Genomic DNA, 55456 nt, shown 5'->3' with positions numbered 1-55456 from the left:
TATTGCCGTCGTCGGGCTTTGCGAGACTATCGAGCGACATGGTCATCAGGCGTCTTCGCGCGTCATTCGCCGATTTGCTTCCGCGGAGATGCGAAGAAACAGCCGGGTGCCGCTCCATCGACGTTTCGCGAAGGTCCATTCCCATCGGTGCCCGACGAAGCCGGGTAGCGATGGGCGTAATGTGCGTATGCACGGGCGTCAACGAAAGGGGCCGCGCGCGAGAAGGTCACAACCGGTGCTCTGGTCCTCGGGCTTCGGGAAACGTAGACACGATCGGCCGTCTCCCTCATGCGGGGTCGGCAAGATCCATACCCGATCCATACCCGCCGCCGGACGCGACAGCCCGCATGCGCTTCACCACGAGACCCGCACCGCCCCTCGACAACCTCGCCGAGTTGCGCGCCGAGATCGACCGGATCGACGCGGAGATGCATGCCCTGCTGATCCAGCGCGGCTCGATCATCGACCGGCTCATCGCGGTCAAGCGCACCTCGGCCAGCGGCTCCGCCTTCCGGCCCGGCCGCGAGGCTTCGATGATGCGGCGCGTGGCCGAGCGCCATCGCGGGCTCCTCCCCCTCGACACCGTGGAGGGGATATGGCGCGTCATCATCGCCACCTTCACCTGGGTCCAGGCCCCGTTCAGCGTTCATGCCGACGTGTCCGGCGGCGACGCACCGATGCGCGACTCGGCGCGATTCCATTTCGGATTTACGGTGCCCTACCGGCCGCATCCCACCTGCGCCGCGGTGGTCGAGGCCGTGGCCGCCTCTCGCGGCGATCTCGGCATCTTCCGCCTCGACCCCGAAGGTTCCGCACCGCCGAGCCCGGAGGCGCCGTGGTGGGAGGGCCTCGTCGGTGAAGGCCGGCCCAAGGTCATCGCGCGCCTGCCCTTCATCGAGCGGCCGACCCATCCCGCCGGAACCCCGGTCTTCGTGGTGGCCAACCCCCTCGACGATCCGGCCGCGGCCCAGCGCGACTGGGTGCTCCACGCGGCCCGGCTCGAGAGCTGGACGCCCGAAAGCGCCCGCGCCGTGCAGGGCCTCTACGGCGAGGTGGTGGCGCGCGCCACGGCAGCGGACGGGCACCGCCTTCTTCTCGCCGTACCGGGCGGGGTCGGCGGTCGGCAATTACGCGAGGTTCTAGAACGGGCCGGTGCGAGCGTGGAAAGCCTCGACGAGATCGGCAGCCACGCCGCCCGGTTCCGGGTGTGACGCAGGGCAGGCGAGGGCCGGTTCTCTCGTCAAGGCGGACAAGCTGCGTTAGACGGGCAGACTGAACTCCAGCCGGCCCGCGCTCATGTCCTCCGCTCCCTCCGTGTCCCGTCCCGTCCCCCGCCCCGGCATCCTCGCCATCGAGGCCTATGTGCCCGGCAAGAGCGGCGCCCCCGGCGCGGTGAAGGTCCATAAGCTCTCCTCGAACGAGACGCCCCTCGGCCCGAGCCCGCTGGCCATCGAGGCGATGCGCGAAGAGGCGTTCCGCCTCGCCCTCTATCCGGACGGAAATTCCACACGCCTGCGCGAGGCCATCGCCTTCCGCTACGGGCTCGATCCCGCCCGCATCGTCTGCGGCGCCGGATCGGACGAACTCCTCTCCTTCCTCGCCTACGCCTATCTCTCGGAGGGCGACGAGGGGATCTTCACCGAGCACGGATTCCTGGTCTACCGCATTGCCATCCTGGCCGCCGGCGGCACGCCCGTGGTGGTGCCCGAGCGCGATCTTCACGCCGATGTCGACGCGATCCTCGCCGCCGTCACGCCGCGCACGAAGATCGTCTACCTCGCCAATCCCAACAACCCGACCGGCACCTACCTGCCCTTCGCCGAAATCCGGCGCCTGCATGCGGGCCTACCGCCGAACGTCCTCCTCGTCCTCGACGGGGCCTATGCCGAGTACGTGCGGACGAACGATTACAGCGCCGGCCTCGAACTGGTCCTCGAATCCGAAAACGTGGTGATGACCCGCACCTTTTCGAAGATCCACGGCCTCGCGGCCCTGCGGATCGGCTGGATGGTGGGCCCGGCGGGGGTGATCGATGCGGTCAACCGCATCCGCGGCCCGTTCAACCTGTCGGGCAGCGCCATCGCGGCCGGGGCGGCGGCCATCGCCGACGAGGCGCATGTAGCGGCGGCGGTCGCTCATAACGAGACGTGGCTCGCCTGGATGACCGAGGTCGTGTCCTCGCTCGGCCTCGTGGTCACCCCGAGCGTCGCGAATTTCATTCTCGTCCATTTTTCCGACGAGCCGAGTCGCAGCGCCGGCGAGGCCGACGCTTATCTGTCCGCGCGCGGAATCATCGTGCGGCGGGTGACCTCCTACGGGCTGCCCGACGCCCTGCGCGTCACCATCGGCAGCGAAGAGGCGAACCGGGCCTTCGTCACGGCACTGACCGCCTTCGTGAAGGATGGCATCCGTGCCTGAGGCGAACCCCGTCTGCGAACGCCTCGCCATCGTCGGCCTCGGCTTGATCGGCTCGTCCATCGCGCGAGGGGCACGGCAATACGGGCTGGCGCGGAGCATCGTCGCCATCGACCGCGACCCGGCCGTGATCGAGCGTGTGCGGGCCCTCGGCCTCGCCGACGAGGCGACGGGCGAGGCCGAAGCCATTGCCGGTGCCGACCTCGTCATCCTGTGCGTGCCGGTGGGGGCGGTGGGCGCCGTCGCCGAGGCGATGGCGCCGCATCTGAAACCCGGTGCCATCCTGTCCGATGTCGGTTCGGTGAAAGCCTCGGTGGTCGCCGCCGTCTCGCCCCATCTGCCGGAAAGCGTCCGTTTCGTGCCGGCCCATCCCGTGGCGGGCACCGAGTATTCCGGGCCCGATGCCGGCTTTTCGACCCTGTTCTCGGGCCGCTGGTGCATCCTCACCCCGCCAGAGGGCACCGACGAGGCCGCCACGGCGCAGGTCCAGGCCTTCTGGGAGGGGCTCGGCGCCATCGTCGAGAGCATGACGCCGGAGCATCACGACCTCGTCCTGGCCATCACCAGCCACGTGCCGCATCTCATCGCCTACAACATCGTCGGCACCGCCGCCGATCTGGAAGCCGTGACGCAATCGGAAGTCATCAAGTTCTCAGCCGGCGGGTTTCGCGACTTCACCCGCATCGCCGCCTCCGACCCGACCATGTGGCGGGACGTGTTCCTCACCAACAAGGATGCGGTGCTGGAAATGCTCGGCCGTTTCAACGAGGATCTCTCGGCCCTCGCCCGCGCCATCCGCTGGGGTGACGGGGACGCGCTGTTCGACCTGTTCACCCGTACCCGCGCCATCCGCCGGGGCATCGTCGCCCTCGGGCAGGAGACCGCGGAAGCGGATTTCGGCCGCAGCCGCACCCCGCCGGAGCCAGCGAAAGACGAACCGGTCAACGAACGGTAGGGTTCATCCGGCCGAGGCAAGCGCTACCCGTCTCTCGCCCACCACCTCATCGTGGGGCGACGAAGCGAAGCGGAGGCCTCGAAGGAGGGTTCCAGTTTGTGGCAACGGATTCTGGAAGCCTCCTTCGAGGCGGCTGTCGCCGCGCCTCAGGATGAGGTCGTGGGTGGGATGATGATCTCATCCGCAGCGGGACGAATCCGTCTACCGGCCTCTCAGTACAGCGGTGGTACCTGAACATTGGGAATCGGGAACGGGCCGAGCATCAGGCGGCCGTCGGCGAGCCGAAGGGGCGGCATAGCCTTGAGCGACGGATCTCCCGTCGCAGCAGACGCTGCGGCCGCTTCGGCGTCCTGGCGGCGACTTCCGCCACCGAGCAGCTTGCCGACCAAGCCTCCGATCAGAGCCCCCTTCTCCGCCCCGAAACGCTGGCCCATGATCTGACCGACCAGGGCCTCCACCCCGGCGGCGCGGATATCGATCTGGCCGGCCGGGCGGTGCTCGTCGTCGAGGGCGATCTTCCCCTGAGCCTGGAGGCGGCGATCTCCCTTCGCCAGGGAAAGCAGGGCGATGTCGAGGCTGCCGCCGGCCTGGCGCCAGGTTTCGAGCTCACGCGCCACCTGCCCGGTCCGGAAGGTGGTGGCCCGATTCACCGTGGCGTCGAGCGCCGCGTCGACGGGGGCGGTATTGCCGAGGAGGGGATCGAGGACCGGCACGTTCGCCTGCGTCAGCCGCAGGCTGGTATCGACGGCCCCCTCGGTGGCGAAACGGGCAGGTGTCGGCCGGGCGTGGAATTCGAGGTGCTTGGCCACCACGTCGATGGGCTGCGGCGCGGCATTTCTCACGCTGACTTTCGGTCCATCCACCGCCAGGGAGGCCCGCGTGAACCCATCCGAGGTACCGTGGAAACTCGCCTCCAACGACGTCCAGGTGGCGTCGGCGACGAGGCCGTCCTGTTCCACGTGGAACGGCCCGCTCGCCTGTAGGATGCCCTGGCGCGGCTGATAGACCTGCACCACCGCGGTCAACGGTCCGAGGGTGAATCGGCTATCGGCCCGCGAGAAGGCGAGGGAGGCGCAGCGCAGTTCGATCCGGAAGGGATAGCCGCTGATCGAGCGATCGGCGCAGGTCCAGTTGCGCCCGGCCGAAGCCTCGCGGGCGATCCAGGCATCCATCTCGGAGCCGGCCTTGCCGCGAATCCAGAACCAGCCCGCGCTCCAGAGCAGGACCACGGCGAGGAGGAGGATGTAGGGCAGGAAAAGGCCGGTCCGCGATGGCCGTTTCCTGGCCGTCAAATCCGGTGCCTGCGCCATCGTCCGCTCGCCTCGATCTCGAAGCCCCGTCGCCGTCGACAGGGGGTCCTTCGTGACAGAGCTTTGGCGGGTCTCAACGCGGCGAAAGCATGGCCGCCCGCCGATTCAGGCCGCGACGCCCATCATCTGATCCAGGGGATGGTCCACCTCAAGATCGGCCACGATCTCGCAGCGCTCGGCCTCATCCTCGGCGAGGCGGTGAACATGCATCTCGTTCGCACCGCCATGGCGCGCACGGGCGATCCAGTTACGGGTGAGCCGTTCGCGCGGGCTCGACCCCGCCGCAGTCACGGCGATGAGTTCGCCGATCCCGGCGGAATCCCGGCGCACAGCCATCACCACCGCCTCGCCCATGTCGTCGAGTTCGCGCTCGACCAATTCGTGGATGCCGACGACGTAGCGGCGCCCGGACCGTCCGCGCCAAGCGCTCAGCACCAGGGCAGGAGTTCCACGCAGGCTGGCCGCCGTCCTGAGACGTACTTCGCGCATCGGTGGGATCTCCGGATCAGAGGATGGGCGTCGGTGAAAGCCGTGTTCCGCGCCTTGCGGCACGAGAACGGAGACAGCTTTCTCGTTCGCCCTTTGTTCCAGAATAATCTTAACAATTTCCACCCGTCAAGAGTCGCGCTTTCGCTCTCCGCAGGGTGCCTCCGACGGGCTTATCCACAGCCTGTGGATAGACTGAGCGCTCACGCGGTCCTGGATTGTTCTGCGACGGCACCGGTCTCGGGCACGGCATGACCGCGTGCCGCCAGATCCGCCCGGCCGGACGCCAGGAGGGCATCGGAGGCAGCTTCGATCCGAGTCTGCATCTCCTCCAGGAACGCCGTGCGGTCCAGCCCGGGAGCGATGGGGGGGAGGAACTCGATCACCGTGGTGCCGGGGCGGCGGGTCAGCTGGCGGCGCGGCCAGTAGAGACCGCTATTGAGGGCGACGGGCAGACAGGGCACGCCCAGGGCCGCGTACAGGTGGGTGATGCCGAGCTTGTAGGCGGGGGGTGAACCCGGCGCCTTGCGGGTGCCCTCGGGGAAGATGATGAGCTGGCGTCCGTCGCGGATGGCGCGCGCCGCCGCCTCGTTCATGGCGGCCATGGCGCGTGTGCCCTTGGACCGGTCGATGGCGACCATGCCGGAGCGGGAAAGGAACCAGCCGAAGAGCGGGATCCAGAGCAGCTCGCGCTTGAGGATATAGGCGAAGTCCGGGAAGGCGGTGACGAGGGCCAGTGTCTCGAGGGCGGATTGATGCTTGGACGCTACCAGCAGCGCGCCGGGTGGGCGGTGGTGCAGCCCCCTGAACTCCACGCGCACGCCCCCGACCACGCGCAGCAGCCACAGGCTCACCTTGGCCCAGAACCGGGCGACGCGGATGCAGGCCCGCTCCGAGACGAGGGCCGGCAGGCCGCCGATCGCGATGAGGGCGGTGGCGAGATAGAAGACGATGTTGAAGGCGATGGAGCGGAGGATGTGCATCGGAAACCCGGAATGATGCCCTTCCTGTAGCGCGCGCAGTCCCGCCGCACCATCCGCCGGGCCCTAACTGCCCTATTCGCCCTCGGCCAGGGTTCCGCGCTGGCGTGTATCGGCGGTCCCGGCCACGAATCCCTTTCCCATCAACACCGAATTGGCCGAGCCCGAACTCGACCCCACCCGCACCGCGTGCCCCTTCGCCCGAAGCAGAGCGAGGGTGTCCGGCGAGAGCCCGTCTTCGGCGAACAGCACGTCCGGGCGCCATTGATGATGGATGCGCGGGGCGGTGACCGCCTCGGCGAGGTTCATGCGGAAATCGATGACGTTGACGATCACCTGCAGCACCGTGGAGATGATGCGGCTGCCGCCTGGGCTCCCGGTGACGAGGACGAGGCGTCCGTCCCTGAGCACCATGGCCGGCGTCATCGAGGAAAGCGGCCGGGCCCCGGGCGCCACGGCATTGGCCGGGCCACCCACGAGGCCGTAGGCGTTGACGCTCCCGGTCTTGGCCGAGAAATCGTCCATCTCGTTGTTGAGGAGGACGCCGGTCCCTTCCGCCACGAGCCCGAACCCGTAGGAGAAGTTCAGGGTCGTGGTGGTGGAGACAGCGTTCCCGGCGCGGTCCACCACCGAGTAATGGGTAGTCTGGTCGGATTCGTAGGGCAGCGGGTCGCCCGCCTTCACCGCGTCGGCCGGGCGGGCGCGAGCGGGGTCGATGGCGGCGCGCAGGGTCTCGGCATAGGCCTTGGCGGTGAGGCCCCGCACCGGCACCTCCGAACGAGACGGGTCGCCGAGCCAGGTGGCCCGGTCGGCATAGGCCGGCTTCATCGCCTCGGCGAGGGTGTGGAGGGCCTGGGCGCTGCCCGCGCCCATTGAGGCCAGGTCGAACCCTTCGAGGATGTTCAAAATCTCGATGAGATGAACGCCGCCGGAACTCGGTGGCGGCATCGAGACGATCTCGTAGCCGCGATAGCTGCCCTTCACCGGCTGGCGGATCACGGGCCGGTAGGCGGCAAGGTCGCCCGGCGTCATCACCCCGCCGACATCTCTCGCCGCCGCCGCGATCCGCTCCGCGATCGGGCCGGTATGGAACGCATCGGGCCCCTGTTCGGCGATGGCCGTGAGGGTCCCGGCGAGATCGGGCTGGACCAGGGTCTCGCCCCGCTGGAGCGGTCGGCCGTCTCGGAAGAACACGGCTCGGCTCGAAGGCCACCTTCCGAGGCGGTCGGCGGCGCGGGACAACGAATCGGCGAGCCCGCCCTCCACGGGAATCCCGTCCCTGGCCAGGGCACGGGCGGGAGCGACGAGATCGGCGAGGGTGAAGCGTCCCGACCCGTGGAGGCGGTGCGCCTCGGCCAATCCGCGCACGGAACCCGGGACACCGACGGCCTTGCCCGTGCGAATGGATGCGCCGCGATCGGGCTGCCCGTCGGGCGCGAGGAACATGTCCGCCGTCGCCGCGGCGGGTGCCGTCTCGCGAAAATCGATGGCCACGGTCTCGCCGGTGGCGGCGAGGCGAACGAGCATGAACCCGCCGCCTCCGAGATTGCCCGCCTGCGGCAGCGTCACCGCGAGGGCGAAGCCCACCGCCACGGCGGCATCCACGGCGTTGCCCCCGCCTTTGAGGATCGCGACACCGACGCGGGTCGCAAGGGCATCCTGCGAGGACACCATGCCGTGTGTCCCGAGAACGGGGAGGATGCGGGCATCGTCGGAAGGGATCGGGGGCAGTTCCGGGACCGCTTGCGCGAGGGCTGGTCCTGACAGGAGCGTGAGAAGCGCCAAGGCGAGGCTGAAGCGATGTCCGGTCATGCCCAATCCGTCATGCGAGGCTCTCCCAAGGCATCCTGCGCCGATGCCCGTCGCAGCCAACGCAGCGGCAGCGGTGCCCGTTCAGGCTCCCACAGGCCGGTCGCGTATGGCGATCCAGCCATAGACCAGCCCGGCGGCCGCTCCGGCAAGGAAAAGCAGGGCCGTGACCCGTCCCTCAACGGCGAGGTTGTGGGCGGCGAGGGAGGCGGGCGCGCCCCGCATCAGCCACGGCACGAGGGCGGTGGCGAGCCCCGTGCCGACGGCATAGGCCGGAGCACTATGCAGGTTCATCGCCTCGCCGATGAGCGCCATGGCGAGGGGCGGCAGCACCAGCAGGACGAACCCGGCGCGGGCGATACCGGCGGCCAGGAGGAGGAGTGCGTCGGGTCCGATCCCGGAGGCGAGGTCGGTCATCCCCTGCAGGAAGCCGAACAGGCCGAGCCGGGTCAGCGCCTCGCTGGAGACCGGATCGAACAGGATGGCGACGACGAGCACCAGGGCCCCGCAGGGAATGGCCAGACACAGGGCGAGAGACGCCCAGATCAGGCGGCCGACGAACCGCATGGGACGCGCTCAGCCTTCGTCGTCATCGGCCCCGGCATAGACGCCCTCGGCGCCGATCCCGTCTTCCAGCATCATCCGGGCGCGAGCGCGCAGCTTCTCGGTCTCGCTCTTGAGCTGGCCGCAGGCGGCGAGGATGTCTCGGCCGCGCGGCGTCCGCACCGGCGACGCGTAGCCGGCTTCATAGACGATTTCGGAGAATTGCTCGATCCGCTCCCAATCGGAGCATTCGTAGATGCTGCCGGGCCAGGGATTGAACGGGATCAGGTTGATCTTGGCCGGGATGCCCTTGAGCAGCCGCACCAGTTCGCGCGCATCCGCATCGGAATCGTTGACGCCCTTGAGCATCACGTATTCGAAGGTGATGCGGCGGGCATTGTTGAGGCCGGGATAATTGCGGCAGGCCGCAAGCAGTTCGGCCAGGGGGTACTTGCGGTTCAGCGGCACCAACGTGTCGCGCAGGTCGTCCCGCACCGCGTGGAGCGAGATCGCCAGCATGGCATGCGCCTCGACTCCGAGCCGCTGCATCTGCGGGACCACGCCAGAGGTGGAGACGGTGATACGCCGACGGGAAAGGCCGAGGCCTTCCTGGTCCGACATGACACCCACGGAATCGATGACGTTGTCGATGTTGTAGAGGGGCTCGCCCATGCCCATGAAGACGATGTTGGTGACGGCGCGGCGGGTCTCGTCCTCGCCAGCGGCCACCGGGTTCTGGCCGACCCAGTCGTTCAACCGGTCGCGGGCCACCACCACCTGGGCGGTGATCTCAGCGGCGGTCAGGTTGCGCACCAGACGCTGCGTGCCGGTGTGACAGAAGCTGCAGGTGAGGGTGCAACCGACCTGGGACGAGACGCAGAGCGTGCCACGACCCCGGCCGGGAATGTAGACGCACTCGATCTCGGCGCCGCGATTGTGGTCGTGCTTGCCGGTGGGCGCCATGCGCAGCAGCCACTTGCGGGTGCCGTCGCGGGAAATCTGCTCGGTGACGACCTCGGGCCGCTCCAACGTGTAGGCCCGCGCCAGATCGGCCTTGAGCCCCTTGCCGACATTGGTCATCTGGTCGAAATCGGTGGCGCCGCGCGCGTTGAGCCAGTGCCAGAGCTGGCCCGAGCGCATGCGCTGCTCGCGCTCCGACACGCCGATGGCGGCAAGGCGACCCTTCAATTCCTCGCGGGTGAGGCCGATGAGGGACGAGCGGCCCGGCGGAACGGCGTCCGGCTGGAACTCGGGAAGCTTCTCGATTGCGGCCACGACGTTGACGTCGCGACCGGCGGTGTCGAACGACGCCGTCGCCATGGATCTCTAACCTTCGGACTTGGAACGAATCCGATATAGGCGATCCCGCACCGGAACGCGAATGCGTCCCGATGCGTGCACGGAATAGCGGGGCCTACTGAGCCGGTTTGGGCTCGGCCGGAGGCTTCGCTTCGGCGGGTGGGGTGGCTGTGCCCATGGGAAGCAGCACGTTCTTCACGACATTGCCCTCGGGGCCGTATTCGCCGGCGACCGCCAGGCAGGCCTGCTCCCGGTTCAGCTGCATCTGATTCGACATCAGCGCGAAGATCGTCTGGACCTTGTTGCCGAAAGGTCCACGCGGGCCGACATCGGCGGCGCTGACATTCTGCTTCTGGAGCAAAGCATCGAATTGTTCGACGCCAATCTGGTAGCCGCAGACATTGGCGGCGGCGAAGATGTAAGCGGCGAATTCCAGGGCACGGGGCGGAGGCGCGTTGCGGATCTGGGCCTGCGCAAGGGTCGGTGCGAGCAGGCCGGCCGCAAAGCACAGGGTGAGAACGGGTTTCAGGCGCATGGACGGCGTTTCCTCGGAAGCGTTCTTGGGGCGGCGCGGATTCTTACGTTCCGCTTATGCTGCCCGTCCGAGATAGACCGCCGGGCCGTCCTGTCAAAGCGACCGTTTCACCGCGTCAAGCGAGCGACCAATCGATGGGGGAAAGGCCCCGGCTCGCCAGCCAGGCATTGGCCTCGTCGAAGGACCGCGTGCCCGAAAAATCCCGCAGGCGGTTGAGGGGAGAGGGATGCCCGGTCTCGATCACCCCGCATCGTTCGCGGTCGATGAGGGCCGCCCGCGCGCGGGCCTGTGCGCCCCAGAGCAGGAAGATCGCGGGGGTCGGGCGGGCAGAGACCGCCGTCACGGCCTCATCGGTGAGGGCGGACCAGCCATAGCGCAGATGTGCGCCGGACTTGCCGGCCTCCACGGTGAGGGCCGAGTTCAGGAGCAGCACGCCCCGTCTCGCCCAGGGCGTGAGATCGCCGCTCGCCGGCGCGCCCGGCAATTCGGCGAGGATCACCTTGAGAGAGGCCGGAAGCCGGCGGGGACCGACATAGGAGAAGGCGAGGCCGTTGGCATCGCCCGGCGTCGGATAGGGGTCCTGCCCGAGGATCACGGCCTTCACCGTCTCCAGCGGCGTCAGCGTGAGGGCACAGAAGACCGCATCGGGGGAAGGCAGGACCGTCGCCCCCTCGGCGATCCGGCGATCGACCCGCGCGCAGACGGCATCCGCCGCTCCACCGGAAAAGAACGGCAGCGTCAGCCAGGACGAGCCCGAGGCGCGGAACTCGTGGAGGGCCAGGCTCAGCGGGCCGTGCGCCGTCACCGGATCACGATCCGGCCGTCCTCGGGAACGGAGAGGGGAGCATGCCGGGCGATATAGGCCATGACTTCGTTGGCCACGAGCTTGCCGTCCGTGGCGCCGATCAGGGTGCGCCCATCCGCGAGGAGGCCGTAGCCGTTGCCGCCATCGTAGAGGAAGTTGTTGGAGGCCACCGTATAGGTCCGCGTCTCGTCGAGGGGCTGTCCGTCCACGAGGATGGACTGAATCCGGTGTCCCGCATTCGCCCCCGGATCCACCGTGACGACGAGACCCGAGACCTGCGGGAAACGACCCGCCGGGCGGCCGAGATCGGCAAGGGCCGATTCCAGCAGGGTCCGCACCTGTGCGCCCGTCAGCGAGACCAGAACCGTGGTGTTGCCGAAGGGAAGCTCGGTGAGGATGTCGCGCCGGGTCAGCACGGTACCGGCCGGATAGAGCCGGTTGCCGCGAATGCCGCCGCCATTGGTGAGGGCGATCTCCGCCCCCGTCGCCGCCCGGAGCGCATCGCCGACGAGGTTGCCGAAGCTGCCTTCGCGGAGGCGCACGGTCGAGATGCGGCTGTCGAGGGGCGTGCTGATCGTCCCCACCGGCACATCGAGTTCCTTCGCCAGCCGGGCCTCGAGCCGCTGTGTCAGGGCGAGGGTCTCGGGGTCCGGCGTGATGTCGGCGGTGTCGTGGATGCGGAAGGTCGGGTGCCAGGACAGGGTCCGGGCCTTGCCCGCTCCTTTCACCGTCACGGCGACGTCGATGGCGGTGACGTAGCGCGCGTCGAAGCTCGATTCCGCCAGCAGGCTGCGCCCGTCATACTGCACGATGAGGTCGTGGTCGTGGCCAGAGAGCAGAATGTCGACGATCCGTGCCGCCACGATCGCCTCGTCGGTGATCCGCGCCGTATGGCAGATGCCCACGATGAGCTCGGCCCCTTCGTCGCGAAGGGCCTGGGCCGCCGCACGCAACGTCTCGATCTCGGGACCGAAGACGAGGTCGCCGGATTGCGATTTCTCCGGCGTGCTGGCGAGGGCGATGCCGACGATGCCGACCCGGATCCCGCCGAGCGTCACGATCATCCGGTCGCGGATCCCCTTGAGCGGCTTGCCGTCCGCACCGCGCAGATTGGCCGCGAAGACCGGAAAGGCCGCCTCGCCCATGCGCTGGGCGAAGGTCGTGGGACCGAAATCGAATTCGTGGTTGCCCGGAACGAAGACATCCGGCGGCGCGATGTTCAGGAGTTCGACGATATGCGCGCCGCGGTCGAACCCCGACATCAGCGAGGGGGGACAGGGTGTCGCCGGCATGGGCGTAGAGCATCGGCACGCCGCGCGCCCGCTCGGCTTTCACCACAGCGTTGAGGCGGGCGAAACCGCCACGGCCCTCGACCTCGGACATCAGGTAGATGTCGTTGACGAGGAGGAGCGTGAAGGTCGGTTCGATCGCCCCGGCACGGGCGGGCGCGGCCAAGCCTGCCGCGAGCCCCGCCCCGAGACCGAGGCTCAGGGTCTGACGACGGGTAGGACGTGGCATCGCGACAGGTCTCCGAGGGGCCGGGCGGTGGAGTTTCCACCCGAAATCCAGTGTGGACGCGATCGATGAAGCCGATGCAACAACGGGGCACTGGTTCCGGCATCAGGCCGGAACGCCGAACTCAGCGAGAGGCGAAACCGTCGCGCACCGCCTTGGCGTTGCGGCGGATCATTGGCCAGATCCAGGCGCCTGACACCAGATAGGCGGCGGCCGGCATCGGCTTCAGATCGACGGCCAGGCGCTGGGCGAGGCCGGGATTGGCGAGTTCGCCCACCGGGGCGTCGGTCTTCACGTAGACGACCGTCGTGTCCTCGCGCCAATATTCGGGATGGGGGACGAGGCCGGCCCGACGGGCGAGAAGGTCGAAGGTCTCCCGGACGTAGCCGTGGACATGGGCGAAGTGGAAACGCTCGTGCGGTGGCTTGCCGGTGGCGGCCATGTTCGGCACGGCGGCATAGAGCACCCCGTCGGGCTTCAGCCAGCGCGACAGGCGCTCCATCACCACGGCCGGATCGCGCAGGTGCTCGAGCACGTGATGCGTCGAGATCACGTCGAAATGCCCGGGCGGAAAACGCTCGTCGCTGGCATCGTCGAGAACCTCGACCTTGTGGTGCTGGCGGGCATAGGCGGCGTAGTCCCGGCCGGGCTCGATGCCGACCGCCTCGCAGCCCCGGGCGCGGACGGCGGCCAGGAACTCGCCCGAACCCGAACCGAAATCGAGCACCCGGGCACCGGGCTTCAGCTTCGGCGCCAGCAGGTCGGCGCGGAAGGTCGCCTCGCGGGCCGAGCGGTTGAGGTGGTGGCGCGGCGGCCCGCCGGCGAAAGCAAGCTGATAATCCGCCCGGTAGGCATGGGCGTAGTAATGCGCCAATTCGTCCGGCGTCGGCATCGGGTCGGTGCGAATCAGCCCGCATTGCGCGCAGGCGATGGATTTCAGGGTCTTCAGCCGCCGGTCGGTCTCCGCCACCGTCACGGTCTCGCCCGATCCGCACAGATTGCAGACCGTCGGCGCCCCCTTATAGGGGTAGCCGGTGAACGGCATGAAGTGGTTGAAGAAGTACCGGGGAGACGGCATGTCGCGCCTTCATTGACGAGATGGTCGCTGGCAGGTCTCGTGCTCTAGATAGATATGCCGTCTGGTACAACTGTGCCGGAATGGCGTCATTCAGATAACCGCGCCTCACGTCGGCGCTTCGGAAACCCGATGAACGAACGCGTCGAACCGACGTCCCTCAAGGACCTCAAGCCGTTGCAGACCAGCTCCTCCGCGACCGCCAGCCTGCCCTCCGACCATCCGCCCGTGCGCTGGGGCCGGGTCGGCGTGCTTCTGATGAATCTCGGCACGCCGGAGGGCACGAGCTACTGGCCCATGCGCCGCTATCTCAAGGAGTTCCTGTCCGACCGGCGCGTCATCGAGGTGCCGCGGCTGATCTGGTGGCCCATCCTGAACCTCATCATCCTCACGAAGCGTCCCGGCCCGAAGGGGCGCGATTATGCCAGCGTGTGGAACAACGAGCGCAACGAGGGTCCGCTCAAGACCATCACCCGCGGGCAGTCCGAGCGGCTGCAGGCAGCGATGGGCGATTCCGTCGTGGTCGACTGGGCGATGCGCTACGGCAAGCCGGAAGTGTCCCTGCGCATCCAGGCGCTCCTCGACCAGGGCTGCGACCGCATCCTGCTGGTACCGCTCTACCCGCAATATGCCGCCGCCACCTCGGCTACCGCCTGCGACCAGGCCTTCAAGGCGCTGATGCAGATGCGCTGGCAGCCGACCGTCAGGGTCTCGGCGCCGTATCACGACGACCCCGTCTATATCGAGGCCATGGCCACCTCGATCCGCGAGGGATTGGCCAAGCTCGATTTCGAGCCGGAGGTGATCCTCACCTCGTTCCACGGGGTGCCGAAATCCTACCTTCTCAAGGGCGATCCCTACCATTGCCAATGCGTGAAGACCGGGCGGCTGATCCGCGAGGCCCTGGGCTTCTCGACGGAACGGATGCGCACGACCTTCCAGTCGCGCTTCGGCAACGAGGAATGGCTCAAGCCCTATACCGACGAGACCGTGCAGACCCTCGCCAAATCCGGTGTGAAGCGCATGGCCATCGTGGCGCCGGGCTTCACCGCCGACTGCCTCGAGACCCTGGAGGAGCTCGACGGTGAGAACCGCCATTATTTCGAGGAGAATGGCGGCGAGCGCTTCGCCTACATCCCCTGTCTCAACGACAGCGACCTCGGGATGAAGGTGATCGAGAACGTGGTCCGCCGCGAATTGCAGGGCTGGATCTGAGACGCCGATACCGCCCGCATGGGAGGTCGGCGGACTTCCCGCTCTGTGGGTGGTCGCCAAGTCCGGATGCTGTTGATAAAGGACGCGGCATCAGGCGGCGGGTGAACCATGACGAGACCGGAGGCAGTCGATCCGATCGACACCGTGCGAGCGGATGAGGGAACGCGGCTCCTCGCGCATTTCTCGCACGGAGGCTACGGCGCGGTGACGCCCGCCGTGCTCCAGCCGGTGGAGCCGTTCCTCGAACTCTCCGGCGAAGACATCCGCCGGCGTATTTTCGTGACGCAGGACGCGTCGGGCGCGGAACTCTGCCTGCGGCCGGAATTCACCATTCCGGTCTGCCGCCAGCATCTGGCGCGGGGCGTGGGGACGACCGCAGATTACAGCTATCTCGGCCCGGTCTTCCGGCTCGGTTCCGGCGAGGCGGAGGAGTTCCTCCAGGCGGGCATCGAATCCATCGGCCGCACCGACATCCCGGCGGCGGATGCGGAGGTGCTCGGCCTCGCCCTCGAAGGCCTCGACCTGCTCGGAGCCGGTGAGGTCTCGGTAAGGCTCGGCGACATGGGCGTCATCGACGCGCTGCTCGATGGGCTCAACGTGCCGCCGGCCGCCAAGCGGCGGACGTTGCGAGCGCTGGCAGCCGGCCGTTCCCTGGACGACGTCACCACCGTGGCGACCGTGGAAGACCCGCATGCCGGCCTCCTGGCGGCGATCCAGGGCCAGGATCCGAAGGGCGTACGCGCCTTCGTCGAGGACGTTCTGTCCATCGCCGGCATTTCGCGCGTGGGCGGACGCAGCGCCGGCGAGATCGCGGAACGCTTCCTCGCCAAGGCCTCGGCGCGAGCTAATGGCGGCGCCGGGCTCAACACTGAGAACCGCGCCATCGTCGAGCGCTACCGCGCCATCTCGGGCGATCCGGATCAGGCCGCCAACTCCATGCGCGAGCTCGCCGCCTCGGCGGGCGTCACTTACGCGCCGCTGGAAGCCGCCCTCTCCTTGTTCGAGGAGCGGACCGGCTTCATGGCCGCGCGCGGTCTCGACGTGGAGCGGTTCCGGTTTTCGGGCAGCTTCGCCCGCAACCTCGATTATTATACCGGCTTCATCTTCGAGGTGACGCGAGGGCAAGGCGCCGCCCCCCTCGTCGGCGGCGGCCGCTACGACGGACTGCTCCAGCATCTGGGCAGCCCCACGCCGATCCCGGCGGTGGGCTGCGCCGTTTGGCTGTCCCGTGTCCTCACGTCGGAAGGATCGTCCCGTGGCTGAGACCGTTCCGACTCCCCAGGCTTCGCAAGGCCCGGCCGAGGGCCCCCTCGTCCTCGCCGTGCCCTCGAAAGGGCGCCTGCAGGAGAACGCTTCCGCCTTCTTCGCCCGGGCGGGGCTGAAACTCGCCCAAGGGGCGGGGGCGCGCGACTATCGCGGCAAGCTCGTCGGCGTGCCCGATGTAGAGGTGCGCTACCTCTCGGCTTCCGAGATCGCCAACCAGCTCGCCAGCGGCAGCGCCCATCTCGGCGTCACCGGCGAGGATCTGATCCGCGAGAGCCTTCCCGATGCGCGAGGACAGGTCGAGTTGCTGACGCCGCTCGGCTTCGGCCAGGCCACGGTCGTCGTCGCAGTGCCGCAGGCCTGGATCGACGTCCGCGCCATGACCGATCTCGACGAGGTCGCGGCCGAACTCCGCATCCGCCACGGGCGCCGCCTGCGCATCGCCACGAAATACGTCAACCTGACCCGGCGGTTCTTCGCCGAGCACGGGGTGGCCGATTACCGCATCGTCGAGAGCCTAGGCGCCACGGAAGGCGCCCCCGCCTCGGGCTCGGCGGAGATCATCGTCGACATCACCACGACGGGGGCAACGCTCGCCGCGAACGCCCTTAAGATCCTCGACGACGGCATCATCCTGCGTTCGGAGGCCAATCTCGTCGCCTCGCTGACGGCGCCCTGGGGCCAGAGCCAGAAGAAGGCATTGCGCACCGTGCTCGGCCGGATCGCGGCGGAGGAGCGCGCGCGCCTCACCCGCGAGATCCGGGCGGCGATGCCGGCCGACGGCGATCTCGATCTCGCCGGGATCAGCGCCCTGCACGATGCCCAGCTGCCCTACGGCATGCCGGAGAACCGGAGCGCCGAGATCGTGCTCCACTGCCCGGTGGACGCCACGTTCGACCTCGTGGACGATCTCGTGAAATCGGGAGCGAGCGCGGTCAGCGTCAGGCGGATCGACTACGCCTTCGGCCCGGACAACCCGTTGATCGACCGGCTGCTCACGCGGCTGGGCTGAGGCCCGGCCGACGACGACGACGCCTCAAGGATCGGGCGCTGCGACCCATGCAGCATGATCACATCGTCGGTCCGTATCCGCCCAGGACTGCAACGACGCGTAGATAACGGTTTTAGGCCAGCGTGGGTCGGGCTCTTGCGCCTGTTTCCAGGTCAAGTGAACTTGCGCCACCCGGCCGTCATGCAGCTGAAAAAGGGCGTCGTCCCGATCGTATCGACGGGCGATCAGCGTGGTCGCCAGCCCGTAAAGGATGTGCGCCGGTGCGACCTCCTTGCGGAGTTCAGCTTCCCAGCCCTGGCCAAGGGCGGAGACGTCATCCGTTTGCCCTGAATTCACCGACTCCCACGGGTCAAGCCATTCCACTACAGCGGCCCCTGCTTGGCGAATTCCGAGAAGACGCCGCGTAGGGTCTTCAGGCGCGCCTCGTAGGCCTTGGTCAGGCAGGCGACGTCCGCTGCGCAGCTGCGCCGTTCCTGCAGCCAGGCCTCCTGGTCGTCGCGCAGCTTGGCGTTTCCGCCCATGGGCAGGAGCCCGCGCAGGATCTCGAACCGGACCGCCATCTCCACGTCGAGATCGTTGAGGGGAAGATGGCCGCAGATCGCCTTTTCGTCAGGCGTCTCCGCCTTCTCGCACGGGAAGCTCGCGGCCTCGGCGCCGGATGCGGCCAGCACCATGGCCGCGGCAAGGCCCCATGCTCTGTAACGAGGATGCGATGCGATCATGATCAGAATCCCGGCTTGACGATGACGAGGATGACGATGGCCACCATGAGAAGCGTCGGGACCTCGTTGACCATCCGGTAGAAGCGGTGGGTCCGCGCGTTCCGGTCGGCGGCGAAATCCTTGACCATCCGCGAGAACCAGCCGTGGCAGCCGCTCATGGCGAGGACCAGGGCGAACTTCGCCTGCATCCAACCCGACGCGTAGAACCCGCTCTGCCAGACGAGGAACAGGCCGAGCAGCCAAGTGACGATCATGGCCGGGTTCATGATCGCCTTCATCAGGCGCCGTTCCATGACCTTGAACGTCTCGGACTGGGCCGAGGAGGCCGGCCCCTCGGGCAGGGACGCGTGGTAGACGAAGAGGCGCGGCAGGTAGAGCAGCCCCGCCATCCAGGAGATGACGGCGATGACGTGGATCGCCTTGATCCAGGGATAGAGCGTGTCGGCCATGGTCAGGCCGTCAGCGCCGCAATCTGGCGAGCATCCGCTCCACATGGGCGATCGGCGTCTGCGGGGTGATGCCGTGGCCGAGGTTGAAGATGTGCGGCAGTCCCTCCGTCGCCTCGAGCACCCCGTCCACGGCCGCGTCGAGGGCCTCGCCACCCTCGATCAGCGTTTCGGGGTGGATGTTGCCCTGGGTCACGGTGCGCGGCGTGACGGCACCGCGCAGGGCCTTCAGATCGACGCTCCAATCGACGCCGACGGCGTCCGCCCCGGTCTCCGCCATCACGCGGGCATGGCCTTCGAGGCCCGAGCCCCGGGCGAAGACGATGATCTTCGCCCCCGGCACGCGGGCCCTGACCCCGTCGACGATGCGGGCGATGGGGGAAAAGCTCCAATGTTTCAGGGCATCCGCCGTGTCACCCGGTGCCTGCGGCAGCGAACCCGCATGGGATTCGAAGATCTGGACCGCATCGGCGCCGGCTTCGAGCTGGCGCGACAGGTACTCGATCTGCACCGAGACCAGGCGGTCGATGAGCGCTTCCACCAGGGCGGTCTCGGTATCGGCGAGCGCGCGGGCGGGAGCGAGGTCGGGCGTGCCGCGTCCGCCGATCATGTAGCTCGCCACCGTCCAGGGACCGCCACAGAACCCGAGAAGCGTCGTCTCGGCCGGCAACTCGGAGCGCAGGCGCCGGACGGTCTCGAAGACCGGTTCCAGATGCTGGAAGATGCTCGGATCATCGGCCTGTTTCAGGCGGGCGAATTCGTCCCGGCCATGGACCGGATCGAGACGCGGGCCTTCCCCTTCGACGAAGCGGACATTCTGCCCGAGGGCGTCCGGCACGACGAGGATGTCGGAGAACAGGATCGCCGCGTCGAAGCCGAAGCGCCGGATCGGCTGCAGGGTCACCTCGGTGGCGAAGTCCGGATTGTAGCAGAGGTCGAGGAAGGAGCCTGCCCTGGCCCGGACCTCGCGATATTCCGGCAGGTAGCGCCCGGCCTGCCGCATCATCCAGGCGGGAGGGATCCGGGACGGTTTGCCGTCGAGAACCTGAAGCAGCGCACGATCGGTGCCGTCACGTCGAGTCATGCGCGTATCCGCCAGGTCCATCTTGATGGGGAGAGACCCTCCCCCTTGGAACAGAGCTATGACGTCCCGGCCCCTCCTCGGGAAGATCTTTTGCCGAGGGACGTTGTTTTACCGCAGGACGTCCCCGCTTCTCCGATGCCCACTTCCGAAAGCCCTGTTCCCTGCGAGAGCTTCTGAGGGTGGCCGAAAATCCCTGTCCCCGTCCCGTCTATCTAATAAGAAAAGAGAGATTCTAGGACTCTGTTTTTTCTTTTAGACGGGGGATGACGGGACCGCGAACTTGTCCACACCCCATCCCCGCGCCACCGCCGTTAACGGGGCTTTAACGGGTTCGCGCTAACTTTCGAGAACGGGAAGTCTAATCAGCGACTTGCGCGCCGTGATGGGTCCCTCGTGCCCGAACCCTCCCTGAATCTCCCAAACCGAGATCGGGACGAGGGTCGTTGGTCTGCATGTTGACGTGAGAGTCGACAACGCGGGGGAAGGTTCCGCCCCCGGCCCGGACAGGGGTGCTTTATCCCCACCTGTCGACTCCGGCCTTCAGGTGTGGTGGATAACCCGGAGATCCCTCGAGCCCGTCCGCCGGCCTGGGATGGGAATTTCCGATGAGTCGCAGCTACTTCCATCTCCATCTCGTGTCGGATTCCACCGGTGAGACCCTCATCAATGTGGGTCGCGCCGCCGCCGCCCAGTATGAAGGCGTCTCGGCCATCGAGCATGTCTATCCGCTGGTGCGATCCTCGGCCCAGCTCGAACGGGTGATTTCCGAGATCGAGGCGGCGCCGGGCCTCGTTCTCTACACGCTCGTCGGGCACGACCTGACCGAGCGTCTGGAAGCGGCCTGTCGCGAGACCGGCTCGCCCTGCCTATCCGTGCTCCAGCCGGTCCACGCCCTGCTCCAATCCTATCTCGGTGCGGAGACGACGGCGCGGCCCGGGGCGCAGCACATGCTGAACGCCGAATATTTCAAGCGCATCGACGCGATGAACTTCACCCTCGCGCATGACGACGGCAACCTGCCCTTCGACATCGACGAATCCGACGTGATCCTCGTGGGCGTCAGCCGCACCTCGAAGACCCCGACGGCAATCTATCTGGCCAATCGTGGGCTGAAGACCGCGAATTTCCCGCTCGTGCCCGGCATGCCGGTGCCGCCCAATCTCGAGAACGCCCGCAAGCCCCTCGTGGTCGGCCTTCTCGCGTCTCCTGAGCGGATCGTGCAGATTCGTCAGAACCGTCTGCTGAGCCTGAAGGCGGACGACACCTCTCTCTATGTCGATCGCGACGCCGTCGCCGACGAGATCGCCGCCTGTCGCAAACTCTGCAGCCGACATCGCTGGCCGACCATCGACGTCACGAGGCGGTCCATCGAGGAGACCGCCGCCGCGATCCTCGATCTCCACCGCGAGCACCGGCTCAAGTTCATCGTGGCGTGAAACGCGAAGCGAGCTCCGTCATGACCCATCTCTGGCTTCCCGAACGTCCATTGGTTCTTGCCTCCGGCTCGCCGACGCGCAGGCATCTCCTGGAAGCGGCCGGACTCGACGTGGAGGTCGAGATCCCGAATGTCGACGAGCGAGGCATCGAGGCCGATTCAGGCCCCCTCGCCCCCGCCGATCTCGCTCGCCGACTGGCCCTGGCCAAGGCACGGGCGGTCGCGGAAAAGGCCCGCGACAGGATCGTCCTGGCCGCGGATCAGGTTCTCGCCTGCGACGGGGAGGTGTTCCACAAATCCGCCTCCCTCGACGCGGCGAAACATCAGCTGAGCCGGCTATCCAACAGGATGCACTCCCTGCATTCCGCTGCCGCCCTGATCGTACCGGGACGGGAGCCGGACGTGATGCATGACGAGGCCCGTCTGACCATGCGGGATCTGAGCGCGGTCGCCATCGACACCTATCTGGCGATTGCCGGGCATGACCGCGTCACCGGCACGGTGGGGGGATACCAGCTGGAAGGCCTCGGCATCCATCTATTCGCGGAAATCGAAGGCGCCCATGCCACGATCCTCGGCCTGCCGCTGACCGGATTGCTCGACCGGTTGCGCTGCCATGGCTGCCTTGCCTTCTGATCCCGAACGCCCCGCGAGACCCATTCATGATCAAAGCCTTCGTCGTCGGTCATCCGATCGCCCATTCCCGGTCGCCGATGATCCACGGACACTGGCTCTCGACCCTTGGGCTCGACGGGTCCTACGAGCGGATCGACGTGGCGCCGGAGGATTTTGGGGCCTTCCTGCGCGGCCTGAAAGCTGCCGGGTTCGCCGGCGGAAACGTGACTTTGCCACATAAGGAAGCCGCCTTCGCCGGGGCCGAGGTGCTGACGGCGTCCGCCCGGCGGATCGGCGCGGTCAACACGCTCTCCTTCGACGGGCAGGGACGTCTCGTCGGCGACAACACCGACGCCGTCGGCTTCACCGCCCATCTCGACGAGACCCTCGGGGCGGACCGGCTCGGCGCTGATCGGGGAGATGTCGTGATCCTCGGAGCGGGAGGGGCGGCACGGGCCGTCGTCGCGGGCCTCCTCGACCGGCCGGCGAGCCGCATCCTCGTGGCCAACCGCACTCGCTCGCGGGCCGAGGCCATCGTGGAACTCGATCCGTCCCGCGTGGAGGCCATCGACTGGGACGGGCTCGACGATGCCCTCCGCCGAGCGCGGCTTCTCGTCAATACCACCTCCCTCGGCATGACCGGCAAGCCGCCCCTCGACATCAAGCTGGATCGTTTGCCGGCTGAATGTGCCGTCGCCGATATCGTGTACTCGCCCTTGGAGACGCTGCTCCTCGCAGCGGCAGCTGCGCGAGGGCATCGCGTAGTCGACGGGCTCGGCATGCTCCTGCATCAGGCAGTGCCGGGTTTCGAACGCTGGTTCGGGACCCGTCCCTTGGTGACGCCGGAGCTGCGTGCCCTGATCGTCGCCGATCTGGTCGCGAAGCGATGACCCGGCCGTTCATTCTCGGCCTCACCGGCTCCATCGGCATGGGGAAATCGACCACGGCCGCCATGTTCGCCCGGCGCGGCATTCCGATCCACGACGCGGATGCAGCGGTGCGGCGCCTCTACGCGGCGGGTGGAGCCGGCGCCCGCCTCATCGCCGACCTGTTCCCCGACGCCATCGCGGAGGACGGCTCCGTCGACCGCGCGTGCCTGCGGGACCATGTGCTCGGCCGGCCCGATTCTCTCGCCCGGCTGGAAGCCGCGATCCATCCCCTCGTCCGCGCGGAGGAGCAGCGCTTCCTCGACGAGCACGCCGACGCCTCCCTGGTGATCCTCGACATCCCCCTCCTGTTCGAGACCGGCGGAGAGGCGAGATGCGATGCGGTTCTGGTGGTGACGGCGGATCCCGATGTTCAGCGGCAGCGTGTGCTGGCGCGCCCGGGCATGTCCGAGGCGGCTTTTGCCGCGATCCTCGCCAAGCAGATGCCCGATGCCGATAAGCGCGCCCGTGCCGACTTCCTCATCGATACCGGGCTTGGCCTTGCTGGCGCCGAAAATCAGGTCGACGCTCTCATCGAACGGCTCGTCGGCGCAGGCCAAGCCTGACCGATCGCTTCGTTTCTCCTCGAATGGACCGTACCATGCTCCGTGAGATCGTCCTCGACACCGAAACCACCGGTACGGATGCCAAGAACGGGGACCGGCTGATCGAGATCGGCTGCGTCGAACTGATCAACCATATCCAGACGGGGGTGACCTTCCACCGTTACGTCAATCCGACACGGCCGGTCTCGCAGGGTGCGTTCGGCGTCCACGGTCTCTCCGACGCGTTTCTGGCCGACAAACCCGTCTTCTCGGCGATCGTGGACGATTTCGTCGCCTTCTGCGGCGATTCCCCCCTCGTGATCCACAACGCGCCCTTCGATGTGGGCTTCCTCAACATGGAGTTCGCCCGGCTCGGCGAAGGCGGGCCGCCGCAGATCGACTTGGGGGCGGTGGTCGACACGCTGCAGATGGCGCGGCGCAAGCATACCGGCGCTTCCAACAGCCTCGACGCGCTTTGCGTCCGCTATGGGATCGATACGACGCGGCGCACCAAACACGGTGCGCTTCTCGACGCTCAGATCCTGGCCGAGGTCTATATCGAGCTGCTCGGCGGCAAGCAGACAAGCCTTGGCCTGGCGATGGTCGAGGCCGCCGAACCGATCCAGATCGTTGCCTCCGGCGACGGTCCCGTCGCCACGGGGCCGCGCCGATTGCGCAACCGCTTGAACCCCTTGGACGTTACTCAGCATGCTGCGTTCGTCTCATCTCTCAGTGCAAGCCCGATCTGGCGCGACTATGTCAGCGAGAGCGAAGGCGAGTAAATATCGACTAGGTGCAATGCAATAAAACACATATTGCATTGCAACAGAACCAGCTTACATCTTTGCACAACGAGTCGGCGCGGAGGCGAATCGAGCCCATCGTCGATGCCGGATCAGCTTTTATCCTGCATCGATCAGATCCGCTGGCCGCTCGTCGACACACATGTCCAACACCCAAGAAAGCGATCATGCGATGGCTGATCACCCGAACCGGACACAGGCACGTCTGGCCGATCTCGTCGAAGCCACCAAGCTGACGGGGGCGGGCCGCTTGCAGGAAGCGTCCGATCTCATTCAGCGCGGCCTGTTCGGGAGCCAGGGCGCCAGCCATTCCGGTCAGACGGCGGAATCCGCAACCTCCACGCATTCGGCAGGTGGGATCGCGGAAGGTCTGCACGATCAGTTTCGTGGGGCCCTGGATCAGGTCGCGCGGAAATTCGGCCTGTCGTCGCCATCCGGCGCGGTCGCTCAAGGCGCGACTGCGACTGCTCCGGCGACGTCCGGCTTCATGGGGTTCGATCCCGCGACGCTGTTCCGAGACGGAAACGTTCCGTCTCTCACCACGGGAGAGGGAACTTTCACCGCGCATTCCTTCGCCAACGAAGCGGGTGCGCGCGACTACAAGCTCTACATTCCCAGCCGTACAGTCACCCATCCTCCCCTGGTTGTGATGCTGCACGGCTGCACCCAGTCACCGGACGATTTCGCTGCCGGAACCGGCATGAACCTCCTTGCCGAGCAGGAAGGGTTCCTCGTCGCCTATCCAGGCCAGAGCACGAGGGACCACGGCCAGCGCTGTTGGAACTGGTATCAGCCCGGCGATCAGGCACGGGGCCTGGGCGAGGCCGAGATCATCGCTGGCCTTACCCGTGAGGTGATGCAAAACCACGATGTCGATCCGCGCAGGGTCTACATCGCCGGCCTCTCGGCCGGTGGCGCGGCCGCTGCCAACGTGGCCCTGGCCTATCCCGATCTCTACGCCGCCGTCGGCGTGCATTCCGGCCTTGCGGCCGGATGCGCCGGCGACGTCTCCTCGGCGCTGACGACGATGCGTCTCGGGCCTTCGGGAGCCGCCGCCACTCTGCAGGGAGGGACGCCCCGCGTTCCGACCATCATGGTTCACGGCGAGAACGACAGCACCGTCCACCCGCGCAACGGCGAGCAGGTCCTGCTCCAGGCCGGCGTCGATGCGCTCACGCCTTCCGTCTCGGACGGCGTGAGTCCGGGCGGGCTCTCCTATATCCGCACGCGTTATGCCGACGAGACCGATCGTGTGGTGGTGGAAAGCTGGGTCGTGCGCGGCCTCAACCATGCCTGGTCGGGGGGCGACCCGTCGGGCAGCTACACCGACCGTCGCGGACCCGATGCGTCACGGGCGATGGTCGATTTCTTCATGGCCCACCGCCTCGACCGACCGCGCCAGTGAATCGCTGTTAGACCGCTACGTTGTCGATGAGTCGCGTCGAGCCGAGATAGGCGGCGACCAGAATCCTGGTCGCTCCCGTGGCGTGTTCCACCGGGGCCAGCGTGTCGGCATCGCACACGCTGAGATACTGGATCGTGCTGAACCCGGCCTCGATCAGCCGATCGGTCGAGGCGGAGACGAGGGGGGACGCGGCGTTCCCCGCCCGCAATCCTTCGGCGATGATCGACAGTTCGCGGTGCAGAAGAGGGGCGATCCGTCGCTCCTGTGCATCGAGGTAGCGGTTGCGCGAGGAGAGGGCGAGGCCGTCCTCCTCTCGCAATGTCGGGACGCCGCCGATGGCGACGGGGATGTCGAGGTCACGCACCGCGCGGCGGATGACCTGCAATTGCTGGAAATCCTTCTCGCCGAACAGGGCGGTATCGGGCTGGACCTGGTTGACGAGCTTCGTCACCACCGTGGCGACGCCGGAGAAATGGCCCGGACGAAACGCGCCGCACAATCCCTCGCTGATGCCCGCCACCGTGAGGCTGGTGGAGAAATCCGCCGGGTACATCGTCTCCACGGTGGGAAGGTAGGCGGCATCGACGCCCGCCTCCGACAGCAGCGCGAGATCGGCCTCGGTATCGCGCGGATAGCGCGAGAAATCCTCGCTCGGTCCGAACTGCGTCGGGTTGACGAAGATGCTGACCACGACCCGCTCCCCCAGTTCCCGCGCCCGGGTCACGAGGGAGAGGTGGCCCTGGTGCAGGGCACCCATGGTAGGCACCAAGACGATACGGTCGCCCGCTGTCTTCCAGGCGCGGATGCAGGCCCGCATGGGGTCCACCGCGTCGAACCGGACCGGGGTGACGGGCGAGGCTTGGCTGCTCATCGGGGCTCTTCGGCGGGACTTTATGAGGGGTGTGGATCGTGCCTCGACTATCCCAGATCCATGCCGGAACGCCAGATGGCGCCGTTGGGCGACGTCAGTTGCAATAGGGCAGCAACGACCTGCCGAACGGATCGTCGACGCCCAGTGCCGGCTTGAAGCCGTAATAGCTCGGTTTCCCGAGCCCGTAGGTCGATCCGACATAGCTCGGATCGTCCGGCGCGTCGGTGGGAATGGGCACGCTTCTCGGGATACAGGCGACCCGTCGGGGTCTCGCACGCTCCCGTCGGGGCGTGCTGTCCTCGTCCGCGCGCGGGAAGTAACGCGGCGGCGGCTCGGCTCCCGGGACAGGGCGGTTGGCCTCCACGCCGTAGGGGGTGGACCAGCGCTCCCGCGCGTCTGCGGCCCGGGCCGGGCCGTCCAAGACGGACGCGACGAAACTTGCCGCGATCAGCACCCTCGCGGCATGGCCTCCTGCTGTCTCGCGCCCTCGGCTCATGTCATCCCGCTGCGTGCTCCCGTCGCCGGAAGCCCTGTCGATGGGCGTTCACCGCTCAACGCCCCGTCCGTGGACGAGGCTCGAAATTCTCAGAACAGGGTGAACGAAACGTTACCGTCGCAAAGCCCGACCATCGAGATCCGCCAAAGGGTTGACCGGCTCGGCGGGAGGCCTGTCGATCTTGAACGGCTTCGACAGGTTGCCGGCTAATAGAGCCAGGTCCGGCGTCGCTTCCTCGGTTCGGCCATAGAGCGAGGCGTCGAGGGCGGCCAGTGCCTCGGAGATGACCGGAGTAGAGCGCCAGAGCCGCGCGAGTTCGGGTTCGCGCTCGAAGACCGGGCCGAGGGCAGCGCGGAAACCCGGCCCATCACCGGCTTCCGCGTGGCGTGCGAGTTCGCGACGCGTCGCACGGTCGAGGCGCAGGGTCCGAGAGCGCCTCGGAACGCCAAAGCCGATGAGGGCGAGGCCGAACCCGAAAGCTCCCACGGCCGCAGCCGCAACGACCATCGGCGAGGCCGGAGCGACGGGTTTGGCGTCCTCGTCCCGGTCGGGCAGGCCGCCGCCGATCTGGCGGGCCGGGATTTCCGCTTCCCGCAAGGTCCGCGAGACGGTGTCGAACCAGGGAATGGTGATGGCATCGAGCGGGACGATCTCGGTGACGGCAGGGCGCACGTCCCATTGATAGGTCGCCCGCGCCACCGGACCAGTCGGGGTGATGATCGTCTCGCGGGTCACGGGGCCGGCGAAGGTGAGGATACCGCGTGTGCGCATGACCGGCCTTGGCGGCAGCCCTTCGGCCACCAGCCCCTGCGCCTCCAGGGTGACGATGCGCCTCGTGGTCTCGCCGATCTTCACCGTTTCGGGATCGGGGCTCCAGGAATCCGTGATCGTGACGTCCCGCGCCGGTAGCCACCACGGCTCCTTTACGTCGGGCCCGCCCACCGGCTTCGTCCAGGTGGCGACGGGCAGCGAGACCGGTACGGAGGGAACGTCCACCACCTTGCGGGTTCCGCCATCGTTGATGGTGAGGCGGTGGATGAACGGGTCGATGGTGAAGTCGCCCGGATGGTGCGGGAAAATCGCGATGGTGCGGTCGAAGGCCACCGCCACCTGTCCGTCCGGCAGGCGTGTCTTCGACCAGGTGTCCCGGCCGAGCTGGGTCCAGCTGAAATTCGCCAGCGACGGCTGGACGACCTCCTCCAGCAGGATCGCCTGCCGGTAGACGCCGCGAATGTGGAGCAGCACCATTTCCCGCGAGAACGGCGCAGCGTTACCGTTGAGCTCCGGCGTCACCGTCAGGGTGAGGTCGCCGGGAGCGATTTCGGCCTGTGCGGGAGCGGCGAGGAATAGGAACGCGCCGAGCATGAGGATGCCACGCCGTCCGTGATCCCTCCCCCCTCTGCGGGGGAGGGTGGCCCGCGAAGCGGGTCGGGAGAGGGGAGCGCCAGTTCCGGAGAGGTCGTCCCCTCTCCCGCCTGCTCCGCAGGCACCCTCCCCCGCAGAGGGGGGAGGGTTGGTATCCGGGCGATACACTCCGCTCACCATGGGTTGCTTCCTGCCGGGACCGCCGTGCCCGCTTCCACACGCACCGCTTGCTCGGCTTTCAGGCGCAGCTTGAGATACCGGCCCGGATCGTCAGGCAGGGTCTGGAGCCAGAGGCGGTCGGGGCGGATTTCGTGCGCCTCGAAACTCTTCGTCACGCGCCGCGCCTCCCGCTCCGGGGCGGCGGCGACCATGGCGGAACCGGCGCCCGTGCGTCCACGACCGGCGGCATCGCTGGCCGAGCCTCTCGCTTCACCTTTGCCGGAATCCACCGATTGCTGCTCGGCCTTGCCGCGCCGCGCCACCTTGCTGTTGCCCGGCGTCGAGGAGGAGGTGCCTCCCTCCTTATTGCCGGCCAGTCCCTCACCGACGGAGGAGGCCTTCATGTCGTCGTTGGGATCCTGATTCGAGGTTTTGTTGTAGCGCGAGCCCACGGTCGCGGTGGCATTGGCGAGGCCGCCGCCCTTGCCCGGATCGCCCGGCCCCTCGGCCACGAGGCGGGCGACGAGGGAACGATTGGCCTGCGCATCCGCATCGCGTGGATTGTATTGCAGGGCGACGTCGTAGGCGTCGATGGCGCCCTGGTAATCGCCCGAGCGCGCGAGCGCATTGGCGAGATTGTAAGCGTTGCGCCGGCCGCCATTCCGGAAGATCGCGATGGCCTCCTCGTAGCGCCCCGCCTCGTAGAGCGCGGGCCCGCGCCAAGCCGGATCGGCAAGGATGGTGGCGGCGGCGTTGGGCAGGCCGAGGCTCATCAGGCTGCGACCGAGCGTCGTGCGCGGCTCCGAAACCAGGGTGAGGCCGAGAATGCCGGCCCCCGCCAGCGTGATGCCGGCGATCCTGGCCCAGCCGGTCCAATGCCGGGGCAAGTAACGGGCGAAGGGAAGACGATCGGGCAAGGAGAGGCGCGCGGTGCTCATCAGGCGCTCCTGCGGAACAGGGCGAGGGCCGGAAGCAGGGCGAGGAGGATCAGCCAGCGTCCCAGATCGGCGAAGGCGAGCACGGTGTAGCCGCCCGCCGCCAGATGTTGCGCCGTGCTGGCCCCCACCACATCGAGGAGGGCGGCCGGCCTGTCGAGATCGACCGTGAGGCCGCTGCCCGCGCCGGTCACCCGGTCGAGGGCCGCCCGGTCCGGTTTGGGCGATCCCGCCGGCAGGGACTTGGTGGCCGGAACGAACACGGCATGGAGGTGCCATCCCTTGTTCCGGATCGCAGTGGCCTCGCGCATGGCGGCATCGCCGATCCCGTCGCCATCGGTGACGAGGACCACGTCGCCGGCGATGACGCCGGCCTCTTCCAGGGTCCGGCGCGCGATGGCGAGGCCGCGCTCGGGATGGGTGCCGCGGTCGGGCACGGTGTCGCCGTCGAGGGCGAACAGGACGAGGCTCAGGGCGTCGCGATCCGTGGTCGGCGGGGCGGCGAGATAGGCGTCGCCGGCATAGACCACCACGGCGACGCTGCGGGTGCCCGCCGCCTGGGCCACGCTGTCGGCGATCTGGCGAACCTCCTTGAGGTGGCCGCCCTCAGCGACGGAGCGCGAAAGATCGATGACGACCACCGTCGCATCGAGATTGCGGAAGGTCGCCGCGTCCGGGCGCTCTATGGCCGGTCCCGTGAGGGCGACGGCGATCAGGCCGGCCGCGATAGCGGCGGCGAGGTTGGCCTGGCGCCGCCCGCCGAGGACGGCTCCGCGCGTCTCGAGGAAGGCCATCAGGCCGGGATCGACCGCCTTCGCCCAATCGCCCAGCGGGGCCGCACGCCAGGCCGCGCGCAGGGCGAGGACGAGGATGACGGGAATCGCCAGGAGCCACCAGGGCCGCAGGATGGCGAGGGAGAGAAGGGCGCTCATGCCTTGCGCCTCGCCACCAGCAGGCCCGCCGCGCAGAGGAGAGCAAGGCCAGCGGGCCAGGGCCACAGGTCCTGCCGCAGGGGGACCGGGGGAGCCTTGGCCCGACCGCCTTCAATGGCATCGATGGAATCGGCCATGGCGATGAGGTCGTCGGTGGTCTTCACCCGGAAGAAGGTGCCCCCGGTGAGAGTCGAGATGTCCCGCAAGGTCTCGGCATCGACCACATCCTGCTCGCCGTCGGCATTGGACATGTCACGGGGGCCGAGGGCGATGGTGTGGACCTTGACGCCGAGTTCCTTGGCCAAGGCCGCCACGTCGCGCGGCGTGGTCTGGCCGGCATTGTTGGCCCCGTCCGTCATCAGCACCACCACCTTCGATGTGGCCGGCGGGATGTCGGACGCCTCGCCGGAGGTGGCCGGCACCAGTCGCTTGAGGGCGAGGCCGAGACCGTCGCCGATGCCGGTGGAGCGGCCGACGAGGCCGATCGTCGCCTCGTCGAGGGCGCGCGCCACGGTATTGGTGTCGAAGCTCGGGCTCGCGGCGACGTAGGATTCGTTGGCGAAGATCACGAGGCCGATCCGGTCCCCGGCCCGGCGGCGGATGAAGTCGGTGCCCACCCGCTTCACTGCGGTGAGCCGCGTCACGGTCTCGCCGTCGATGGCGAAGTCGCGCCGCTCCATGCTGCCGGACAGGTCCATCACCAGCATGATCTCGCGACCCGAGGCCGGAAGCGCGGTGGCGGGCAGGACGAGGCGGGGGCCGGCGAGCGCCGCCACCAGGGCGGCCCAGAGGGTCCAGATCAGGAGCGAGCGCCCGCGCCCGCGCGCCGCCACGCCGTCCCCTCGGGCGGAGCCCATCACGACGGTGGACGGAACGCGCAAGGCACCGCTCGATCCCATCCGCTCGGGCGGCAGCAGCCGGGCCGCGAGAAAGGGCAGCGGCAGGAGCAGCAGCGCCAGGGGCGCGGCGAGATCGAAGGCCGAGAGGAAAGCGGTGAACCAGGCTGGCATCGGCTCAGGCCCTGATCCGCGCGAAAAGTCGGCTGAGTTCGGCATCGAGGGTCTCGACGTCGGCCGGGGAGGAGCGCCGGTACAGGCCCTCCGTCACGACCCTGCCTGCGCCCTTGCTGAAGACATCCGTGGCGAAGAGACGGTCGAGGGTGGCCGCCCAGTCGCGTCCCTGGGTCGAGGCGGCCTCGTCGCCGGCGAGCGTCCGGGCGAGGCGCCGCAACAGGCGGGCCTGCGCGATGAGGCGTGCGTCCGGAGCGAGTGTGCGCGTCTCGGCGAGGCCGCGCAGGGCCGAGGCCCGCACCGAAGCTTTCGCCCGTGCCCGCATCAGCCTGACGAGGCCGACGAGAAGGGCCGCGACGAAGCCCAGCGCGATGGCCAGCACCACTTCGCCCTGCGCGCCGCTACCCGCATCGGCCGGGAGGTGCAGGCCGCGCAGCTGGGTGAGATCGGTGGGGGAGCTAAGCGGGTTCACGCGCTACAGCACCGCATCGAGACGTTCCATCAGCGGAGCATAGGCTTCGGGGCCGGCCTCCGCGTCGAGGCGCAACCCTTCGATGCCGCGCCGCGCATAGGCGATGAGTCGGTCGTCGGGCACGCCGTCCGTATTGGCGGCGGAGCGCCCGACCTGGACCGTGCCGCGCTGCCCGTCCGGCGTGGCGAACGGAAAGAACCCCGCCGGCTTCCTACGCTCGAACGCATCGCTGACGAGGACGAGGCGGATCGACAGGCGCTCGGCCAGCACGGTGAGCAGGTGGTCGAATTCAGGCCCCGGCGCGTCCAGCGCGCTGCCGATGACGAGATGGCCGCCGGACGGAAGCAGGCTCGCCGCCACGGTGAGGCTGCGGTCTAGGGGGGGATCCTGCATGTCCGAGGCGGCGAGTGCCTGGGCATGGGCCATGGCAAGGGCACCCGTCACCGCCGTCATGGCCCGCTCGCCGCCGCCAGGACGGACCACCACCGGTTCCCCCGAGGACGCGGCCACGAGGCCGATCCGGCCACCATCGCCGACGATGCGCCAGCCGAGCAGCACCAGGGCTTCGGCCGCGGCCACCGAGCGCAGGGCGCGACGCGTGCCGAACAGCATGGAAGGGCGGAAATCCGCCAGCAGCACCACGGCGCGGTCGCGCTCGTCATGGTGGGTCCGCACGTGGAGGATGCCGGTGCGGGCGGTGGCGTTGCGGTCGATATGGCGGCGGTCGTCGCCCTCGGACCAGAGCCGCACGTCGTCGGGCTCCGATCCGCGTCCACGCCGGCGGGTGACGATGCCACCGGGAAGGCCCGCCAGGGTGCGGGTGGCCGGCGAGACGCCGCGTCGGGCGAGGTGGCGTAGCCCCATCAGGGCCTCGCCCGAGAGGTGGATACCGGGGCCGTGCGCGGAGCCCGTGGTCGGGCCGGAGGGGGACGCCATGACTGTGCTACCCGACCATTCCGCCTTCAGAGCGCCCGGACCCGCTGGACGAGGCCCGTGATGATGCCCCGCGCGGTCTGTCCCTCGGCTGCTGCGCGCCAGGTGAGCCCGATCCGGTGCGCCAGGGCGTCGGCGGCGAGATCCGAGATATCCTCCGGGATCACGTGGTCGCGGCCGCGCAGATAGGCCCGCGCCTTGCCGGCGAGCATCAGGGCCAGCGTTCCGCGCGGGGAGGCCGGGTGCTCGATCGAGGCGCGGAGATCCGGGGCCGCCTTGTCGGTGCGGGTGCCGGCCACGAGGCGCACCAGATAGTCCTTGAGGGCCGACGAGACGTGGACGTTGAGGGCCGCCGCGCGGGCGGCGCGGATCTCCGCCACGGTGAGCTTCACCGGCATCGCCTCGGCATGGTGGTTCAGTTCGCCCTCGACGAGGTCGAGGATGCGGCGCTCGGAGGCTTCGTCGGGCATCTCCACCACCACATGGAGGAGGAAGCGGTCGAGCTGTGCCTCCGGCAGCGGGAAGGTGCCCGCATGCTCGATGGGATTCTGGGTCGCCACCACCATGAACGGGTCGGGCAGGACATGGGTATGGCCGGCGACCGTGATCTGGCCCTCTGCCATGGATTCCAGCAGCGCCGACTGCACTTTGGGCGGGGCGCGGTTCACCTCGTCCACGAGGATGAGGGAGTGGAACAGCGGACCGGGCAGGAACTCGAAATCGCCGGCATCCTGGCGCCAGACGGTGGTGCCGGTGAGATCGGCCGGCATCAGGTCGGGCGTGCATTGGATGCGGGCGAAGCTGCCGTCGAGCCCGTCCGACAGGCGTTTGACCGCGCGCGTCTTGGCGAGGCCGGGCGCGCCCTCGATGAGGAGATGGCCACCGGTGAGAAGCCCGATGAGCAGACGCTCCACGAGGGTTTCGGCGCCGATGAGTCCGTGGCTCAGGCCATCCCGCAAAGCGAGGATGCGTGCGCGAAGCGCCTCGTCGGCGGCTGGCGCCGCCGAGGTAGCGGGACGCATGGCCAGTGTCGCGTCGCTCATGAGCGCGCGTCGGCCGGAGCCGCCCGCAGGGCTGCCGCAACGGATAAGCGGGGCATGATCGTGGCAGGGCCGGCGTACAGCACCATGCGCGTCTCCTCGGGCGGATTCTTAAGAGATCCCTATATCGATCGGGTTTGCATGCAGCGGAGCACCGGCGTCAATCCCGTGGGACGTTTCCCGTGAAACACGAGGGTGAGATCGGGCAGAATGCCCGACCACCGGGATTTCATGAAGTCGAATGCATGCAGAGCGGATTTCTCTGCCGATCCCGAGGATCTAAGCCGGAATTCGGCGTTATGTCGCATCCTGCGAGACGTCGGTGGAAACCGAGGGCCGACCTCCCGGTTTCCGTGCCAACCCAGCGAGCAGACTGGAGCAGACCATGAATACAGACCTCTTCCCCGGCTTCAGCGCGGACTGGATCGACATTCCGGAGGGCCGTTTCTTCGCCCGCAGCGGCGGTCGTGAGGATGCACCTCCCGTCATCTTCCTTCATGGATTTCCGCAGACTCATGCCTGCTGGCACCGCATCGCGCCGGCTTTGGCCGAGACCCATCGCGTGGTGTGCCTCGATCTGAAAGGCTACGGCTGGTCGGAAGCGCCCAAAGGTGACCCCCACCACGAGGCCTATTCCAAGCGCCGCATGGGTCGCGACGTGGTGGCGATCATGGAACGGCTCGGCCATGTCCGCTTCGCACTCGTGGGTCACGATCGCGGCGCGCGCGTGGGCTACCGACTCGCCCTCGACGAGCCGGGCCGGATCGAGCGCCTCGCCCTCCTCGATATCCTGCCCACCCTCGTTCAGTGGGAGCGGATCGAAGCCGATCCCGACGTGTCCTCGCATTGGGCATCCCTGGCCCGGCCGGCCCCCGGTCCGGAGGAAGAGATCGGCCGCGACCCGGTCGCCTATTTCGAAGCCCTCCTTCGGCAATGGAGCAATGCCCGGAGCCTCGACCCCTTCGCCCCGGAAGCCTTGCGCCTCTATCGCGAGAACTGGAACGTGCCCGAGCGCATCCACGCCTTCTGCGAGGATTACCGCGCTGGCGCGACCCGCGACCGCGAGGCCGACCTCGACGACCTCGCGGCAGGAAAGACCCTCTCCTGCCCGACGCTGATCCTCACCGGCGACGGCTATCTCGACCATTCTCACGAGACCCCGCTGGCGGCGTGGCAGCGGACCTTCGCGCCGAAGGCCGAGGCCGTGGACATCACCTCGGGACATTTCCTTGTTGAGGAGAATGCCTCCGAGACGCTTAAGGCCCTGCGGGCCTTCCTCGGTGGCTGACGCGCGAAGCGTCACCGTTTCGTCATGGGCGGGCGACATGCAGCGCCCATGACTGCGCTCCTCGCTTCGCCACTGCCGGAATTCGTGAATTCCGCCGTCAGTCTCATCGTCGCTTTCGTGCTCGGCACGATGATCGGGGCCGAACGGCAATATCGCCAGCGTACGGCGGGGCTGCGCACCAATGTGCTGGTGGCGGTGGGGGCGGCGGCCTTCGTCGATCTTGGCATGCGCCTCGAAGGAACGCGCGGCGCGGTGAGCACGGTCGCTTACGTCATCTCCGGCGTCGGTTTCCTCGGGGCAGGCGTCATCATGAAGGAGGGCATGAACGTGCGTGGCCTCAACACCGCCGCCACCCTCTGGTGCTCGGCGGCGGTAGGAGCCTTCGCCGGGGCGGATTTCCCCCTGGAGGCCTGTTTCGTCACGGCTGCGGTTCTGTCCGGCAACACCCTGCTGCGGCCCCTCGTCAACGCCATCAACCGCGTCCCCATCGATGAGAGCCAGACCGAGGCCACCTACGAGGTCCAGGTCACGGTGCCGGCCGAGCATGCCGGCCCCGCCCGTGACCTTCTCGTGGAACGGCTGGAGGCGGCGCATTACCCGGTCGGCGGCACCGAGGTGGTGGAACGCGGCGAGGAGACGGTGGAGGTGGTGGCGACCCTGGTGGCGACGGCGGTGGAGTCCGCCGAACTCGACGCGGTGGTGGCCGGGTTGGAGCGCGACGGGCGGATCAGCCATGCCACCTGGTCGGTCCAGACCGCCGATTGAGCGCGTCCGCCGCCATTGCCGCCGTGAGGAAAAGACCAACCTAGGCCCGTGATGCCGGGCTTCGCCCCGGCGATGGAGGACCCCAACCATGGCCGGAACACGCAGGAACGCATTGATCGTTGGGGCCTCGCGCGGCCTGGGCCTCGGATTGGTGGAGACGTTCCTCGCGCGAGGCTGGGCGGTCACCGCCACCCAGCGCTCGCCCTCCGCCGGATTGGCGGCTTTGGCCTCCGACGTGCTCGGCATCGAGACCGCCGATATCGATGATGACGCGGCGGTTGCCACTCTCCACGACCGACTTGCTCACCAACGCTACGACCTGATCTTCGTGGTGGCCGGCGTGGCGACCCAGGCGCACAATCCTACCCATGACGTCCCGCGCGAGGTCGCCGCGCATGTCTACCTCACCAATGCCATCAGCCCGATCCGCTTCGCCGAACGGTTTCGCGATCGGCTGGCGGGCAACGGTCTCATCGCTTTCATGAGCTCCGTCCTCGGCAGCGTCGCCCTCAACGAGAGTGGCGGATGGGAGACCTACCGCGCGAGCAAGGCGGCGTTGAACACGTTGGCGATCAGCTTCGAGATCCGTCACCGCGACGAAGGGTTCGGCGTGGTCCTTCTCCATCCCGGCTGGGTCCGCACGGAGATGGGTGGCGAGGAGGCGGATCTCGACGTGGCGACGAGCGTCGCCGGTCTGGCCGACGTCATCGAGAATCGGCTCGGCAAACCCGGTATCGCCTATCTCGACTATACCGGCGCGACCTTGGCCTGGTAGGCGGTCAGCGCCGCCCGTCGAGGGGGCGGCCGCGCCGTTCCACCACGACGGGCGGGCGGGTACGACGCTCGACGATGACGGTGCGCGGCGCCCGGCTCGGGCTGCCGGCGGTGAGGATGCGCTCGGAGATCTTCTCGGGCTTCTGCTTCCCGGCGGCGAGCACGTGCGGGCGCACCTCGTCGAGGGGAAGTCCGATCAGGCCAGCGGCAATCTCGACCTGCTGTTCGAGATCGTCCGCGAGATCCTGCGCGGCAGCGACCGCCTCGGGGATCGTGGGCGGTTCGCGCCGCACGCGGATCGGGGGCAGGTCCTGGAAGGATTTCGGCGTCTTCTTCACGACTCGGCCCACGCTCGACATGAGCCGAGGATAGCGCGACAGGGGCTCCGGTGCATTGCACCATTTTAACGATGCACCCACGCGTTTCGCGCATTCCCCGCCATTGGAGTCGGAAATTCCGCCAGATCGAGGCCGGGATGCCATTTCCCTATTCGATTGCCAGAGCGAATGCCCATCGAAGGAGCAAGATACGCGTCATTATGACGCATATCCTAGTGGCTCCATTGGGGCCTCGCCCGATGCGTTGCGCGCCGTCAGGCTCCCGTCGATACTGCGCCCATCATGTTTCCCATCACCGATCTCACCGATTCCAGGCTGGTCCCGGCCCGCCCCGACCTCGCCGATCTCCGCCTGCGCGGCCGGCTCGACGCCGAACGCTATGTAGCGGGGCAGCCCGGCCGGCTCATCGTGGCATCCGCCCCCTTGCGGCGGCGACCGAGTCTCGACGCCGGCATCGAGACCGAAGCGGTCATGGGCGATCCCCTGACCCTCTACGACACGAGCGACGGCTTCACCTTCGTACAGTTCGAATCCGACGGCTATGTCGGCTACCTGCCGGCGGAATCCTGCGCCCTGGGCGTCCCGTCCCCGACCCATCGGGTGACGGCCATTCGGACCTTCCTCTATCCGGCCGCCAACATGAAGCGGCCACCACTAGGGCACGTGAGCCTCGGTGCAGGGCTCGGCGTCACCGGGCGGGAGGGTGAGTTCCTGCGCTTGGCGGAGGGCTCTTACGTCTTCGCCGATCATTGCGTCCCGGTCGGCACAGTGGAGTCCGACCCTGCCGCAACCGCCGAGCGTCTCGTGGGTACGCCCTATCTGTGGGGAGGTCGCACCAGTCTCGGGCTCGATTGCTCGGGCCTCGTCCAGCTTTGCCTCGCCATGGCGGGCATTCCGTCTCCCCGCGACGCGGATCAGCAGGAAGCGGCTCTCGGCACGGCGCTGCCCCAGCACCTCGACGGCTTGGTCCGGGGCGATCTCGTCTTCTGGCGCGGCCATGTGGGGATGATGCTGGACGAGACCCGTCTCATCCACGCCAACGGCCACCACATGGCGGTGGCGGTGGAGCCCCTGGGGGTGGCGGTGGAGCGCATCGCCGAGAAGAGCTACGGCGTGGTGACCTCGCTCCGGCGCATTACGGCTTCAGCCGGGCCTTGATTCGGGTGATCAACCCGTCACGGACGTCGCGATAAGCTTCGAGGCGCTGATCGCGTGAGGCTTCCTGCATCAGCGTCGGGTCCGGCGTCGGCCAGTATTCCACGTCGACGGCGTTGGTCCGAGTGACCTCCAGAGCCGCGTGGTGCGCCTCGGGCGACAGGGTGATGATGAGGTCGAAATTCAGCCCCTCCCACTCCTCCAGTTCGAGGAGGGTCCGGGGTCGGTGCTTGGAGGCGTTGATGCCGATCTCGTCGAGGGCCGCAACCATGAACGGGTCTGCCGGCTCGCCGGAGCGGACGCCCGCTGACTGCACATAGGTGGACTTGCCGAAATAGTGACGCGCCACCGCCTCCGCCGCGAGGGACCGCACGGCGTTGAAGTTGCACATGAACAGCACCGACTGCACGCGCGTCTTCTTCGGGCCGGCCTCTTCCGCCATCCGGTGACTGCCTCGGGCTTCAAACGACGGGGAGGGCGCTCACGCCTTCCAGTGCAAGGCGAAGACCAAGGTGAACAGGCGTCGCGCGGTGTCGTGGTCGAGATCGACCTTGCCTTCGAGGCGCTGCCGGAGGAGTTCGGAGGCTTCGTTGTGCAGGCCGCGCCGTCCCATGTCGATCGCCTCGATCTGAGTCGGTGAGGCGGTCTTGATCGCGTTGTAGTAGCTCTCGCAGATCATCTCGTAGTCGCGGATCACCCGGCGGAATGGGGTCAGCGACAGGAGATGGGTCATCACCGGCTCACCGTCCTGCCGGCGGATCGCGAAGGAGAGCTTGTTCTCCACGAGGCCGAGGGTGAGGGCGTAGGGGCCCTCGCGTCCGGGAATGGAGAAGTGGTTCTCCTCCAGGATGTCGAAGATCGCGATGGCGCGCTCGTGCTCTTGATCGGGATTGCCCCGGCCGATGGAATCCTCGTCGAAGGTCACCGCCGCGAGGCGGTGGATGGACGACGCTTTCTCTGCCGCTTGTCCCGTTTCTGGTTGTTCTGAGCCGGCCATCGTCCCCTCACAGATTCAGGCGGATCGCGACCGAGCGGGCGTGGCCGTCGAGGCCCTCCGACCGTCCGAGGGCGATGGCTGCCGGCCCCAAGGCCCTCAGCGCGGCGGGATCGCAGCGCAGGATCGTCGTCCGCTTCATGAAGTCGAGCACGCCGAGGCCCGAGGAGAACCGTGCCGAGCGGGCGGTGGGCAGTACGTGGTTCGGGCCGCCGACGTAATCGCCGATGGCTTCCGGCGTATGGCTGCCGAGGAAGATCGCACCGGCATTGCGGACCTTGGCGGCCAGGGCCTCCGGGTCGGCGGTCTCGATCTCCAGATGCTCCGGGGCGAGGCGGTCGACCAGGGGCACGGCCTCCTCGAAATCCGAGACGAGGACGATCGCGCCGTAATCGCGCCAGCTCGCCCTAGCGATGTCGGCCCGTGGCAGGGTGGCGAGAGCCCGTTCCACGGCGCTCTCCACGGCGTCGGCGAGGGCGGGCGAATCGGTGATGAGAATCGACTGGGCGGCCACATCGTGCTCGGCCTGGGCGAGGAGGTCGGCGGCCACCCAATCGGGGTTGGCGTGGCCGTCGGCCAGAATCAGTACCTCGGACGGGCCGGCGATCATGTCGATTCCGACCTGCCCGAAGACCCGGCGTTTGGCGGCGGCCACCCAGGCGTTGCCCGGTCCGACGATCTTGGCCACGGGGGCGATGGTCTCGGTGCCGTAGGCCAGCGCCGCCACGGCCTGGGCCCCGCCGATCCGGTAGATCTCGGTGACGCCCGCAAGGTCCGCCGCGGCCAGGACCAGGGGGTTCATCTGTCCTTCGGGCATCGGCACGACCATGACGACACGCGGGACCCCGGCGACGCGAGCCGGAATGGCGTTCATGAGGACGGAAGAGGGGTAGCTCGCCGTCCCGCCGGGCACGTAGAGCCCCACCGATTCCAGCGACGTCCAACGCCAGCCGGACGTCACGCCGAGATCGTCGGTGGCCATGTGGTCGCCGGGTACCTGGCCGCGATGGAACGTCTCGATGCGGGTCGCGGCGAGCCGCAGGGCATCGAGGGACTCGGCCGGGCAGGCGGCGATGGCAGCCCGTACCTCATCCGGGGTCACCCGCAGGGTCGCGGCGGAGAAGTCCTCGCCGAGCCGGTCGAAGCGGCGGGTGTAGTCCACCAGGGCGGCGTCGCCCCCGGAGATCACACCGGCGATGATCCCGCGAACGGTCTCGTCCACATCCTCGGAGATCTCGCGCTTGACGCTGAGAAGACCGGCGAAGGCGGTGGCGAAATCGGCGTCGCGGCTGTCGAGGCGCACCATCAGGCAGAATCTTTCACGACGTAGTCCTTGTCGGAGGGAGCCGTACCCGCATCACCTTGGATCGCGGCGCGGCCGGCTTGCGCCGCCTCGTGATCGGGGCGGCCTTCCACCTCCCAGACCGGACCGAGATCCTTCAGGCGCGCTTCGATGCATTCCACATCGAGCTGGATCGCTACTTTGCCGGCAAAGACCAGGGTGATGGTGCCGGAGGGTTCCTCCTTCGGCTGGAAGGTGACGGCCAGAAGGTTGAGAGGCTCGTCGGAGGTGGAGCCGGGCGTGATTCCGCGCGCGCGCACGGCCATGACCCGCTCGAAATGGAGGCCGGTGAGGCGACGGCGCGGGGCCTCCCCCTCCGGGGCCGACCAGTCGAAACGCCGCCCCACCAGCACGAAGCGGTGTGACGGTGCGAGATAAGCGAGATCCTGCGGGAGCAGGACCGCATCCTGAAGATGGGCCGAGAGGATCGCGAGATCCTCCGCGTCGAGGGCAGCGAGCTTGAGGAGCTCCATGTCGGGTTCGCTTCTGGCCGGACGCCGCCGGATCGGGCGCCGGATGTGGAAGAGGGTCGGCCGTAGGTAGCGAGGCGGCCGCCCTGCGGCAACTGCGCGGCCCGGAACAATTACGGCGTGCCGGCGATATGGGCCGTTTGCGGGGGGCGACGTCAGACGGCGTTCATGCGGAACAGGTTAGTCTTTCGCCGTACTCTCGATTGGGACATCCACCACCATGATTCTCGGACCCGTATGCCGCATCGCCTTCGCCGCCCTGACCGCCCTGGCGGCGACGACGGCCCTCGGCCTGGGGCAGGCCCAGGCGCAGGTCCAGTTCCGCATCGACGATGGCTACGACAGGTCGCCTCGTGGCCGTTCGCCCTACGGCGACGACCGGCCGCGGGGCTATGATCGCTACGATGGCTATGCCCGGCCCTACGAGGATGGCGAGCGTCGGCCGGTGCAGCAGCAGCGATACGGACGCCAGCGCATGGGTAGCGTCTGCGTCACGGCGCGCGGCAATTGCCCCGCCTATCCGAGCCCGATCCAGTCGCCCTGCCGCTGCGACATCCCGGGATTCGGCCCCAAGCGCGGCAACGTACTGGAATAGTGGCCTTGTCCGGGAGGCGAGGACCGCCTCCCGGACAGGAGAGGCTCAGGAGCGGATGCGGCTGATCTCGGCGCCGCAGCGGCCGAGCTTGGCTTCGAGCGCTTCGAAGCCGCGATCGAGATGATAGACCCGGTTGATGCTGGTCTCGCCCTCGGCGGCGAGGCCGGCGATGACGAGGGAGACCGAGGCGCGCAGGTCGGTCGCCATGACGGGCGCGCCCTTGAGGCGCTCCACCCCGTCGACGATGGCGAGATCGCCCTCGAGCCGGATCCTGGCCCCGAGGCGCGCCAGTTCCTGCACGTGCATGAAGCGGTTCTCGAAGATGGTCTCGCGGATGTGGGACTGGCCCTTGGCGAGGGTCATCAGCGCCATGAACTGCGCCTGGAGGTCGGTGGGGAAGCCGGGGAACGGGTCCGTGGTCACGTCCACCGCAGCGATGCCGCCGCCATTGCGCCGAATGCGGATCGTGTCGGCGGTGCTGGTGATCTCGGCGCCCGTCGTCGTCAGCACGTCGAGCGCGCTGTGCAGCAGGTCGGCCCGGGTGTTCTCCAGGGTCACGTCGCCCCCCACCATGGCGGCCGCCATGGCGTAGGTGCCGGTCTCGATCCGGTCCGGCAGGACGGTGTGGCGGGCGCCGTTGAGGCGCGAGACACCCTCGATGGTGATGCGCGGGGTGCCGGCCCCCGAGATCCTGGCGCCCATCTTGATGAGGCAATCGGCGAGATCGACGACTTCCGGCTCCCGCGCGGCATTCTCGATCAGGGTCGATCCGTTGGCGAGCGCCGCCGCCATCAGCGCCACATGGGTGCCGCCCACCGTGACCTTGGGAAAGTGGATCTCGCCGCCGCGCAGGCCGCTCTTGGCCTTCGCCACGACGTAGCCGCCGTCGATTTCGACGGTGGCGCCGAGGCGCTCCAGGGCCATCAGCATGAGGTCGATGGGGCGGGTGCCGATGGCGCAGCCGCCGGGCATCGAGACACGGGCCTCACCGAACCGTGCGAGCAGCGGCGCGATGACCCAGAAACTCGCCCGCATGGTAGAGACGAGTTCGTAGGGCGCGGTGGTGTCGATGACGTTGGAGGCGGTGAGCCGGATGGTCTGGCCGGTCTCCGTCGTATCACCCGGGCGCTTGCCCACCACCATGTGGTCGACACCGTGATTGCCGAGGATGCGCAGCAGGGCGTGGATGTCGGCGAGGCGCGGCACGTTCATGAGTTCGAGGGATTCCCCCGTCATCAGGCTCGCGATCATCAGCGGCAGGGCGGCGTTCTTGGCGCCCGAGATCGGAATGACGCCGTGGAGCGGCTTTCCGCCGATGATGTTGATCCGGTCCATCGTCGTCCTTCGCGCGGCGTCACGCCCCTCCCCGTAACGAGAGGGCGGCGCCATCCTGGTTCTGCAAACGGTAGCGGTGCGCTCGCGGCACGGCCTTATCGAGCCGCCTATACGTGAGTTTTGTCCGAAAAAGGATCGTCAGCCGTCTCCGTCGCGATCCGGCTTCGCGTCCGGTCGCTCGGCGGCATCGCCGGTTTCCGTTGCAGTCGCTGCCTGCCCACGGATCCTCGTCTGGGCCTTGCGCCGTTTTAGGTTGTCCCGCAGGGCCGCCTTCAGGCGCTCGTTCCGCGTGGCGTCGTTCTTCATGGCGATCACTGCGCGACCCTTCGTCGCCAGGGCGAAATACCGGCTTTGCGACCCGGTCTCAACAGGCGCAGAGCTGGAATGCAGGAGTCGACTTGAACCAATTCCAAGTTCGCCTGTATCGTCAGGGCCGTGGCGTCGAAATCAGCACCGTCTGATTCCTTCCGCGCCATGCGAAGCGAGATCGTTGCGCCAGCGGGACTCATATCGACGAGGCCTGCAGCGGAGAGTTTGGTGCTTCGGAACAAGCCCTTTGTAACGATGCTGCTGCTGAATGCAGACGAGCGGATGCCGAGGCCGCCTAGAGCGGCGCTGACATGCGGTCGGCCATAGCGTGAAGGACGGATGCCCGTGAATCGGATGCCCGCGATGACGATGATCAGCGATACGACGACGCCCCGTGATCCCTCGGCCGAAGGATCCTCTACCCGCGCGTCGTTCGGGCACGGACGAACCGATTACGAAGGCTACTTCCGCAGGGCGGTGGACCGGCTGCACGACGAGCGGCGCTACCGGGTCTTCGCTGATATCGAGCGGATCGCCGGACGTTTTCCCACCGCCAACTGGCGCCGCCCCGACGGTGGCACCCGCGAAATCACCGTATGGTGTTCGAACGATTACCTTGGCATGGGCCAGCATCCGGACGTGGTCTCGGCCATGACCAAGACCGCTGCCCGATGCGGCGTCGGCGCCGGCGGCACCCGCAACATCGCCGGCAACAACTCGCCGCTGGTGGATCTGGAGCGTGAGCTAGCCGATCTGCACGGTAAGGAGGCGGGCCTCGTCTTCACCTCGGGCTACGTCTCGAACCAGGCCGGCATCTCCACCATCGCCAAGCTGATTCCGAACTGTCTGATCCTGTCGGATGCGTTCAACCACAATTCGATGATCGAGGGCGTGCGCCATTCCGGCTGCGAGAAGCGCATCTTCCGCCACAACGATCTCGCCCATCTCGAGGAACTGCTGATCGCCGCCGGGGACCGCCCCAAGCTGATCGCCTTCGAGAGCGTCTATTCGATGGATGGCGACGTCTCCGACATCACCGCCATCTGCGACCTCGCCGACAAGTACGGCGCCATGACCTATCTCGACGAGGTCCATGCGGTGGGGCTCTACGGCGAGCGTGGCGGCGGCATCGCCGAGCGCGATGGGGTGATGCACCGGGTCGATGTGATCGAGGGCACCCTGGCCAAGGGCTTCGGCTGTGTCGGCGGCTACATCACCGCTTCCACCGTGCTGTGCGACGCCGTGCGCAGCCATGCGCCGGGCTTCATCTTCACCACCGCCCTGCCGCCGGCCATCGCGGCAGCGGCCCGCGCCTCGGTGCGTTACCTCAAGCGCTCGCAGGTGGAGCGCGCGGCGCATCAGCGCCAGGCCGCCCTCACCAAGGCCGCGCTGGAAGAGGCGGGCCTGCCGGTCCTCCCCACCGAGACCCATATCGTGCCGGTGATGGTGGGCGATGCCGAGCTGTGCAAGGCGGCGGCCGACCACCTTCTCGAACAGCACGGCATCTACATCCAGCCGATCAACTACCCCACCGTGCCGCGCGGCACCGAGCGCCTGCGGATCACGCCTTCGCCGTTCCACGACGCAGCCCGCATCGCCAAGCTGACGGCGGCCCTGACGGAGACCTGGGACACGCTCGACCTGCCGCGCGCCGGCACGGTGTTCGTCGAGGCGGCGGAGTAGGAATCGATCAGTTCAACCGCCAGAGCGTGACGGTGAGCAGAGTCGCGAAGGCGACCCAGGCGGCGTAGGGCACGAGCAGCCACGCCGCGAACCGGTCGAAGCGCCAGGACAGGCGGATGGTCCAGAGGATCATTACCAGCATCGCCGCGGCGACGATTCCCGCCCAGCCGAGGGCATGGGCCGAGAAGAAGACCGGCGACCAGGCCGCGTTGAGCGCGAGTTGGGCGAGGAAGGCACCGACCGCCAGCCACCAACCTCGCCGCATCGGACCCGTCGCCGGAGACGCTCCGAGCAAACGCCAGAACGACAGCGCGATCATCGCGTAGAGGATCGTCCAAGCCACCGGGAACAGCCAGTTCGGCGGGTTGAAGCCGGGCTTCGTCAGGCCGGCATACCAGCCCTCGATGTTCGGCGTGGTGCTGAGCGAGCCGACGACGGACGTCGCCACCACCGGCAGGATGGCGACCGCGAGTCTCGCTATCGGAGAGAGCGGCGAGCGATACGGAATGTGAGAGGTGGTCATGCCGATGTCTTACCCGTATCGCGATTCTCTGTTTCGGTCCCGTGGGGCCCGAACCCGACGAGATCGTCGAGGGAGACGGCCAGGGCCGAGGCGAGCTTGCACAGGGTCTCGATTGTCCCCTCCCGTTTTCCCGTCTCGATCTGCGACAGGTAGGCCTGCGCGATGCCGGCTTTGTCCGCGAGGGTTGCCGCCGTCATGCCGCGATGGTCGCGCCAGACACGGATGCGATTCTCACCCGAAAGCAATCGTTCGACGATCGCCGAGGGCACGAGTTCTTCTTCGCCGAGGGCGAGCTTGCGCTGAAACTCGGTGACGGCGAGGCGATCCTCCGCATTCTCGGCGGCTTCGAGCAGGGCTTCGTATTCCGCTTCCGGCAACACGACGAGCCGCTCGCCCCTTGCCGTCACGATCGTCTGGGCACCCATGGCGAACCGTCCTGATTTAATCGTATGCGCTACCGCGAGGCACGATTTTAATGATGGCGAGGATATGCCCATCCTGGGTGAACAGGATTCGCCAGTCGCCGACCCGCAGGCGATAGACACCATGCTGACCCTTCAGAGCCTTCACGTTGTTGGCCTGAGACCCCGGATGTCCGGCATATTCGTCGATCTTCGTTCGAATGAGTCTCGCTACGTTCGCCGGCATGCGGGTCAGTGCCCTCACGGCGTCCTTGCTGTAGGCGACCTGCATCATGACGTGAGCGGATAGCGAAATTCGTCGAGGCGGAACATAGCATTCCGCTATTGTTTCGCTGCGTCTCTCCCACGGGTCAAGGGGCCCATTTGCCGGAACGATACCCATGTCCGAACCCGCCGAAGATCCCTCGTCCACTCACGCCAAGCCGAGTTTCACCAAGCGTACCCTGGCCGCGCAGGCCATGGGCCATGTCGATCCGGTGACGCGGGCGGTGGTGGCACCGCTCCATGTCTCGACGACGTTCATCCGCGATCCCGACAACGGCTACAGTTCGGGCTTCTCCTATGCCCGGCCCGACAACGCCACGACCCGCGAGGCGGAGGCCGTCATCGCCATGCTGGAGGAGGCGGAGGCCGGCGCGATGCTGTTCGGCTCCGGCATGGCGGCGGCCACGGCCGTCTTCTCGGCCCTGGAGCCCGGAGACCATATCGTCGCCCCCCTCGTGATGTACTGGGCGCTCAAGCGCTGGCTCCAGCAGGAAGCGCCGCGCCGGGGCTGGGGCCTCGACTTCGTCGCCATGGACGATCTCGACGCCCTGCGGGCTGCGATCAGGCCGGGCACGACGAAGCTCGTCTGGGTGGAGACGCCCGGCAATCCGCTCTGGACCATCACCGACATTGCTGCCGCGGCCGAGCTCGCGCACGGGGCAGGGGCGCGTCTCGCCATCGATTCCACCGCCGCCTCGCCGATCCACACACGGCCCCTGACGCTCGGGGCCGACATCGTCATGCATTCGGCCACCAAGATCCTGAACGGTCATTCGGACGTTGTCGCCGGTGTCCTCGCTTCAGCGCGCACCGATGCGTTCTGGGAGCGGATCGGCGCGATCCGTGCCGGCGGTGGGGCGATCCTCGGGCCATTCGAGGCCTATCTCCTCATGCGCTCGCTGCGGACCCTACCCCTGCGGGTCGCCGCGCAATCGGCCAATGCGGCGGACCTCGCCAGGCGCTTCTCGGCGCATCCGCGCGTGGCGTCGGTGCTCTATCCCGGCCTCCCCGACGATCCCGGCCATGCGGTGGCGGCACGCCAGATGGAGGGCGGTTTCGGCTTCATGCTGTCGATCCGAGTCGCGGCCGGCGAGGAGGCAGCCATCGCCACGGCGGCACGGGTGCGCCTATGGAAGCGCGCCACATCGCTCGGCGGCGTCGAGAGCCTGATCGAACACCGCGCCTCGGTGGAAGGGCCGGGCACGCCATGTCCGCCCGATCTGCTGCGGCTCTCGGTGGGGATCGAGCATGCGGACGACCTCTTCGCCGATCTGGACGCGACCCTCGGCTGATTTCCTCGTCGGTTCTTGGTGCGATCCCGCCCTTCGCGCATTGTGCGAGGGACGGACCGCCGCCGGGCGGTCGCCGCGCTGCGAGCGAGGACGACCCGATGCGATACCCTGTTCCCCTTCTAACCGGTGCCCTCGCGCTCGTCGCTCTCACCGGGGCCGCCTTGGCCGCCGATGGGCCGCCCAAGCTCGACGTGCAGGCGACCTGCAAGTCGTCGGTCCGCGCGGAAGCCAGCGTCAGCGACACCTCCACCGTCGAAGGCTGCCTCCGTTCGGAGGAGGCGGCGCGCAAGGAAGCCCAGCGTCGTTGGGGCGACTATTCGCCAGCCGCCAAGAGGCAGTGCGAGAAGCAGTTCGAGGCCGGCGGCTTCCCGTCCTACGTGGAGATGGTGACTTGCCTCGAACTGGCGAGCGGCACGGTTCCGACGCAGGGCACCGGACCGGGCGCGGATACCAGTTCCGGCGCCCGACGTGAGAAGGCGGATGGGAATGCCGGCGCCGCCGCCGCCGAGCCGAAGCCGAGCCAGCGCACCAACCCGATCGAAGTGCTGGAGAAACCCTAGCCTCTCACTGCTCTGACCTCATCGCGGTGCGGAGATTTCCGCCTCCGCGCTTGCCCAGACGTCCGGGCGAACGGGCTTGCTGCGCTCTTCGCCCCGGCGGACCGATGCGAGGTCCAGGAGTTCGGCGGCACGGTCCGTATCGTCGACAGACAGGAACAGGTTGTTCCTCTGCGAGGCGCGGCCGAGATCGGCACGGCTGGTCAGCACGCTGAAGGCCGGGCTCGTGAGCAGGGCGAGGGCCACCGGCCCCATCCACAGGGCGAGCCAGGGGTCGCCGGCATAGATCAGCAGGCCGGTGAGCAGGGCGCCCGCCACCAGGGCGTCCACCTGCAGGCGGATCGCCTCGGACCACGGCACCTGACGGTCGTCGCGCACCTGCGAATCCCAGCGCACCACGCGGCCGATGAAGGTGGTGGCGACGGCGCCGGCGGCAAAGACCGTCATGACCGGCCAGAGCAGCACCCAGACGATCTGTTCGAGCACGGCGCTCTTCAGGAGCGAGGCGGTGCCGCCGAAAGCGGCGCGGCGGGTCGGCGAGGCCAGGACATGGCCGAGGCTGAGGAGCTTCGGCAGGGCCATCACGGCCACGACGAGAGCAGCCAGCGCATGGGCGGCGAGGCCCGTCCCGGTGAGTCCATAGGCCAGGAGGCCGAGATCGCCGGTCACGGCGGCCTGGATAGAGGCGGTGGCGAGGAACAGCACCCAGAGCGGGCAGGCGAGGTAGGACAGGATCCCGACCATCAGGTGCCAGCGGCTCGCCGCCCGAAGACCCGGCAGGGTGGTGATGCGCAGGTGCTGCATGTTGCCCTGGCACCAGCGCCGTTCACGCCCGAGGAGATCGATGAGGTTCGTTGGCATCTCCTCCCAGGTGCCGCCCATCTCCGGCAGGAGGTGGACCTCCCAGCCGGCCCGGCGCAGGAGCGCGCCCTCGACGATGTCGTGGCACAGGATCTCGCCGCCGAGCGGCGCCTTGCCGGGCAGCACCGGCAGTTCGGCATTATCGGCGAAGGCCGCGACCCGCAGGATCGCGTTGTGTCCCCAATAGCTTCCATCCGCGCCCTGCCAGGTCTCGAGGCAGCGGATCGACAGCGGCGCGTAGAGCCGCACGGCGAATTGCTGGATACGGGCAAACAGCGTGTCCCGGCCGGTCGCGTAGGAGACGGTCTGGATCAGCCCGACCTTGGGCGCTTCCTCCATCAACCGGGCGAGGCGGCGCATGGTGGCGCCGGTCATCAGACTGTCGGCGTCGAGCACGATCATGAAATCGTATTCCGAGCCGTAGGACTTGCAGAACTCAGCGATGTTGCCGGCCTTGCGGCCCGCATTGTCCTGGCGCCGCCGGTAGCGGAAGCGCGGCAGGCCAGGGCCGTTCAGGCGCGCCCATGCCTCGATCCGGGCGAATTCATGCTCCTCCACCGCCGCGATGGCACCGTCACGCGTGTCGGAGAGGACGAAGATGTCGATATCGGACCCGTCGCCGCCGCCACGCTGAAGCGAGCGGGCCATGACGCGCAACGCGGCGAACACCGCCACCGCGTCTTCGGCATGGATCGCCACCACGGCAGCCGTGCGGCTGAGGCCCGAGGCGGTGGCCGGAACCGTGGCCGAGCGGATCTCGATCGCGGATTTGGCGTCATCGCCGAGCCCCGCCGCCACGAGTCCGTAGACGTATTGCCAGGCGACGAAGGATTGCCACGTCATCACGAGGCCGAACAGGACCAGCACGGTCCAACCCAGAATGCCGTCCGGGCGTCCGTAAGCGGACAAAGCGAGCCAGGAGATCGCGGCCGCGGTGGCCAGGGTCGGCAGGGCCAGCAGGAGCCGCCGCATCAGCAGCGAAGGGGCCTCGCCGGACTGACTTTCGGGAATCGCCGGGTTCGGGATTCCGACCGGGGATGCGTCGTGCGACAACCGCGTGATGGACATGGGGCGCTGGACACTCGATCGAGGCTGAGAGGGGCCGTCGTCCATCATGAAGCGAAGGACATCGATGATACGGGGCGACGGTGAAGACGAGCGTTCGGAGCGTGATGCCCCCTCGCGGCGACAGACCTTGCAAACCGCGCTCAGCGTGGCCGCAGGCATGATAATGCCTAGTGCCGTCGACCTGAATACCGCCAGAACGATGGCCGCCGATAAAGTCGACCCTCCCCGTGACGGGCCGATGACCTTCGAGGGCGTCGTGGCCCAGGCCCGCCGCCTCGCAGGCGCACCCTACCGGCCCGCTCCGGAGGATCTCCCGGCACCCCTCGCCGGCCTCAGCTACGATGGCTACCGCGCGATCACCTTCCGTCCCGACGCGGCTCCACGCCTCGGCGGTTCGTTCTCGCTGCAGCTGTTCCATCGCGGTTTCCTGCAGAAGAAGCGCGTCGCCCTGTTCCTCCAGCCGCCGGACGGGCCGCCGCAGCCGATCCTCTACCAGTCGGGCCTGTTCGATCTCGGGGCGGACTTGGCAGCGCAGGACTTTTCCGGCGATCTGGGCTTTGCCGGCTTCCGGCTGCATCACGCCTTCGATGGTGCGAAGCCGGCTAATCAGGAAGAATTCCTAGTCTTCCTCGGCGCCTCGTATTTTCGGCTTCGCGGAAAGGCGCAGGAATACGGCCTGTCGGCGCGCGGTGCCGCGATCCAGACCGGCGGTCCCGGCGCGGAAGAGTTTCCGGACTTCACGGCGTTCTGGATCTGCGAGCCGAAGGCCGATTCCCGCGCCGTCACGATCCTGGCGCTCCTCGATTCACCGAGTCTCGCGGGTGCCTATCGCTTCGTGGTGGAACCCGGCGCGACCTCGCGAATGGTCGTCACCGCCTCGCTGCATCCCCGCGCCGCGATCCCGCGTCTCGGCCTCGCGCCGCTCACCAGCATGTTCCTGCATGGCGCGAACGGTCCGGGCGCGCGCGGAGCCGAGCCGTTCGACGATTTCAGGCCCCAGGTTCACGATTCCGACGGGCTCGTGGTGGCGACCAAGGACGATCGCCTTTGGCGTCCCTTGAGCAACGGACGGCGAGAGCCGCAGATCTCGGCTTTCCGCACCGAACCCCTCGACGGGTTCGGACTGTTCCAGCGCGAACGAAACTTTGCCGCCTATCTTGATGTCCAGGCCCGTCACGAGGCGCGACCCGGCCTCTGGGTCACGCCCCAGGCAGGGTTCGGCGCCGGGGGTGTGCAACTTTTCGAAATCCCGTCCCGCGAAGAGTACATGGACAACATCGTCGCCGCCTTCGTGCCGGATGCGGCCGTCGCGGCGGGGAGTGCCCTCGACCTCGCCTACACTCTTGCCACTGTCGGGGCCGAACCGGACACCGCGGTGCTCAGCGCGCTCGCCCGGGTGGTCTCCACCCGCGTCGGTTCGGCCGAGCGCCTGCGCCCGACCACGCCGCCCAGCCCGGAGCGGCGGCTCTACGTCATCGATTTCGAAGGGCCGGGCCTGCCCACCGGCCCAGCCGGTGACATCGCGGCCGAGGTCTCGGCCAGCGCCGGCACCATGGTCGATCCGGTGGTGGAGCGGGTGCCCCAGACCGGCGGCTGGCGCCTCTACGTGGAATGGCGCCCGCCGACGCCGCTGCCGCCCGGCGACGTCGTCCTGCGTGCGCGCCTCATGCGCGCCGGTCGCCCGATCAGCGAGACCTGGGACAACGCCGCCTGATCGCCGGGCAACCTCACGACTTGGCGAGGTGCGACAGGGATCGGAACGAGAGTACCGGCCGGGGAGTCCTACCTTGGAACAACACCAAGTTGCGGAGCCGCACGGTTCTCTCGAGGCCGTCGAAACGCCTCGGGGCGCGGAATCCGCCATTCCCCGGAGCAGCACCCTTGGCGACCGAGACCCCCTACCTGCGCTACACGCCCGCCGTCGAGATCCCCGAAGCCGATGAGGCCGAGACCAGCCGGGCCCTGAACGAGACCATGCGCTCCATCAGCGAGAAGACGCTCGCCGATGGCGGTCATGCAATCCGCAGCGTCCATGCCAAGGCGCATGGCGCGCTGAGGGCCGAGTTGGAGGTGGCGACCGACCTGTCCCCCGAACTGGCGCAGGGCCTGTTCGCGAAGCCGGGGCGCTATCCGGTGGTGATGCGCTTCTCGACCATTCCGGGCGACATCCTGGACGACAGCGTCTCCACCCCGCGCGGCGTGGCGATCAAGGTCCTCGGTGTCGAGGGAGAGCGTCTCGAAGGATCGGAAGGGGATGCCACGCAGGATTTTGTGCTCGTCAACGGCCCGACCTTCTCGGCGCCGGGACCGAAGCCGTTCCTGGCGACGCTGAAGCTCCTCGCCAAGACCACCGATCGGGCGGAGGGACTGAAGAAGGCCGCATCGGCGGCGCTTCGGGGCGTGCAGAGCGCGGTCGTCGCGACCACCGGTTCGCCGAGCCCGACCCTGGCGACCCTCGGTGGGCAGCCCGAGACGCATCTCCTCGGCGACAGTTTCTACAGTCAGGTTCCGCTGCGCTTCGGCGATCACATCGCCAAGATCTCCCTCGTCCCGGTCTCTCCCGAAATGAGGGCGCTGGCGAACAAGCCTCTGGACGACACGAGCGCCGCCGACGCGATCCGCGAGGCGGTGATAGAGCATTTTCGCATCCACGGCGGCACCTGGGAATTGCGGGCGCAGCTGTGCCTGAACCTCGACGACATGCCGGTGGAGGACGCCTCCGTAATCTGGCCTGAGACCGCGAGCCCCTACCGTACCATCGCCACCCTCACCGCCGCGCCGCAGGCCAGCTGGAGCGAGGCCCGCGCCGCCTATGTCGATGACGGATTGTCGTTCAGCCCCTGGCACGGGCTGGCCGCGCACCGGCCGCTCGGCGGGATCATGCGCATGCGCAAATCGGCCTACGAGATGGGCAAGCGCTTCCGGGCCGAGAAGAATGGCCGCCGCATCGAGGAGCCGAAGAACCTCGACGCTCTGCCGGATTGACGCCGGACGTTGCTGCAATGCGACAGGGCAGCGGCGATGATCGGTGCGGGATCATCTCGCAATTGACCCTCTCGTCGCGGCCGACCTAGCCTGAGACTGACGGTTCCTCTTCGGGGGATCAAAAGGGAACGCGGTGAGGATCTTGCGTCCGATGCCGCGGCTGCCCCCGCAACTGTAAGCGGCGAGCCCATCATCAACACGTCACTGGAGGCTCCGGCTTCTGGGAAGACGATGAGAGGGCGTCGACCCGCGAGCCAGGAGACCTGCCGTCAGTCGTGGTCACACGCGAAACGCATCGGGCGGGGTGTCCTGGTGGGGTGTCGAGGCCTGCGCTCGCGTAGGGATCGGCTTCGTTCGCGGTGACGTGCCACTGCCGTTGCCCGAGGTCTCCGCCTGTGTCCGCCCGTCTCGTTACCCCGCTCCTCGCTGTCGGATTCCTGGCATCCGCCTCGCCGGTTCTTGCCCAGTCCGAGACGGCAACCACCGCCGAGGCGACCCTCAACGAACTCTCCGTGGCCGCCGACATGCGCCCGCCCCCTGCAGCGGCCGGTCCCGGTCTCGGCGGGGCCACGGGTGGAACCGGCGGGGCCGAGGCGTTCGGCGCCCTGTCCGCTCCCGCGCTGACGTCGAGTTCGGGCGTCATCACCGGCAGGGCCCTCAACGATCGCCCGGTGACCCGCCCCGGCGAGGTGCTGGAGGCCGTGCCCGGCCTCATCGTCACGCAGCATTCCGGCGAGGGAAAAGCCAACCAGTACTTCCTGCGCGGCTTCAACCTCGACCACGGCACGGACATCGCCATCACCATCGACGGCATGCCGGCCAACATGCGCACCCATGGCCACGGCCAGGGCTATGCCGACATCAACTTCCTCATTCCCGAACTCGTCGGCGCGGTGGAGTTCCACAAGGGCCCGTATTTCGCCCGTGACGGGGATTTCGCCTCCGCCGGATCGGTGCGGATCGACACGATCGACGCGGTGCCCCGCCCATTCGCGCTCACCTCCCTCGGGAGCTTCGGCTACAAGCGGGCGCTCACCATCGCCTCCGCACCCCTCGGGGAGGGGACGCTCCTCGCCGCCGGCGAGGCTCAGGTCTATGACGGCCCCTGGGTGGTGCCGGACGACATCCGCAAGCTCAACGGCGTGCTGCGCTACAGCCAGGGCACTGCCCTCGACGGGTTCTCCCTCACCGGCATGGCCTATTCCAACCGCTGGACGGCGACGAACCAGGTTCCGCAGCGGGCCATTTCCGAAGGCGTGATCGGCCGCTTCGGCACTCTCGATCCGAGCGATGGCGGCGCTGCCAGCCGCTTCTCCCTGTCGGGCCGCTGGAGCCGGTCGGACGACGGCGGCGTCACCCGCGCCAGCGCCTACGTCATCCGCTCGAACCTCAACCTGTTCAACAACTTCACCTATTTCCTCAACGATCCGGTCAACGGCGACCAGTTCCGCCAGCTCGACAGCCGCACCGTCGCCGGCGGCGAGATCGCCAGGGTGTTCAAGGGTGAGCTGTTCGGCCTGCCCATGGAGAACGAGATCGGCGTGCAGACCCGGTTCGACGACATCCATGTGGGCCTGTTCAACACGCGGGCGCGCACCTCGCTTTCCACCGTGCGCGACGACCGCGTGCAGGAGGGCAGCGCCGCGCTCTACTTCGAGAATCGCCTGCGCTGGACCGACTGGCTGCGCACCAGCGTCGGCCTTCGCGCCGACGCCTACGACGCGAGCGTGAGATCGAACAATCCGCTGAACTCAGGCCATGCGCGGGACGGCATCGTCAGCCCCAAGCTCGGCGTCGTGTTCGGCCCCTGGGCCGAGACCGAACTGTTCGTGAATTACGGCGAGGGCTTCCATTCCAACGACGCGCGGGGCGCGACCATTACGGTCGATCCGGGCAACCCTCTGTTCCCCCTCGACCGGGTGCCGCTGCTGGTGCGCTCCGTGGGCTCGGAGGTGGGCTTGCGCAACCGCTCCATCGCCGGCCTCGAATCGACCGTGACCCTGTTCCAGCTCGATTTCGATTCCGAGAACCTGTTCGTGGGTGATGCCGGCACCACCGAGCCGAGCCGCCCGAGCCGGCGCACCGGCATCGAGTGGACCAACCACTACGCGGTCACGCCCTGGCTCGCCGTCGATGCCGACCTCACCGTCACCCATGCCCGCTTCGCCGATCGCGACCCAGCGGGGAGCCGCATTCCCGCCGCCCCCACCGCCATCGCGGCGGCCGGCTTTACCCTCGGTGACGCGCTCGGCTGGTTCGGCACGATGCGGCTTCGCTATTTCGGGTCGCGCCCGCTCATCGAGGACAATTCCGTCCGCTCGAAGCCGACCACGCTGGTGAATGGCCGCATCGGCTACAACTTCGAGAACGGCCTCACGGTGCAGCTCGACATCCTCAACCTGCTCAACGTCAAGGCGAGCCAGATCGATTATTTTTATGAGTCGCGGCTGCGGGGAGAGCCGGCGAGCGGGGTGGCGGACACGCATCTGCATCCGGTGGAGCCGATGGCGGTGCGATTGACGGTGGCGGGGCGGTTTTGAGGGATGGGAGCGGGTTGCAGGCAGCCAAGCCGCTCTCCGGTCATGCTGATGGCAGTGATCCGGGCCGGAGATATGCGAACATGTGAGGCACATAATCGGCTTTGCCGAGTGTGATGCCGTAATGCCGCAAGATGGCGTAGGCGGTGACGATGTGAAAGTAGAACTGAGGCAGAGCCCAATCCCGAGCGTATTGTTCGCCGCTCATATCGAACGTGATGTTGCCCGGAAGCTCGATCACGATTGGCAGAGTCGCACCGGCATCGAGGGCATCGTTCGGGAGGCCGTCCAGAAGCGCCAATGCCTCGGTGATACGAGCCCGTGCATCCGCCATTGATCCGGGCACCTCGCCGGCATTACGCCCTTCGGCCGCCACGGCGGCGAGCGATAGGGGAATGTCCTCACCGCGAAGGCGGAACGTCGCCTCCTGAGCTTGGTAGGCGGCAAAGCACACTTGTGACGCCAACGGATACATGTCCGGTGCCAGA

The 55456-nt window shown here is 68.1% G+C and carries 57 protein-coding genes, 1 pseudogene and 1 riboswitch (2 of these 59 only partly in view); of the genes and pseudogenes, 23 read left to right on the top strand and 35 right to left on the bottom strand.

The genetic code is table 11. The features are described from left to right. A protein-coding gene (locus tag IPV08_RS06060) for a homoserine O-acetyltransferase (RefSeq protein ID WP_056423362.1) crosses the window boundary here: on the bottom strand, window positions 1-46 show its start. The gene continues 1163 nt to the left of window position 1, outside the view; the window shows 46 of its 1209 coding nt (coding positions 1-46); the start codon lies at window positions 44-46; the stop codon falls past the left edge of the window. Window positions 47-347: 301 nt separating this feature from the next. On the opposite strand from IPV08_RS06060, the gene IPV08_RS06055 reads away from it, so the two are divergent. The 3 genes from IPV08_RS06055 to IPV08_RS06045 all read left to right on the top strand — a co-directional run bounded on the left by IPV08_RS06055 (window position 348) and on the right by IPV08_RS06045 (window position 3370). Beyond that, complete coding sequence (locus tag IPV08_RS06055) at window positions 348-1211, top strand: chorismate mutase (protein ID WP_207411160.1); 864 nt, start codon at window positions 348-350, stop codon at window positions 1209-1211. An 85-nt stretch (window positions 1212-1296) separates the two neighbouring features. Beyond that, the gene (locus tag IPV08_RS06050) at window positions 1297-2418 is read left to right on the top strand and encodes a histidinol-phosphate transaminase (RefSeq protein WP_207411159.1); all 1122 of its coding nucleotides are present in this window, start codon (window positions 1297-1299) and stop codon (window positions 2416-2418) included. Next, window positions 2411-3370 carry a prephenate/arogenate dehydrogenase family protein gene (locus IPV08_RS06045; protein WP_348646081.1) on the top strand — a complete coding sequence of 320 codons (960 nt, stop codon included), beginning with the start codon at window positions 2411-2413 and terminating at the stop codon, window positions 3368-3370. The genes IPV08_RS06050 and IPV08_RS06045 overlap by 8 nt, the downstream gene beginning before the upstream one ends. Before the next feature lie 212 nt (window positions 3371-3582). Here the strand turns inward: IPV08_RS06045 and IPV08_RS06040 are convergent, their stop codons facing one another. The 10 genes and pseudogenes from IPV08_RS06040 to IPV08_RS05995 form a co-directional block, all read right to left on the bottom strand. After that, entirely contained in the window at window positions 3583-4680 is a 1098-nt protein-coding gene (locus IPV08_RS06040) for a DUF2125 domain-containing protein (protein ID WP_207411157.1), read from the bottom strand. Window positions 4681-4785: 105 nt separating this feature from the next. Further along, a complete protein-coding gene (locus IPV08_RS06035; RefSeq protein ID WP_207411156.1) occupies window positions 4786-5169 on the bottom strand; it encodes a hypothetical protein in 384 nt (127 codons plus the stop codon). A gap of 200 nt (window positions 5170-5369) precedes the next feature. Then, on the bottom strand, window positions 5370-6149 hold the full coding sequence (locus tag IPV08_RS06030) for a lysophospholipid acyltransferase family protein (RefSeq protein ID WP_207411155.1): 780 nt from the start codon (window positions 6147-6149) through the stop codon (window positions 5370-5372). Between the two features lie 72 nt (window positions 6150-6221). Continuing rightward, window positions 6222-7958, bottom strand: coding sequence for a gamma-glutamyltransferase (gene ggt, locus IPV08_RS06025; RefSeq protein WP_207411154.1), 1737 nt, complete (start codon window positions 7956-7958; stop codon window positions 6222-6224). A gap of 81 nt (window positions 7959-8039) precedes the next feature. Continuing rightward, on the bottom strand, window positions 8040-8522 hold the full coding sequence (locus tag IPV08_RS06020) for a hypothetical protein (protein ID WP_207411153.1): 483 nt from the start codon (window positions 8520-8522) through the stop codon (window positions 8040-8042). Window positions 8523-8531: 9 nt separating this feature from the next. After that, complete coding sequence (gene rlmN / locus IPV08_RS06015; RefSeq protein ID WP_207411152.1) at window positions 8532-9818, bottom strand: 23S rRNA (adenine(2503)-C(2))-methyltransferase RlmN; 1287 nt, start codon at window positions 9816-9818, stop codon at window positions 8532-8534. Between the two features lie 94 nt (window positions 9819-9912). Continuing rightward, entirely contained in the window at window positions 9913-10332 is a 420-nt protein-coding gene (locus IPV08_RS06010; protein WP_207411151.1) for a hypothetical protein, read from the bottom strand. A gap of 115 nt (window positions 10333-10447) precedes the next feature. Next, window positions 10448-11137, bottom strand: coding sequence for a uracil-DNA glycosylase (locus tag IPV08_RS06005; protein WP_207411150.1), 690 nt, complete (start codon window positions 11135-11137; stop codon window positions 10448-10450). Beyond that, window positions 11134-12655 (bottom strand): annotated as a pseudogene (locus IPV08_RS06000) (bifunctional UDP-sugar hydrolase/5'-nucleotidase). Before IPV08_RS06000 ends, IPV08_RS06005 begins: the two are co-directional and overlap by 4 nt. A gap of 121 nt (window positions 12656-12776) precedes the next feature. Next, entirely contained in the window at window positions 12777-13730 is a 954-nt protein-coding gene (locus IPV08_RS05995) for a class I SAM-dependent methyltransferase (protein ID WP_056422972.1), read from the bottom strand. A gap of 129 nt (window positions 13731-13859) precedes the next feature. On the opposite strand from IPV08_RS05995, the gene hemH reads away from it, so the two are divergent. The 3 genes from hemH to hisG all read left to right on the top strand — a co-directional run bounded on the left by hemH (window position 13860) and on the right by hisG (window position 17217). Then, window positions 13860-14942 carry a ferrochelatase gene (gene hemH / locus IPV08_RS05990; RefSeq protein ID WP_207411149.1) on the top strand — a complete coding sequence of 361 codons (1083 nt, stop codon included), beginning with the start codon at window positions 13860-13862 and terminating at the stop codon, window positions 14940-14942. 108 nt (window positions 14943-15050) lie between these two features. Beyond that, window positions 15051-16205, top strand: coding sequence for an ATP phosphoribosyltransferase regulatory subunit (locus tag IPV08_RS05985; RefSeq protein ID WP_207411148.1), 1155 nt, complete (start codon window positions 15051-15053; stop codon window positions 16203-16205). Beyond that, window positions 16198-17217 (top strand): ATP phosphoribosyltransferase, encoded by a 1020-nt coding sequence (gene hisG, locus IPV08_RS05980; protein ID WP_056422962.1) that lies wholly within the window; start codon window positions 16198-16200, stop codon window positions 17215-17217. Before IPV08_RS05985 ends, hisG begins: the two co-directional genes overlap by 8 nt. A gap of 362 nt (window positions 17218-17579) precedes the next feature. On the opposite strand, the gene IPV08_RS05975 is transcribed toward hisG, so the two are convergent. The 3 genes from IPV08_RS05975 to hemE are packed head-to-tail and all read right to left on the bottom strand — an operon-like array spanning window position 17580 to window position 19469. Further along, window positions 17580-17939 (bottom strand): lysozyme inhibitor LprI family protein, encoded by a 360-nt coding sequence (locus IPV08_RS05975; protein WP_207411147.1) that lies wholly within the window; start codon window positions 17937-17939, stop codon window positions 17580-17582. 2 nt (window positions 17940-17941) lie between these two features. Continuing rightward, entirely contained in the window at window positions 17942-18388 is a 447-nt protein-coding gene (gene hemJ, locus IPV08_RS05970) for a protoporphyrinogen oxidase HemJ (protein ID WP_207411146.1), read from the bottom strand. Between the two features lie 10 nt (window positions 18389-18398). Then, window positions 18399-19469, bottom strand: coding sequence for a uroporphyrinogen decarboxylase (gene hemE, locus IPV08_RS05965; protein ID WP_207411145.1), 1071 nt, complete (start codon window positions 19467-19469; stop codon window positions 18399-18401). 605 nt (window positions 19470-20074) lie between these two features. Between hemE and IPV08_RS05960 the strand changes: the two genes are divergently transcribed. The 6 genes from IPV08_RS05960 (at window position 20075) to IPV08_RS05935 (ending at window position 25198) form a co-directional block, all read left to right on the top strand. Then, window positions 20075-20905: a pyruvate, water dikinase regulatory protein gene (locus IPV08_RS05960; protein ID WP_056422951.1), complete on the top strand. Its 831-nt coding sequence runs from the start codon at window positions 20075-20077 to the stop codon at window positions 20903-20905. 20 nt (window positions 20906-20925) lie between these two features. Beyond that, window positions 20926-21540, top strand: a complete 615-nt coding sequence (locus tag IPV08_RS05955; protein ID WP_207411144.1) for a nucleoside triphosphate pyrophosphatase — start codon at window positions 20926-20928, stop codon at window positions 21538-21540. A gap of 26 nt (window positions 21541-21566) precedes the next feature. Next, on the top strand, window positions 21567-22409 hold the full coding sequence (locus tag IPV08_RS05950; RefSeq protein WP_207411143.1) for a shikimate dehydrogenase: 843 nt from the start codon (window positions 21567-21569) through the stop codon (window positions 22407-22409). Continuing rightward, window positions 22406-23011, top strand: a complete 606-nt coding sequence (gene coaE / locus IPV08_RS05945) for a dephospho-CoA kinase (protein ID WP_207411142.1) — start codon at window positions 22406-22408, stop codon at window positions 23009-23011. Before IPV08_RS05950 ends, coaE begins: the two co-directional genes overlap by 4 nt. Window positions 23012-23046: 35 nt before the next feature. Then, complete coding sequence (gene dnaQ, locus IPV08_RS05940) at window positions 23047-23772, top strand: DNA polymerase III subunit epsilon (protein WP_207411141.1); 726 nt, start codon at window positions 23047-23049, stop codon at window positions 23770-23772. A gap of 193 nt (window positions 23773-23965) precedes the next feature. Next, window positions 23966-25198, top strand: coding sequence for a PHB depolymerase family esterase (locus IPV08_RS05935; RefSeq protein ID WP_207411140.1), 1233 nt, complete (start codon window positions 23966-23968; stop codon window positions 25196-25198). Window positions 25199-25205: 7 nt separating this feature from the next. Here IPV08_RS05935 and panC read toward each other — a convergent pair whose 3' ends face one another. From panC to IPV08_RS05890, 9 genes are all read right to left on the bottom strand, one after another. Then, window positions 25206-26069 (bottom strand): pantoate--beta-alanine ligase, encoded by an 864-nt coding sequence (gene panC / locus IPV08_RS05930; RefSeq protein WP_207411139.1) that lies wholly within the window; start codon window positions 26067-26069, stop codon window positions 25206-25208. A gap of 94 nt (window positions 26070-26163) precedes the next feature. Beyond that, window positions 26164-26565 carry a hypothetical protein gene (locus tag IPV08_RS05925; RefSeq protein WP_246747816.1) on the bottom strand — a complete coding sequence of 134 codons (402 nt, stop codon included), beginning with the start codon at window positions 26563-26565 and terminating at the stop codon, window positions 26164-26166. 111 nt (window positions 26566-26676) lie between these two features. Next, window positions 26677-27930, bottom strand: coding sequence for a BatD family protein (locus IPV08_RS05920; RefSeq protein ID WP_207411138.1), 1254 nt, complete (start codon window positions 27928-27930; stop codon window positions 26677-26679). Between the two features lie 173 nt (window positions 27931-28103). After that, window positions 28104-29027, bottom strand: coding sequence for a tetratricopeptide repeat protein (locus IPV08_RS05915; protein ID WP_207411137.1), 924 nt, complete (start codon window positions 29025-29027; stop codon window positions 28104-28106). Further along, complete coding sequence (locus IPV08_RS05910; protein ID WP_207411136.1) at window positions 29027-29956, bottom strand: vWA domain-containing protein; 930 nt, start codon at window positions 29954-29956, stop codon at window positions 29027-29029. The genes IPV08_RS05915 and IPV08_RS05910 overlap by 1 nt, the downstream gene beginning before the upstream one ends. Next, a complete protein-coding gene (locus IPV08_RS05905; RefSeq protein WP_207411135.1) occupies window positions 29953-30966 on the bottom strand; it encodes a VWA domain-containing protein in 1014 nt (337 codons plus the stop codon). The genes IPV08_RS05910 and IPV08_RS05905 overlap by 4 nt, the downstream gene beginning before the upstream one ends. Before the next feature lie 4 nt (window positions 30967-30970). Next, window positions 30971-31438 (bottom strand): DUF4381 family protein, encoded by a 468-nt coding sequence (locus IPV08_RS05900; RefSeq protein ID WP_207411134.1) that lies wholly within the window; start codon window positions 31436-31438, stop codon window positions 30971-30973. A 3-nt stretch (window positions 31439-31441) separates the two neighbouring features. Then, a complete protein-coding gene (locus IPV08_RS05895; RefSeq protein WP_246747826.1) occupies window positions 31442-32302 on the bottom strand; it encodes a DUF58 domain-containing protein in 861 nt (286 codons plus the stop codon). 98 nt (window positions 32303-32400) lie between these two features. Then, window positions 32401-33414, bottom strand: a complete 1014-nt coding sequence (locus tag IPV08_RS05890) for a MoxR family ATPase (protein WP_207411132.1) — start codon at window positions 33412-33414, stop codon at window positions 32401-32403. 382 nt (window positions 33415-33796) lie between these two features. On the opposite strand from IPV08_RS05890, the gene IPV08_RS05885 reads away from it, so the two are divergent. The 3 genes from IPV08_RS05885 (at window position 33797) to IPV08_RS05875 (ending at window position 36239) form a co-directional block, all read left to right on the top strand. Next, on the top strand, window positions 33797-34699 hold the full coding sequence (locus IPV08_RS05885) for an alpha/beta hydrolase (RefSeq protein ID WP_207411131.1): 903 nt from the start codon (window positions 33797-33799) through the stop codon (window positions 34697-34699). A 48-nt stretch (window positions 34700-34747) separates the two neighbouring features. Beyond that, complete coding sequence (locus IPV08_RS05880; protein WP_207411130.1) at window positions 34748-35464, top strand: MgtC/SapB family protein; 717 nt, start codon at window positions 34748-34750, stop codon at window positions 35462-35464. Between the two features lie 88 nt (window positions 35465-35552). Continuing rightward, window positions 35553-36239, top strand: coding sequence for an SDR family oxidoreductase (locus IPV08_RS05875; RefSeq protein WP_207411129.1), 687 nt, complete (start codon window positions 35553-35555; stop codon window positions 36237-36239). Window positions 36240-36243: 4 nt separating this feature from the next. Here the strand turns inward: IPV08_RS05875 and IPV08_RS05870 are convergent, their stop codons facing one another. Beyond that, window positions 36244-36576, bottom strand: coding sequence for a hypothetical protein (locus tag IPV08_RS05870; protein WP_200919017.1), 333 nt, complete (start codon window positions 36574-36576; stop codon window positions 36244-36246). A gap of 291 nt (window positions 36577-36867) precedes the next feature. Here IPV08_RS05870 and IPV08_RS05865 point away from each other — a divergent pair, with 291 nt between their 5' ends. After that, the gene (locus IPV08_RS05865) at window positions 36868-37734 is read left to right on the top strand and encodes an NlpC/P60 family protein (protein WP_207411176.1); all 867 of its coding nucleotides are present in this window, start codon (window positions 36868-36870) and stop codon (window positions 37732-37734) included. Here IPV08_RS05865 and IPV08_RS05860 read toward each other — a convergent pair. Genes IPV08_RS05860 through IPV08_RS05845 form a run of 4 tightly spaced genes read right to left on the bottom strand, consistent with a single transcriptional unit; the run spans window position 37712 to window position 40540 of the window. Beyond that, window positions 37712-38173, bottom strand: coding sequence for a low molecular weight phosphatase family protein (locus IPV08_RS05860; RefSeq protein WP_056422907.1), 462 nt, complete (start codon window positions 38171-38173; stop codon window positions 37712-37714). The two genes, IPV08_RS05865 and IPV08_RS05860, sit on opposite strands and share 23 nt — an antisense overlap. A gap of 39 nt (window positions 38174-38212) precedes the next feature. Then, on the bottom strand, window positions 38213-38728 hold the full coding sequence (locus IPV08_RS05855; RefSeq protein ID WP_056422904.1) for a UPF0262 family protein: 516 nt from the start codon (window positions 38726-38728) through the stop codon (window positions 38213-38215). A 7-nt stretch (window positions 38729-38735) separates the two neighbouring features. Next, a complete protein-coding gene (gene hisD, locus IPV08_RS05850; RefSeq protein WP_207411128.1) occupies window positions 38736-40031 on the bottom strand; it encodes a histidinol dehydrogenase in 1296 nt (431 codons plus the stop codon). Next, window positions 40031-40540 carry a DUF2948 family protein gene (locus IPV08_RS05845; RefSeq protein ID WP_207411127.1) on the bottom strand — a complete coding sequence of 170 codons (510 nt, stop codon included), beginning with the start codon at window positions 40538-40540 and terminating at the stop codon, window positions 40031-40033. The genes hisD and IPV08_RS05845 overlap by 1 nt, the downstream gene beginning before the upstream one ends. A gap of 217 nt (window positions 40541-40757) precedes the next feature. Between IPV08_RS05845 and IPV08_RS05840 the strand changes: the two genes are divergently transcribed. After that, window positions 40758-41132 (top strand): hypothetical protein, encoded by a 375-nt coding sequence (locus IPV08_RS05840; protein ID WP_207411126.1) that lies wholly within the window; start codon window positions 40758-40760, stop codon window positions 41130-41132. A gap of 45 nt (window positions 41133-41177) precedes the next feature. Here the strand turns inward: IPV08_RS05840 and murA are convergent, their stop codons facing one another. Beyond that, complete coding sequence (gene murA, locus IPV08_RS05835) at window positions 41178-42467, bottom strand: UDP-N-acetylglucosamine 1-carboxyvinyltransferase (protein WP_056422896.1); 1290 nt, start codon at window positions 42465-42467, stop codon at window positions 41178-41180. 138 nt (window positions 42468-42605) lie between these two features. Continuing rightward, window positions 42606-42773, bottom strand: a complete 168-nt coding sequence (locus tag IPV08_RS05830; RefSeq protein WP_207411125.1) for a hypothetical protein — start codon at window positions 42771-42773, stop codon at window positions 42606-42608. Window positions 42774-43115: 342 nt separating this feature from the next. On the opposite strand from IPV08_RS05830, the gene hemA reads away from it, so the two are divergent. After that, complete coding sequence (gene hemA, locus IPV08_RS05825; RefSeq protein ID WP_207411124.1) at window positions 43116-44459, top strand: 5-aminolevulinate synthase; 1344 nt, start codon at window positions 43116-43118, stop codon at window positions 44457-44459. A 7-nt stretch (window positions 44460-44466) separates the two neighbouring features. Here hemA and IPV08_RS05820 read toward each other — a convergent pair whose 3' ends face one another. The 3 genes from IPV08_RS05820 to IPV08_RS05810 are packed head-to-tail and all read right to left on the bottom strand — an operon-like array spanning window position 44467 to window position 45678. Next, window positions 44467-44982 (bottom strand): TspO/MBR family protein, encoded by a 516-nt coding sequence (locus IPV08_RS05820; protein ID WP_207411123.1) that lies wholly within the window; start codon window positions 44980-44982, stop codon window positions 44467-44469. Further along, the gene (locus IPV08_RS05815) at window positions 44979-45407 is read right to left on the bottom strand and encodes a helix-turn-helix transcriptional regulator (protein ID WP_207411122.1); all 429 of its coding nucleotides are present in this window, start codon (window positions 45405-45407) and stop codon (window positions 44979-44981) included. Before IPV08_RS05815 ends, IPV08_RS05820 begins: the two co-directional genes overlap by 4 nt. A 16-nt stretch (window positions 45408-45423) precedes the next feature. Then, window positions 45424-45678, bottom strand: coding sequence for a type II toxin-antitoxin system RelE/ParE family toxin (locus IPV08_RS05810; RefSeq protein ID WP_207411121.1), 255 nt, complete (start codon window positions 45676-45678; stop codon window positions 45424-45426). Window positions 45679-45784: 106 nt separating this feature from the next. Between IPV08_RS05810 and IPV08_RS05805 the strand changes: the two genes are divergently transcribed. Further along, window positions 45785-46960, top strand: coding sequence for an aminotransferase class V-fold PLP-dependent enzyme (locus tag IPV08_RS05805; protein ID WP_207411120.1), 1176 nt, complete (start codon window positions 45785-45787; stop codon window positions 46958-46960). A 98-nt stretch (window positions 46961-47058) separates the two neighbouring features. Next, window positions 47059-47520: a hypothetical protein gene (locus IPV08_RS05800; RefSeq protein ID WP_207411119.1), complete on the top strand. Its 462-nt coding sequence runs from the start codon at window positions 47059-47061 to the stop codon at window positions 47518-47520. An 18-nt stretch (window positions 47521-47538) separates the two neighbouring features. On the opposite strand, the gene mdoH is transcribed toward IPV08_RS05800, so the two are convergent. Next, window positions 47539-49446 (bottom strand): glucans biosynthesis glucosyltransferase MdoH, encoded by a 1908-nt coding sequence (mdoH, locus tag IPV08_RS05795; protein ID WP_207411118.1) that lies wholly within the window; start codon window positions 49444-49446, stop codon window positions 47539-47541. Between the two features lie 238 nt (window positions 49447-49684). Here mdoH and IPV08_RS05790 point away from each other — a divergent pair, with 238 nt between their 5' ends. From IPV08_RS05790 to IPV08_RS05780, 3 genes are all read left to right on the top strand, one after another. Continuing rightward, on the top strand, window positions 49685-51160 hold the full coding sequence (locus IPV08_RS05790; RefSeq protein WP_207411175.1) for a glucan biosynthesis protein: 1476 nt from the start codon (window positions 49685-49687) through the stop codon (window positions 51158-51160). A 167-nt stretch (window positions 51161-51327) separates the two neighbouring features. After that, window positions 51328-52431, top strand: a complete 1104-nt coding sequence (locus IPV08_RS05785; RefSeq protein ID WP_207411117.1) for a catalase family protein — start codon at window positions 51328-51330, stop codon at window positions 52429-52431. An 83-nt stretch (window positions 52432-52514) separates the two neighbouring features. Beyond that, window positions 52515-52717, top strand: a riboswitch (cobalamin riboswitch). A 238-nt stretch (window positions 52718-52955) separates the two neighbouring features. Beyond that, window positions 52956-54971: a TonB-dependent receptor gene (locus IPV08_RS05780; RefSeq protein WP_246747825.1), complete on the top strand. Its 2016-nt coding sequence runs from the start codon at window positions 52956-52958 to the stop codon at window positions 54969-54971. 40 nt (window positions 54972-55011) lie between these two features. Here IPV08_RS05780 and IPV08_RS05775 read toward each other — a convergent pair whose 3' ends face one another. Then, window positions 55012-55456: the 3' portion of a DUF1993 domain-containing protein gene (locus tag IPV08_RS05775; RefSeq protein WP_207411115.1), read on the bottom strand. The gene runs 119 nt beyond the window's last position; 445 of the gene's 564 nt are visible here — the last part of the coding sequence; its start codon lies off the right edge, out of view; the stop codon is at window positions 55012-55014.

It is taken from the genome of Methylobacterium sp. SD274 (assembly GCF_017355285.1).
Lineage (GTDB): Bacteria > Pseudomonadota > Alphaproteobacteria > Rhizobiales > Beijerinckiaceae > Methylobacterium.
This window is presented reverse-complemented; position numbering and strand designations above follow the sequence as displayed.

Bases quoted from the DNA above. Each gene is read 5' to 3' on its own strand.
- IPV08_RS06055 (WP_207411160.1), top strand. From the start codon at position 348: ATGCGCTTCACCACGAGACCCGCACCGCCCCTCGACAACCTCGCCGAG.
- IPV08_RS06050 (WP_207411159.1), top strand. From the start codon at position 1,297: ATGTCCTCCGCTCCCTCCGTGTCCCGTCCCGTCCCCCGCCCCGGCATC.
- IPV08_RS06040 (WP_207411157.1), bottom strand. From the start codon at position 4,680: ATGGCGCAGGCACCGGATTTGACGGCCAGGAAACGGCCATCGCGGACC.
- IPV08_RS06035 (WP_207411156.1), bottom strand. From the start codon at position 5,169: ATGCGCGAAGTACGTCTCAGGACGGCGGCCAGCCTGCGTGGAACTCCT.
- IPV08_RS06030 (WP_207411155.1), bottom strand. From the start codon at position 6,149: ATGCACATCCTCCGCTCCATCGCCTTCAACATCGTCTTCTATCTCGCC.
- ggt (WP_207411154.1), bottom strand. From the start codon at position 7,958: ATGACCGGACATCGCTTCAGCCTCGCCTTGGCGCTTCTCACGCTCCTG.
- IPV08_RS06020 (WP_207411153.1), bottom strand. From the start codon at position 8,522: ATGCGGTTCGTCGGCCGCCTGATCTGGGCGTCTCTCGCCCTGTGTCTG.
- rlmN (WP_207411152.1), bottom strand. From the start codon at position 9,818: ATGGCGACGGCGTCGTTCGACACCGCCGGTCGCGACGTCAACGTCGTG.
- IPV08_RS06010 (WP_207411151.1), bottom strand. From the start codon at position 10,332: ATGCGCCTGAAACCCGTTCTCACCCTGTGCTTTGCGGCCGGCCTGCTC.
- IPV08_RS05995 (WP_056422972.1), bottom strand. From the start codon at position 13,730: ATGCCGTCTCCCCGGTACTTCTTCAACCACTTCATGCCGTTCACCGGC.
- hemH (WP_207411149.1), top strand. From the start codon at position 13,860: ATGAACGAACGCGTCGAACCGACGTCCCTCAAGGACCTCAAGCCGTTG.
- IPV08_RS05985 (WP_207411148.1), top strand. From the start codon at position 15,051: ATGACGAGACCGGAGGCAGTCGATCCGATCGACACCGTGCGAGCGGAT.
- IPV08_RS05975 (WP_207411147.1), bottom strand. From the start codon at position 17,939: ATGATCGCATCGCATCCTCGTTACAGAGCATGGGGCCTTGCCGCGGCC.
- hemJ (WP_207411146.1), bottom strand. From the start codon at position 18,388: ATGGCCGACACGCTCTATCCCTGGATCAAGGCGATCCACGTCATCGCC.
- hemE (WP_207411145.1), bottom strand. From the start codon at position 19,469: ATGACTCGACGTGACGGCACCGATCGTGCGCTGCTTCAGGTTCTCGAC.
- IPV08_RS05960 (WP_056422951.1), top strand. From the start codon at position 20,075: ATGAGTCGCAGCTACTTCCATCTCCATCTCGTGTCGGATTCCACCGGT.
- IPV08_RS05955 (WP_207411144.1), top strand. From the start codon at position 20,926: ATGACCCATCTCTGGCTTCCCGAACGTCCATTGGTTCTTGCCTCCGGC.
- IPV08_RS05950 (WP_207411143.1), top strand. From the start codon at position 21,567: ATGATCAAAGCCTTCGTCGTCGGTCATCCGATCGCCCATTCCCGGTCG.
- coaE (WP_207411142.1), top strand. From the start codon at position 22,406: ATGACCCGGCCGTTCATTCTCGGCCTCACCGGCTCCATCGGCATGGGG.
- dnaQ (WP_207411141.1), top strand. From the start codon at position 23,047: ATGCTCCGTGAGATCGTCCTCGACACCGAAACCACCGGTACGGATGCC.
- IPV08_RS05935 (WP_207411140.1), top strand. From the start codon at position 23,966: ATGGCTGATCACCCGAACCGGACACAGGCACGTCTGGCCGATCTCGTC.
- panC (WP_207411139.1), bottom strand. From the start codon at position 26,069: ATGAGCAGCCAAGCCTCGCCCGTCACCCCGGTCCGGTTCGACGCGGTG.
- IPV08_RS05925 (WP_246747816.1), bottom strand. From the start codon at position 26,565: ATGAGCCGAGGGCGCGAGACAGCAGGAGGCCATGCCGCGAGGGTGCTG.
- IPV08_RS05920 (WP_207411138.1), bottom strand. From the start codon at position 27,930: ATGCTCGGCGCGTTCCTATTCCTCGCCGCTCCCGCACAGGCCGAAATC.
- IPV08_RS05915 (WP_207411137.1), bottom strand. From the start codon at position 29,027: ATGAGCACCGCGCGCCTCTCCTTGCCCGATCGTCTTCCCTTCGCCCGT.
- IPV08_RS05910 (WP_207411136.1), bottom strand. From the start codon at position 29,956: ATGAGCGCCCTTCTCTCCCTCGCCATCCTGCGGCCCTGGTGGCTCCTG.
- IPV08_RS05905 (WP_207411135.1), bottom strand. From the start codon at position 30,966: ATGCCAGCCTGGTTCACCGCTTTCCTCTCGGCCTTCGATCTCGCCGCG.
- IPV08_RS05895 (WP_246747826.1), bottom strand. From the start codon at position 32,302: ATGGGGCTACGCCACCTCGCCCGACGCGGCGTCTCGCCGGCCACCCGC.
- IPV08_RS05890 (WP_207411132.1), bottom strand. From the start codon at position 33,414: ATGAGCGACGCGACACTGGCCATGCGTCCCGCTACCTCGGCGGCGCCA.
- IPV08_RS05885 (WP_207411131.1), top strand. From the start codon at position 33,797: ATGAATACAGACCTCTTCCCCGGCTTCAGCGCGGACTGGATCGACATT.
- IPV08_RS05880 (WP_207411130.1), top strand. From the start codon at position 34,748: ATGACTGCGCTCCTCGCTTCGCCACTGCCGGAATTCGTGAATTCCGCC.
- IPV08_RS05875 (WP_207411129.1), top strand. From the start codon at position 35,553: ATGGCCGGAACACGCAGGAACGCATTGATCGTTGGGGCCTCGCGCGGC.
- IPV08_RS05860 (WP_056422907.1), bottom strand. From the start codon at position 38,173: ATGGCGGAAGAGGCCGGCCCGAAGAAGACGCGCGTGCAGTCGGTGCTG.
- IPV08_RS05855 (WP_056422904.1), bottom strand. From the start codon at position 38,728: ATGGCCGGCTCAGAACAACCAGAAACGGGACAAGCGGCAGAGAAAGCG.
- hisD (WP_207411128.1), bottom strand. From the start codon at position 40,031: ATGGTGCGCCTCGACAGCCGCGACGCCGATTTCGCCACCGCCTTCGCC.
- IPV08_RS05845 (WP_207411127.1), bottom strand. From the start codon at position 40,540: ATGGAGCTCCTCAAGCTCGCTGCCCTCGACGCGGAGGATCTCGCGATC.
- IPV08_RS05840 (WP_207411126.1), top strand. From the start codon at position 40,758: ATGATTCTCGGACCCGTATGCCGCATCGCCTTCGCCGCCCTGACCGCC.
- murA (WP_056422896.1), bottom strand. From the start codon at position 42,467: ATGGACCGGATCAACATCATCGGCGGAAAGCCGCTCCACGGCGTCATT.
- IPV08_RS05830 (WP_207411125.1), bottom strand. From the start codon at position 42,773: ATGAAGAACGACGCCACGCGGAACGAGCGCCTGAAGGCGGCCCTGCGG.
- hemA (WP_207411124.1), top strand. From the start codon at position 43,116: ATGCCCGTGAATCGGATGCCCGCGATGACGATGATCAGCGATACGACG.
- IPV08_RS05820 (WP_207411123.1), bottom strand. From the start codon at position 44,982: ATGACCACCTCTCACATTCCGTATCGCTCGCCGCTCTCTCCGATAGCG.
- IPV08_RS05815 (WP_207411122.1), bottom strand. From the start codon at position 45,407: ATGGGTGCCCAGACGATCGTGACGGCAAGGGGCGAGCGGCTCGTCGTG.
- IPV08_RS05810 (WP_207411121.1), bottom strand. From the start codon at position 45,678: ATGATGCAGGTCGCCTACAGCAAGGACGCCGTGAGGGCACTGACCCGC.
- IPV08_RS05805 (WP_207411120.1), top strand. From the start codon at position 45,785: ATGTCCGAACCCGCCGAAGATCCCTCGTCCACTCACGCCAAGCCGAGT.
- IPV08_RS05800 (WP_207411119.1), top strand. From the start codon at position 47,059: ATGCGATACCCTGTTCCCCTTCTAACCGGTGCCCTCGCGCTCGTCGCT.
- mdoH (WP_207411118.1), bottom strand. From the start codon at position 49,446: ATGTCCATCACGCGGTTGTCGCACGACGCATCCCCGGTCGGAATCCCG.
- IPV08_RS05790 (WP_207411175.1), top strand. From the start codon at position 49,685: ATGACCTTCGAGGGCGTCGTGGCCCAGGCCCGCCGCCTCGCAGGCGCA.
- IPV08_RS05780 (WP_246747825.1), top strand. From the start codon at position 52,956: ATGCGCCCGCCCCCTGCAGCGGCCGGTCCCGGTCTCGGCGGGGCCACG.